The following is a 57,671-nucleotide window of genomic DNA, read 5'->3' as shown; positions in this document are numbered from 1 at the left end:
CTATCTTTAAACCCTTTGTCTTTATAGTACAATGCTGAAAACCCCTTACCAACATATTTATTATAAAGTGTTTTGTTATACCCATCAGATGAAAACCATGTTTTGTAAATGTTGAGTAGATAATCGGTATCTTCATTGTCAATTTTAACTACTTCGCTACCAATTAGCGTAGAATCTTCTCCTTTTGTGTTTGAAACCCACAGTTTATTATTTAAATATTCAAAATCTAAATCGTAAAATTCAAATTTTTTCTTTTTCAATTTATTGCGTTCCTTTTTTGTGAAATGCCTATTTGCCGACCCCACCGATATGTGTCCTTGCTTTACTTGAGCCACAACGGGCGCTAACTTTTTATAAAACTCGCGGGAATTTATGGGAGTAACGATAGTTGTTTTTAAACTATCGAATTTAAAATCCAACACCGCTTTGGGTGTGTACTGGTACAGTTTTGGGTGGTTACTTTTTAACTGCTGATAAACTTTATCTACGTCGGTTTTTAAATCTTCAACAGCGTGTAAACGTGTTATTTGTTCGTTATACTTTTTAACGCTAGTGCAAGACCCCAAACACATTAAAACAAGTACAAACCCAATTATTTTCTTCATATAAACAGTAAATCGTTCAAAAAATAACAACAAGCTAATTTACTTGTATTTATTTCGCTATAACAGGTATTAAATTTTATTTAACTTTTAAATATAAGCCATCAGTTACTAAAAATAAATTTATGTAGTTTTGTGGTCGATGCAAAAAAACATAAACATACAAAACAAAAAAGCGCGCTTTCTATTTGAAATTTTAGATAAGTATACGGCTGGTATTGTGCTAACGGGTACGGAGATAAAATCGATTAGAAGCAGTAAAGCCTCAATTGCTGAAAGCTTTTGTGAATTTAATGAAAAAGGAGAACTTTTTGTAATCAATGCTACCATTGAAGAGTATGCTTTTGGCAATTATTACAATCACCGACCAAAAGCGGAACGAAAATTGTTGCTGAACAAAAAGGAACTTAAAAAATTACATAAAGAAGTTCAAAGTTCAGGGCTTACCATTATACCGTTGCGTTTGTTTATTAACGAAAAAGGGTTTGCTAAAATGGACATTGCCCTAGCAAAAGGTAAGAAGCTTTTTGATAAACGTGAAACCATAAAAGACCGCGACAATAAGCGAGATTTAGATCGTATTAAGAAAAACTTTAAATAAATTACAAACATTCTTTTAGGTAAATAATATGTTTAAAATAATGAAAAAATTGTTACTCCTAATTTTAATTTCTTTAGGAACTTCAACTATATATTCTCAAGGCAAAGGCAAAGAAAAAGAAACTCCAAAAGATTATTCTGAGAACGTGTTAACTATTAATAGTACCATCAACACTTTATATGCCACTATTTCCGGTGAAAAAGGAAAAAAAAGAGATTGGGCGCTTTTTAAATATTTATTCCACCCAGATGGAAAATTGATCACTTCAGGAAAGAATGATGAAAGTAAGTTTCAAATACGCTATATGAAGCCAGATGATTACATTAAAAGTTCAGGAAAATGGATAGTTGACAATGGTTTTATTGAAAAAGAAGTTCACAGAACTGTGGATGCTTTTGGTAACATTGCCCACGTTTTTAGTACGTTTGAATCGTTTCATAGTAAAACAGATGAAGAACCATTTATGCGTGGTATTAACAGCATACAATTACTTAACGACGGCACGCGCTGGTGGATAGTGAATGTTTTTTGGGATAACGAAAACCGCAGAAACCCGATACCTCGAAATTATTTACCTAAATAATAAAGTGAGTTGTTAAGTTGTAACGACTAAACAACATGCAACTTAACGATTAGACTGTTAATTTTTATCCTCCAATAAAGGCACAAACCTAAATTCTCCAAACTCGTGCTGTTCAAATTCTTTAATATCTTTTCTAATGAAAAGGGTCATAATTTGCACATCCTCGCCCACAGGTATTACTAACCGACCTCCTATTTTTAACTGACTCAATAAGGGTTTTGGTACAAATGGTGCGCCAGCGGTTACTATAATACCATCAAAAGGGGCCTCTTCTTTTAAACCTTTATAGCCATCGCCAAAAATGAGTTTTTTGGCACGGTATCCTAATTTGGGTAAAAAGATGTTGGTTTTTTTAAACAGTTCTTGTTGGCGTTCAATACTGTACACTTTAGCTCCTAACTCGCATAAAACCGCTGTTTGGTAACCACTGCCCGTGCCTATTTCTAAAATTTTGTCTTCTTTTTTTACTTGCAGTAATTCCGTTTGAAACGCCACGGTGTATGGTTGCGAAATGGTTTGTTCTGCTGCAATAGGGAAAGCCATATCCTTATAGGCATAGTCTAAAAAACCAGAATCCATAAACAAATGCCTAGGTATATTCCCTATTGCCTTTAGTACAGCTTCATTTGTTATGCCTTTGTTTTTTAATGTAACAACTAACTGTTGGCGTAATCCTTTATGCTTAAAAGTATCTTTCAATGTTGGTTTGGTTTATAGGGTAAAATTAGTTAAACATTTCAAGCTTAAAAAGTTTAAAATACAATAAATTTTATGTTGTTTTTAATGAACTGATTACAAACTTTCATAGATATGCAGAAACGGGAGTTTCAATAAAGGCATTTAGCAAATATGCTCGCACTAGGGATTACTCATGCAGGCCATTTTAAATTAATGAAATCGTGAATGCTTCGCATTTGAAGTGGAAAGCCCGACCCAAAGGGTAGTGCCCAAATAATTATTTTTGACTAAATTTTCGGGAGTATTTGTCAAATTCGTATCCTAATTATCTTATTTTTGTTGAAAACGTTAAAATATGATGCTAAAAGCTGGAGTACTTGGTGCTGGCCACCTGGGAAAAATTCATTTAAGACTTCTTAAACAATCTGACAAATACGAGCTTGTTGGTTTTTATGATGCCGATGAAACCAATGGCAAAAAGGTAGAGGCTGAATTTGGATATAAATTTTTCAATTCTATTGATGCGCTTATTGATGCTGTGGATATGGTGGATATTGTAACGCCTACGCTATCGCACTACGATTGTGCTAAAAAAGCCATTGCCAAAGGAAAACATATTTTTATTGAAAAGCCCATTACGAATACGGTTGAAGAAGCTGAACATATTAGGGAACTTTTGGCTGAAAACAATTTGAGAGGTCAAGTTGGGCATGTGGAACGCTTTAACCCTGCGTATTTGGCAGTGAAAGATGATATTAATTCGCCTATGTTTATTGAAACGCACCGTTTGGCGGAGTTTAACCCGCGTGGTACCGATGTGCCCGTAGTGTTGGATTTAATGATTCATGATATTGATATTATTTTGAGTGTTGTAAAATCGAAAGTAAAAAATATTAGCGCGAGTGGTGTTGCGGTTATTAGCAACTCACCCGATATTGCCAATGCGCGTATTGAATTTGAAAATGGCTGTGTTGCTAACCTAACCGCCAGTAGGATTTCGCTTAAAAAAATGCGTAAAGCACGTTTTTTCCAAAAGGATGCTTACATATCAGTTGACTTTTTAGAGAAAAAATGCGAGGTGGTAAAAATGAAAGATGCTCCTGATAGTCCGGGTGATTTTGATATGGTACTTCAAAACGCTGAAGGCGAGAAAAAACAAATATATTTTGATAATCCGCATGTGGCAAACAACAATTCTATTTTAGATGAGTTGGAATCTTTTGCAAACGCCATAAATACCAATACCGCTCCCGAAGTAACGCTTCATGATGGTACGGAGGCTTTACGTGTTGCTACGCAGATTATTAATTGTTTTTAGTAAGAGACACGGTAGACAAAATAAACTATGAAGCTTTAAACTTTGGAGCTTTGAAACTTTTTAAATCATTTCATGAAAAATATAGCTGTAATAGGAGCTGGCACTATGGGAAATGGTATTGCACATACTTTTGCCCAAAGCGGATTTAATGTAAACCTTATTGATATAAGTGAAGCATCTCTAAAGAAAGGTTTAGCAACTATTGCAAAAAACCTTGATAGAATGGTGGCTAAGGAAACCATTATGGAATCTAAAAAAGAGGAAACGCTGCAAAACATTTCAACCTTTACTAGTATTATTGAAGGCGTCAAACATGTTGATTTAGTGGTGGAAGCTGCTACCGAAAACATAGATTTAAAACTGAATATTTTTAAACAGTTGGATGAAGCTTGTGCAAAAGAAACTATTTTGGCAACCAACACCTCCTCTATTTCCATAACGCAAATTGCTGCAGCAACCTCAAGACCTGATCAAGTAATTGGCATGCATTTTATGAACCCCGTGCCTATTATGCCATTGGTTGAAATTATTCGTGGCTACAATACCAGTGATGCCGTTACTAAAACTATTATGGCTTTATCTGAAACCTTAGGAAAAATACCTGTGGAAGTGAACGATTATCCTGGGTTTGTAGCCAACCGTATCTTAATGCCCATGATAAACGAATCTATCGAAACCTTGTACAACGGTGTTGCTAGCGTACAGGAAATTGACACCGTTATGAAATTGGGTATGGCGCACCCCATGGGGCCTTTACAACTTGCCGATTTTATTGGATTGGACGTATGCTTATCCATTCTTAACGTGATGTACGATGGGTTTAAAAACCCTAAATACGCTCCTTGTCCGTTATTGGTAAATATGGTTAAGGCCGGAAAATTAGGTATAAAATCTGGTGAAGGTTTTTATGATTATTCTGAAAGCAAAAAAGCAGAACGTGTTTCTTCGCAATTCCTTAAATAAGTCTAGCTGTTTGTCGTGGAGTCGTTTAGTCGTAATTCCTTTTCGACTTAACAACAAACAACTTTATAATAATAAAAGGTTCGTCGGTTGTCGTGATTTGTTTAGTTGTAGTTTCTTTTTTCGACTTAACAACAAACGACTTAACAACATACAAATCAACAACATACCATGCACATACAAGAGAATCTTAAACATATAAAATCTACCCTACCCAACCACGTTATTTTGGTTGCCGTTTCAAAAACCAAACCCGTGAGCGATTTAATGGAAGCCTACAATGCGGGACAACGTATTTTTGGAGAAAATAAAATACAAGAAATGGTAGAGAAATATGAAGCCATGCCCAAAGACATCGAATGGCACATGATTGGGCACGTACAAAGTAACAAAGTAAAGTACATGGCATCGTTTGTGAGTTTAATTCATGGGGTTGATAATTTTAAATTATTAGCAGAAATAAACAAACAGGCTAAAAAACATGATAGAATTATCAATTGTTTGCTTCAAATAAAAATAGCTTCGGAAGATTCTAAATTTGGAATGAGGGTATCTGAAGCTTCCGAGATACTAAAATCTGAAGCCTTTTCAACATTAAAAAACATTCAAGTTATGGGTGTTATGGGAATGGCAACCTTCACCGAAAATAAAAATCAAATTAAAAAAGAATTCACTTTGTTAAAAACAGTATTTGATGATTTAAAATCGATCAAAACATTTAACTTTAAACCTGAAACCATTAGTATGGGAATGAGTGGTGATTATATCTTAGCCATTGATTGTGGTAGCAACATGATTAGAGTGGGGAGTAGTATATTTGGTGAACGGCTTTAGGCTTTAGGCTTTAGGCTTTAGGCTTTAGGCTTTAGGCAAAATTAATAACTTTGAAGCTCTGGGGCTTTGAAACTTTAAACTTTAAACTACTATTTACGCAATATTAGACATAGAAACCACTGGGGGTAAGTATAATGAAGAAGGCATCACAGAAATTGCTATCTATAAATTTGATGGACACAAGGTAGTCGATCAGTTTATAAGCCTTATAAATCCAGAGCGTGACATTCAACCCTTTGTTGTTAATTTAACAGGCATCAACAATAGCATGTTACGCAATGCACCCAAATTCTATGAGGTTGCAAAACGCATTGTTGAAATTACCGAGGATTGCATTTTAGTAGCCCACAATGCCCAATTCGATTACCGAATTTTATGCACCGAATTTAACCGTTTGGGTTTTGAATATATTCGTCCTTCACTGTGTACCGTAGAACTTGCTAAAGATTTAATTCCTGGGCAAGACTCCTATAGTTTGGGCAAATTAGTCCGCTCTCTCGGAATCCCCGTAACCGATAGACACCGCGCATCGGGCGATGCCTTGGCAACAGTTAAACTGTTCCAAATGCTTTTAGATAAAGACACTACTAAAAGCATCATCCAGCAATCTATCAGACTAAACCCCAAGCTTCAATTAGAACCAAGGCATTTAAATATTATAAAAGAATTGCCAACAGTAACAGGTGTTTACTACATTCATAAATCTGATGGTGAGATTATCTATATTGGAAAAAGTAAAAATATCAAACAGCGTATCAACCAACATTTTACGAGTACCAATCAAAAATCAAAAAAAATACAAGCACAAGTTACCGCTGTCACCTACGAAACTACGGGTAGCGAATTGGTAGCACTTTTAAAAGAAAGCGAAGAAATAAAACGCGTTAAACCTATATTTAACAGATCATTACGTCGCACTGTTTTTACGCATGCCCTATATAGTTTTGTTGATGACGACGGATACATGAACTTAAAAATTGATGCGGTGGATGGTCGAAAAAACCCAATTACTACTTTTAGTAACCGCCAAAGCGGAAAAAGCTTTATAACCAAAGCTGTTGAAGATTATAAGCTGTGTCAAAAACTAACAGGCTTGTACAAAACCAAAACCAGTTGTTTTAATTACGACATAAAAACTTGTGAAGGTGCCTGTATTCAAAAAGAACCAGCCGAAATATATAACCAACGCGTTGAAGCATTAATCAACAAGAACAGTTATAAAAACAAAAATATGTTAATTATAGATAAAGGCAGAGATATTGATGAGCGCAGTGCCATTTTGATAGAAAACGGCATATTTAAAGGTTTGGGCTTTTTCAATTTAAACTATCAAATAAACAATATTGAGGTTTTAGAATCTATTGTAACCCCCATGCAAAACAACAGGGATACCCAACATATCATTCAAAGTTATTTAAGGAAAAACAATAAAGCAAAAATAATTTTGTTTGATTAATAAATTTTAAGAAATTTATGACAATGTTTTAGGACAAACGCCAACATAACCATGAAAAAACATCTTACTTTCCTACTTATTCTTTCTAGTTTATTAAGTTTTGCTCAAGAAAACTACAATTCAGAAACTTATAATGTAACTTTTGATGATATTAAATCCTCAACATTTGTAAAAGATAGTACAGCCAACGCCTTAGTTATATACGATTTTGGAAATAGTTATGTTGATTCAGATGATTTTAAACTTAAAACAGAAATAAAACGCAAAGTTAAAATTTTAAATAGGGAAGGTTTTAACAAAGCCAACATCTCCATTCATTTATACAGCAGTAGTAAAGCTGAGGAATCAATTAAAGACATTATTGCAACTACTTATAACCTTGTTGACAATAATATTGTTTCCACTAAAATTGATAAAAAAGATATTTTTGAAGAAAAATATGATGAGAACCACACACTGATAAAATTTACGTTACCCAATATTAAAGAAGGCTCGATAATAACCTATAGTTATACCCTTAGTTCTCCTTTTATGTTTAATTATAAGGGCTGGAGTTTTCAAGAAGATATTCCCAAATTATATAGTGAATACAGAGCAAGTATTCCTGGTAATTATGAATATAATATAAAATTGGTTGGTGGCAGAAAACTAAAAACAAATACCACCTCGGTAGAAAAAGAATGTTTACGCGCCTTTAACGGTGGTGTTGCACATTGTGGCAAGTATATTTATGCCATGGAAAATATCCCTGCTTTTATTGAAGAAGACCACATGACAAGCAAATCGAACTATTTAGCAAGAATTGAGTATGAATTAAAAATATATAGTGGTTTTGATGGCATAACAGACAACTATACTAAAACTTGGGAAACAGTTGATGATGAACTAAGAAAAGATGTTAATATTGGCAAACAACTTACAAAATCTATTGATACTGAAAACTTATTAAGCAATGACATTTTAAGTGAAGCTGATGCTTTAAAAAAAGCACAAAGTATTTATAATTATGTTCAAGAAAACTACACTTGGAATGATGAGTATCGAATATTTAATGATGTCTCTGTTAAAGACCTTATTAAAAACAAATCCGGTAATGTTTCATCAATAAATATATTACTTCACAATTTATTGGAAGGCGCTGGAATAAACGTAAAACCCGTTTTACTTTCTACTAGAAACAATGGCTTTGCAACAAAAATATTCCCTGTAATTTCAGAATTCAATTATCTAATAGTGCAGGCCACAATTGATGGTAAAAAATATTTTTTGGATGCCACCGATAAATACTTAAATTTTGGAGACATTCCTTTTAAGTGTTTAAATGGATATGGACGTATTTTAGATTTTAATAGCAAAAGCGATTGGATTGACATTGAGCCTGAAAAAGCATCGACCGTACAATATAAAGTTGAGCTAAATTTAGATGCTAAAGAAAACATATTAGGTAATGTTTATGTAAAAAACACAGGCTACCATGCATTAAACTCACGAAAAGCATATTACCCAAATAGAGAATTGTATATAAATAAAATTCATGATAAATATCCAAATGTTGAAATTTCAAATCATAAAGTATTAAGTGAAGGCAAAACAAGTCCAGATTTTATAGAAACTTACGATATTGAATTTGAAGAAAACATAACAGGAGATAATATTTATTTAAATCCATTCATCATTAAGTTTTTTAATGAAAACCCTTTTAAACTTCAAGAAAGAACCTATCCTATTGATTTTGGATATAAAGATACATATTACTACTCCTTTAAGCTTAATTTTGGCGATTCGTACACTATTTTAGAAAAACCAGAAGATCTTGCCCTAAATTTACCAAATGGCAAAGGACAAATAATTTTTTCAAGTAATTTAGTTGAAAATTCTCTTAATCTTATATTTAGAATTAAATTTAATGAAGCTGTTTTTGAACCTGAATACTATCCTTATCTAAAAGAATTTATGAATAAGATTGTTGACATTCAAACCAATTCTCTTATATTATTAAAAAAGAAGTAATAAATCTTTTATTACTTTTGAAAACTATGAATATGCAGCAAAAACCCAACTGGAAAAACAAACTTCACGAAGTTATATATGGTACCCACACACCTGCTGGAAAGGTTTTTGATATTACTTTATTAGTTGCTATTATTTACAGCATTATAATTGTAATGCTTGAAAGTGTAGAATCTTTTGACGAAAAGTATCATAGTTTCTTTAATATTTCAGAATGGATTATAACCATATTATTTTCAATAGAATACATATTAAGAATCATTTGCGTCAATCAACCAAAAAAATACATATTTAGTTTTTACGGTATTGTCGATTTGCTTTCTACCCTACCCAAATACATTTCATATTTCATTTTAGACTCTCATTTCTTATCGGTGTTTAGAGCATTGAGGCTTCTAAGGGTATTTAGAATATTAAAACTGATTAGGTTTGTGGGCGAATCCAATAAACTTATAAGAGCTTTAAGAAACAGTCGTTCCAAAATATTCATTTTTATCTTTTTTGTTTTTATTATCTCAATCATTTTAGGTACCGTAATGTACCTTATTGAAGGTCCCGAAAATGGTTTTAAAAGTATTCCACAAAGCATTTATTGGTGTATTGTAACACTTACAACAGTAGGTTTTGGAGACATAACACCACAAACGGCTGTCGGACAAGTTTTGGCCACTGTTATCATGATTATTGGTTACGGAATTATTGCTGTGCCAACCGGTATTGTTTCAGCCGAATATACTGCCTCTAAAGATAAAACATCAAACGCATCAACCAGCTCTTGCCCAAACTGTGGTACCGATATTGTTTTTAGCGATGCTTCCTACTGCAGAAGATGCGGCAATAAATTACACAATGTCTAAATATCTTATTTCCATAATTGGACCTACCGCCATTGGCAAAACCGCTTTAAGTATAAAACTGGCCAATTATTTTAATACCGAAATAATTTCGGCAGATTCCAGACAGTTTTTTAAAGAAATGAGTATTGGTACAGCAGCTCCCTCAAAGGAAGAACTAGCAGCTGCTAAACATCATTTCATTCACAACAAATCCATACAAGACAATTACAACGTTGGTGCTTTTGAAAAAGATGCTTTAAACACACTTAACACTTTGTTTAAAAAACATAATGTAGTTATTATGGTGGGTGGTTCTGGGTTGTATGTAGATGCCGTTACTAAAGGCTTGGACGATTTTCCTGAGGTAGATGCGAACATTAGGGAAACTTTAAATTCCGATTTAGAAAACAAAGGACTCACCTATCTACAAAACCAACTTAAAGAATTTGATATCGTATCTTACAATAGTATTGCTATCGATAATCCGCATCGGGTTATTCGTGCTTTAGAAATTTGTATGGGTACCGGAATGCCCTATTCGTCATTTTTAAACAAAAAAGAAGGCAACAGGAATTTTAAAACCATTACTATTGGTTTAACTGCTGAAAGGAAAACCATTTACAACCGCATCAACCAAAGGGTAGATATGATGATGCAACAAGGTTTACTGGATGAAGTTAAAAATCTACTTCCTTATAAAGAACTGAACGCCTTAAATACAGTTGGCTACAAAGAACTTTTCAATTATTTGGAAAGCGAATGGACTTTAGATTTTGCGATTTCTGAAATAAAAAAGAATAGCAGGCGCTTTGCCAAAAGACAACTAACTTGGTTTAAAAAGGATGAAAACACCTTGTGGTTTGATTATTTAACTCCTGTTGAAACCATTATAGAATCTTGTAAATTGCATATCAAAACAACGTAGGTTATTGCATAGCAACTTTACTGTATTTAGCATTTATTACAATGCTTTTTCCACTATGTGGACTTCCTGTAGAAAATGTTGTGGAAGTATCTTTTGAGTTTTTTTTGGGATGACTAAAACGGGTATGGCTCCCTTTAAAAAGCAAACTACAGTCGGTTTTTGGAAGTGAAATGGTTGCATTACTATTTTGAAGCGATACATTTAAATTAGTAAAGGCATCGTCTATTTTCAAAACTTTTAAATCGCCAATATTCCCTTGAATAACCGCATTTCCCAATAAATTATTTATAGTAACGTTTGATGAATTTGAATTTAAAACCAACTGTTTCACATGGTTCAACTTTACATTTTCGACATAATTAATATTTAAATTGCCTAAATTCCAATAGGCTACGTAAATGGGCGAATAGGAAGCATTAATGGAAGTATAACTCCCATTAATGCTTTGTGCTGTAAGCTTGGTATAAGCTAAATCTGCCTTTAAGTTATCAATATTTGAAGCAAATTCTATTTCACCATGCCTTACGTTTACTTTTAATTTAGCGCCTTTTGGCATTTTAATCTTAATGGTTTTCTTCACATGAACATTCGATTTCTCACCTACCATTTTTTCAATTAAAACGCGTCTTTCTTCAGCCAATTTTTCTCTTTCTTGAGAATGCTTTTCCCGCATCTCTGCATGTTTTTCACGCTCAACTGCCATACGTTCTTGTTGTTTCATTCTTTCTGCTTGTTGTTCCATACGTTTGGCAAATTGCTCGCCCCAAGCTTCCATTTGTTTGCCGTATTTCTCTTCCCATTTACCATCAAACGTTTTAGCCCATGCCTCCATTTCCTTTCCATACTTTTCGCCCCATTCTTTTCCGAATTGTTCGCCCCAAGCTTCCATTTTTTTGGCATAATCTTTACCGTAAGCCGATTCAAAATTCTTTGAATATTCTTTTAAATACTTCTCGCCTTCCTTTTGGTAAGCATCATAATCGAACTGCATTTTGCTTATGCCTTCTGGTAATTTTGGCAACTCGGGCATTTTGGGCATTTTGGGCATTTTTGGAGCCTTAGGAATTGGTGGCAATTCTGGCAATTCTGGTATTTCGGCCAATTCAAATTTTAATTCTTTTAAAACGGCATCTACAGCATTGCTATCATGATCGCTGTAACTATGCGACCAAGAAGAAGAACCACTGTCTTTTGTTGAAATGGTAACAGCACTTTTAGAGGCATTTACCTTAATTTGCCATTCTTTTAAGGCTTTTTTTAGAGCATCTCCACTTAGTTTTTCGCCTTCTATATAAGCTTCAATTTCTACGGTGTTTTTATTCCAAGTATCAAAAACAATGTTTGTGTAACTTGTATTTAAATTGATGGTAACATCCTTATTTACATCAACAGACTGTGTTGTTTTAGTAAGTTTCTGTTGAGAAAATAGCGTACCAACTACTAAGAAACTTAATACTATAAGCGCTCTATTTATAATTGATTTGTTCATTTTTTGATTTTTTTTTTAGATAGATTGCAACCCTTCACCCACCTTAGTTTCGGAAGCGTTCAATTCTTTTAATTGTGTTCTTAAACGATACAATAGACTTAAACGAAATTTCAAATTATCAATTAATGCATTTACTGTTAACTCACTAGGTCCCGATTGGGTCAATTCAACCGACAAACGTTTGTATTCTTTATCAAGTTCTTCCAATTGCACCAAATACCCATCAAAAAGCTCTTTAGTTTCTGGAGTGTATTCTATTTTAGACAATTCAAAATTAATACTTGCCAAATAATAATCTTCAACCTTTTTTAACCCAGGTGATACATAGCTCAGTGTTTTAATTTCTATACTCTGTGTCGCCACATGGTTGGGTGCGGGCATTTCCTGTTTAAAAAAATTATACGCTCCAAAACTCATCCCTAAAAGCACTATAATGCTAGCGGCTATTTTTAACCAATTAAATTTTGGTTTTTGTACTGGCAATGCTGCATCTAACTTTTTGAGAAATCGTTTTTGATGATTTTTTGGCATGGTTTCCTGCTCAAGTTCCTCATCTTTAAATAATGCTCTAATTCCTTGTGCCATTTTTTTTATGAATTAACAGTTCTTGCAATTTTACTTTACCTCTAAATAATTGTGTGCGTGATGCCACTTCAGAAATATTTAAAATTTCTGATATTTCTTGATGATCGTAACCCTCAATCAAATAAAGCATCACTACATATTGATACTTTTCAGGTAAATTATTGATTGCTCTTTTTACATCGTTTAATGTAATTGTGTCTTCTACCAACCATTTGTCTTCTTCAAAAGTATCTACAACTTTTAGGTGCGCCTCTTCCAATTCAAAAAGTTGTTGCTTTTTAGATTTTAAAAAATCGATACTTTTGTTTATTACAATACGTTTTAACCAAGCACCAAAAGTTACTTCTGCGTTGTATTGATGAAGTTTTGAAAAGGCTTTGATGAAAGCTTCTTGAACGACATCTTCAGCATCATCGGCATCCTTCAAAAACCGTTTGGCAACATTATACATACCATTGCAGTACTGGTTGTACAACTGCAATTGTGCCTTTCGGTTATTTTGTTTACATTGTTCTATAATGTCAACCTGAAACATGCCAATTCAACTTTTGGTTTTAAGTTAGTTCATTTTAAAGACGATAAAAAAAGTAGAGTGTTGCAAAAAATTATTTTTTTTTTTTTGATCCATCAAAACAAAACTAAAGAATTGTACGTTTGTGTTTTAGTAATTATTACTTTTTAAAGTATCTTTATACCAAATAATTCCCAATTTATGAATACCTTTTTGAAACGCATTTTAATACTACTATCCATCATTGCCATAGGCTTATTTTTATATTCTTGTTTTGTTGAAAATATTTTTGAAAAACGCTTAAGTCCAAAAGATACGGTTGAATTTAAACTTAACGATTTAAAACTTAAAGTGTTTTATAACAGACCTTATAAAAAAGGAAGGGAAATTTTTGGTGCATTAGTGCCTTACGATCAGGTTTGGAGAACAGGTGCCAACGAAGCGACAACTTTTGAAACCAATCAAAACCTAACCATAAACGGTATGGCTTTACCTGCTGGAAAATATACACTTTGGACTGTACCAAGAGACAGCACTTGGAGTGTTCTTTTTAATTCCAAACAATACTCGTGGGGTGTAAACTCTGAAATGCAACCTATGTGGGATCCTAATTATGATGTTGTAGATGTTGAAGTGCCTGTTAATAAACTAAATGCTCCTGTAGAACAATTTACCATAGCTTTTGATAATTCTACCGATAGTTTAGCCTTAACTATGGCTTGGGACGATGTTAAAATTGCAGTTCCCTTAAAAGAATAGTTTAAGTTTTATTCTTAATAAAAAACAAAACCTGCTAAACAATATTTAAAATAATGTTTTCTAAAAAAAGTTTTCAATAGTAAAACTCACGTCTTAATATTTTTGGTACTGACATTAATATTCAAAAAAACAATTCCATCTTTATTAACTATTGACTTAGTAAGCTATATTTGCATTATTTATTCCCAAACAGTCAAAATACATACAACAACAAATTAGCAAAACCAGGTATTTATCCCTTTTTGCGGCCTTTATAAGCAACGAGCTTAAACAAAAATAATTAGTGAAACATATACACTTTATCCTAAACCCAATAGCTGGCAAAGGTAACAATAATCTTAATTTAGAGCTTCTTGAAAAATATTTCAATAAAAAGGACTTCAACATTGTAATTAAGCAAACAGCCTATAAAAAACAAGCTATTAAACTTACCCAGGAGTCTATTAGCGAAAACGCCGACATTATAGTAGCTTGTGGTGGCGATGGCACTATTAACGAAGTTGCTTCTTGTTTAGTTAACCTACCTATCATTCTTGGAATCATTCCTGTTGGCTCTGGAAATGGTTTAGCATCTAATTTAAACATTCCAAAAGATTTAAATAGTGCGCTTACATTAATTAAAAGTCAAACTATAAAACAAATTGATGTTGGCCAACTGAACAACAATTATTTTTTTAGCAATACAGGCATCGGCTTTGATGCACAAGTAATAAAACATTACGAAGCTTCAAACAAGAGAACGCTTATTAGTTATGTAAAAGCAACTTTAAAATCATTAAAAAAATCTAATAAACTTTTAGAAGTTGAAACCGAACTTAATGGAAAAACCATCGGTCATAAGCCTTTTTTAATCTTCATTTCAAACTCTAATCAAATGGGTTATAATGTAAGTTTAACCCCAAAAGCATCACTACAAGATGGTATGCTAGATATATTAATTGTTCCTGAACTTAGTTTTTTTAAAATAGTTTTGTTTTCAATATTAATGTTGCTAAAAAAGCATCATATTTTAAAAGAAGTTAAAAACTATCAAACCAAACAAATAAAAATTACAAAAAAAGACAGACCTATATTTCAAATTCAAATTGATGGTGAATTTTTAATGATAAAAAATAGAACTATTGATATTTCAATATTAGAAAAAGCCCTAACAGTAATAGCCTAACAAAAATTAAGTTGGTATATATTTAGCTAAAAGGTATTTAGCCAATTTATAAAACCCAAAACCGGTTATTGCACCAAAGATTAATCCGCAAACAATATCTAACGGATAATGAACCCCGACGTAAATTCTACTGTATGCAACCATTGCACTCCAAAACAGCAAAATAAATATCAAGTTTTTGTAATATGGTTTCAGCATTAACCCAGCAAAAACTGCCGCAGCCATTGAGTTTGATGCATGTCCGGAAAAGAAACCATACTTACCACAACGTACTGCAATAAAACGCATATGGTCTATTAATGCCGCTTCACCACAAGGTCTTGGTCTAGCAAAACCATTTTTAAAAACATTGGTTATTTGGTCGGTAAACGTTATCATTAAAGCTACTAGCACAACAAAAATCAGTAATGCTTTAAGCCCGAATTTCTTGTATAAAAAAAATAACAATATAACATACAATGGCACAAATGTAGCCTCATGGGTAATTATTAACCACAAATTATCCCAAGTTGGCGAGCCTAAATTGTTTAAAAACAAAAATAATGTGGCATCGTATTCTAAAAGACGTTCAATCATCTATAATTATTTTGGCGTTACCCTGTCGGGTCAGGTTATCCGTTACAAGTCCTCGCTGTGGGCTTTCCACTGCTACCCTTAACGCAGAATTAGTCTTCGTATTTTAAAATTTCATTGTCGTAAAACTCGGTAGCAAGTTTTATCATATTTTCAGTTTCTGCCAACAATTCCTGTTCATCTTCATCATCAAAATCTTCAAACCATTCAATTTCATCATCTTCTAGGTTTATAATAAATCGAGGGAATTCAGTATGAATCACATAAATAGCATTCGGATAATCGGTATTATCGCCTAGTATAAATTTTGGAAGGCTCATATTTTTTTCTTTAGTTGTTTGTTGTTTAGTTGTTAAGCTGAGTAGTTGCAAATCAACTAAACGACTCCACAACCAACGACTTTACATTTTTGACAAAATTAGTTTTTTTGTGAGATAATTGAATCGAATATACAATAAAATAGCAGCGGTTGTTAATCCTGATAACAAGCCCAACCAAATACCAAAACTACCAAAGGCATCTTCTTTTCCTAAAAACCAACTAATAGGAAACCCTATAAGCCAATATGAAATAAAGGTGATAATAGTTGGTATTTTAACATCCTGTAAACCTCTTAAGGCTCCTAATACGAGTACCTGTACACTATCACTTAATTGAAAAATGGCAGCCGCAATTAAAAGTTTTGAGGCAATTCCAACTACTTCGGTGTTATCAACTAAATTTTTAGCATCTTCAAAATCCACATACAGCTTTGGCAATTGATTATGAAAAACAAAAAACATAATTGCAAAACACGATGCCAAAATAATGCCTAATAAAAATATGGAAAATGCAACCCGACGTAACTCAACATAATTTTGCAACCCTTTTTGATTTCCTACACGTATCATAGCGGCTACACTTAACCCTGTTGCAACCATAAATGTCATAGAACTTAAGTTTAAAGCAATTTGATTTGCCGCTTGTGGATTTTTACCCAACAACCCACTCAGCCAAATAGCTGCGGTAAAAATACCGACTTCAAAAAACATTTGCATAGCACTTGGCGAACCTAAATTCATTATGTTTTTAAGCATTAATTTATCTAAAACAAAAAACTTTATTTGGGTTACATATACTTTCGATTTTTCTTTCAGCTTTAGTAAAAACCAGATATACCAAACCATAAATATTCTTGAAATTAGTGTTCCATATGCAGCTCCTACAATCCCCATTTCTGGGAAACCAAATTTCCCGAAGATTAGTAAATAGTTTAAGACTACGTTCAAAATGTTAGCTACTATGGTTGCATACATGGGATAGCGTGTCATGGACAAACCATCACTAAACTGTTTAAAACCTTGGAATATGATTAATGGTATTAATGAAAATGCTACCAAATCTAAATACGGAATTGCCAATTCAACAACCTCAATGGGTTGTTTCATTAAATACATAAGTGGTTTTGCTGAAAGTAGAATTAAAAAAAGAGCAATACCTAAAATAGTACATAAAAATAACCCGTGCTTAAATGTAGATTTACCCCTTTCGAAATTATTTTCGGCATCAGCTTCTGCTATTAAAGGTGTTATGGCTGTTGAAAAACCAATACCCAAAGACATGGCTATAAACATAAAACTGTTGCCCAAGGATACCGCAGCGAGTTCGGCAGTTCCTAATTGACCTACCATAATATTATCTACAAAACCTACAAAGGTATGCCCCAACATACCCAACATAACTGGGGCAGCCAATTGCCAATTGTATTTAAATTCTCTGGTATAGTCTTTTAATTGCATCATGCAAAAGTAAGCTTTAGGAATAGCATAGACCAATTTTTAAAGAGAATCATAAAGAAGAAATAAATTAACAAATGTTAATAACTTGTGACAAGTCCAAATATTAAATAGAACGCTTTTTCATACATTTATATTAACCAAATAGACATTCTCTTATTAAGAATATATAGCATTTTAAAAACTATTAGCTTTTGTTTTACAGGGATTTAAGATATATTAGTTAATGTTTTAAAAATTTAAGGAGGAAAATAAACTTTCCTCCTTTTTTATTCTACAAACGTTTAAAATGTTCTTTGGCTAACTCAAACTCAAACAACATTTCTTCAACAATTTGTGATACGGGCTTTATATCATGTATTAGGCCTGCCACTTGACCTATTTCCAACTCGCCTTCATCTAAATCGCCTTCAAACATACCTTTTTTGGCTCTTGCTCTACCTAATAATTCTTTCAACTGTTCTGTTGTGGGAGACTTTTTATAAAGCTCTTGAACATCATTATAAAACTTATTTTTTATCAATCGTACTGGCGCCAATTCTTTAAGTGTTAATTGGGTATCACCTTCTTTTACATTCACTACTAATTGCTTAAAAGCATTGTGTGATGAACTTTCTGTACTAGCAACAAACCTGCTACCAACCTGAACACCATCGGCACCTAAAACCATGGCCGCTAACATAGCACGACCCGTTGCTATACCACCTGCAGCAATTAAAGGAATTTGAATTTGTTCTTTTACCATGGGAATTAATGTAAACGTTGTGGTTTCATCCCTTCCATTATGGCCACCAGCTTCAAAACCTTCGGCAACAACAGCATCTACACCTGCCTCTTGGGCTTTTAAAGCAAACTTAACACTACTAACCACATGCACCACTGTAATACCATGTTCTTTTAACCACGATGTCCACATTTTTGGGTTTCCTGCTGATGTAAATACTATGCTCACGCCTTCATCTACAATAATATCCATGATTTCTTGGATATTTGGATACAACAAGGGCACGTTTACCCCAAAAGGTTTATCGGTTGCTTTTTTACATTTTTGAATATGCTCTCGCAACACTTCTGGATACATAGAGCCCGCACCAATCAATCCTAAAATACCAGCATTACTTGCCGCCGATGCCAATCGCCAACCACTGTTCCAAACCATTCCTGCTTGAATTATTGGATGCTTGATATTGAATAATTCGGTAATTCTATTTTTGGACATTTAGTTTTTGATGAACTTAATTGTTTTAGAAACGTTATTAGACTCCAATTTAGCAAAGTACACTCCTTTAGATAGACTGGAGACATCCATTTTGTTGTTTAAAGGAGTAACCACTGTTTCAAACAAATACTTTCCTAACATATTGAAAACAGTTATAGAAACTCGTTCTTCCGAAATAGGCAGCTTTAAATAAGCAAACTTTTTCACGGGGTTTGGAAATAAGCTAACAGCAATATCTTTATCATTCTTATCAATGGAAAGCGCTAAATTTAATGCTGTTTGTAAATTTGGGATACCGTAACCTAAAAAATAATCAGGAGAATTATATTGTGAAGCTGATTCTCGAACCAACTGCATAATTTCTGCATTTGTTTTATTTGGCAAAGCTTGCCATAAACACGCTAAACCACCTGACATAATAGGCGAACTAAATGATGTTCCGTTAGCACTAGCTATAACATCATTTTCGAAAATTACCACACTACCTTGGCCTTGCGCTACCACATCAGGTTTACGTGTGGGTTGTGTAATATTCCCTCTAGAACTAAAAGTAGCATACAAACCATTAGATTGTACAGCACCAATACTGAACACCCCAGCAGCATCTGCCGGAGCAACTACAATTTGCCAACTAGTATTTCCATCGTTTCCTGCGGAATTAACAACCAAAATTCCTTTTTCAAAAGCAATATTAGCTCCTTTTGAAATATAAGCGGTATTTCCGTTCATATCAGACGGCGAATAACTGTAATTTGCATTGTCGTAAGTTGTATATCCTAACGATGAATTTATAACATCTACGCCTAAACTATCGGCGAGTTCAGCTGCTTCTACCCAATAACTTTCTTCTACAGGATTTTCAGTTGGGGCATATTCGGTTATAAACAAATAATAAGATGCATCGGGTGCCGTACCAACAAACTGGTTTTCAATATAACCAGCCATGGTGCTTAAAACCAAGGTTCCATGATTACTGGTGGTATTGGTATAAACATCGGTATCTCTACCCACAAAATCATAAGTCCCTAAAATATTGTTGGCATTTCTTAAACGTTGAAAACCAGCCATATTATTTACATTAGGAAAACCTGCGTCAATAACCGCTACCGTCATTCCTGTACCGGTATAATTTGCTAAATGAAGTTGCTCGCCTTTTATCATTTCAATTTGATTGGCTGCAGTACCATAAGTAAAATTGGTTAAAGCACTCGTAAATTTTGATTGATTTTTTTCTTGAGATTTTTTAGAAGTATTCAAACTTCTGTTGGCAAATTCTATGTGGTCTACAAAAGAAAAAGTTGTTTTTAGATTGTTAATATCCGTTTCGGCCCCTCTTACATGAACTGCATTAAACCATTTGGATTTTGCCATTACGGTAATACCGGTAGCATTTTTAAGTTGAGTTATATAGGATTCATTTACAGGTACATCACGCGCATCAATAACCACATTGTGCCTATTTTTTCTATCAATTGCTTTTTGGGATAAAATTGTTGTTGGATTTACAATAGAAGTTTCAACATTTTGCTTGTCTTTTAAATACACCCATGCATCTTGCTGTGCCAAAACCATGAACTGAGTGCATAAAACCCCAAAAAGCAACAAACGCTTCTTCATATAAATTGAATTTAAGTTATTGCAATTTAAGAAATAACCCCCGAACCTACTAACTCATCTTCTAAATACCACGCCACAAATTGTCCTTCGGTAATGGCCGATTGAAATGCTTCAAACTCAACATACAAACCAGCATCTACTTTGTGCAATGTGGCTTGTTGTAATGGTTGTCTATACCGAATTCTTGCCATTACTTGCATAGTTTCATCCACTTCTAAAGCTAAATCTTCGCGTATCCAATGTAATTCTTCGTTACTAACAAACAATGCTTTTTTTAATAAACCTGGGTGCTCTTTTCCTTGGCCTGTGTAAATAACGTTTTCTTCAACGTCGGTGTCAATTACAAATAATGGCTCTAAAGTACCTCCAACAGCCAACCCTTTGCGCTGTCCTTTTGTAAAATAATGGGCCCCTTGGTGTTTGCCAACAACTTTTCCGTAATCGACTTTATAATTGATTTTACGAGATAGGTATTCTAATTTTTCTTTTTCGGAATGAAATTCAGGAGTTTCTTCACTGAAAATAGTTTGTTCCTTTGGGATTTCAACAATAATACCCTCTTTAGGTTTTAATTGCTGTTGAAGAAAATCTGGCAACTTCACTTTACCTATAAAACAAAGCCCTTGGGAATCTTTCTTTTCTGCGGTAACCAAATCCAATTCCATAGCTATTTCACGAACTTGTGGTTTGGTTAATTCCCCTATGGGAAACAATGATTTTGCTAATTGTGCTTGTGATAGCTGACATAAAAAATACGACTGGTCTTTATTATCATCTTTTCCTGCCAACAACTGGTAAATTTCTTTTCCGTCTTTTTGAATGGTTCCCTTTCTGCAATAATGTCCCGTGGCAACATAATCGGCACCAAGTTCTAGGGCAATATTCATAAACACATCAAACTTTATCTCTCTGTTACAAAGCACATCGGGGTTTGGTGTTCTTCCTTTTTCATATTCGTGGAACATATAGTCTACAATACGTTCTTTGTACTGCTCACTTAAATCGACCGTTTGGAAAGGAATACCCAATTTTTCAGCCACTAACATAGCGTCGTTACTATCGTCTAACCAAGGGCATTCGTTTGAAATCGTTACCGAATCATCATGCCAATTTTTCATAAACAAACCAATAACCTCATACCCTTGCTGCTTTAATATATAAGCTGCAACGCTAGAATCTACACCACCAGAAAGTCCTATAATTACGCGTTTCATTTATTTAAAAAATTATTCTGCAAAGATATAAATTATATACTACTAAAAGTTAACATAGAACAACCTTTGAAAATTGTTAAAAAATGTTTGTTTATTATTTTTAACAAAACTTTAAACAAAAATTATTCATTTTGTTTAAAGTTTTTATATTTATGTTAAACAACAAATAAACCTTATAAAAATTATACCATGAAAAAATTAAATTTAATTAGTAAAATGTCTTTGATGGTTTTTGCGCTATTAATGACAGTATCATGTGACGATGATGATCCTGTAAAAACTCCAGAAACCATTGCTGAAATAGCAATAGCAACTCCTGGTTTAGAAAGTTTAGTAACTGCATTAGATAGAGCTAACTTAGTAAATGTTCTTGATAGTTCTGGTGAATATACCGTATTTGCCCCAACAAATACTGCTTTTGAAGCTTTCCTATCTGCTAATAATTTTGCATCTGTAAACGATGTTCCTGTAAACGTATTAACCCAAGTATTGTTAAACCACGTCATTGCTGAAGAACTACCTGCTTCAAGTCTATCTACAGGTTATAAAAACACCTTGGCTACTTATGCGGATACCGATTTAAACTTAAGCATGTTTGTAAATACGTCTGGCGGTGTAAAACTGAATGGTGTATCCAATGTTACAACTGCAAATATTGAGGCAACAAACGGTGTTATTCATGTTGTAGATGCCGTAATTGGAATTCCTACAGTAGTAACATTTGCTACCGCTGACCCTAATTTTACAACATTGGTAAGTGCATTGACAACTCTAACTCCTGCTACCGATTTTGTTTCCGTACTTTCAGACACCGATGAAGCTTACACTGTTTTCGCTCCAACCAATGCTGCTTTTAGTGCATTATCTAGTGTTCCTGAAGAATCAACTTTAACACAAGTATTATTGCACCATGTGGTTTCTGGCAACATTCAATCGAGCGCGTTGACTCCTAACGGAAATACGGTGGCTCCAACCTTACAGGGAAATAACTTAACTATTACATTACCAGGTACTGGTGGGAATATTGCAAACATGACCGATGGTTCTGGAAATATGGACATTGGAATAATTGCTGTAGATGTACAAGCTGGAAATGGTGTGATACACGTAATAAACAAAGTGGCTATACCTAATTTACAAAGTTAGTTTGGTTGGTTTTTGTAGACAATGATTAATAACTCTCATAAATAAAATTGTCTATGAAAAATAAGACTCCTTAAGAAATTAAGGAGTTTTTTTTATGTGTTTTGGTGCGTAACTAAAATCCTTTTCTTCAGTTAATTTTCCATCTTTATAGTATTTCCAAACACCATCCTTTTTATCATTTTTGTACAAACCTTCAGCTACCAATTCTCCTTTTGGTGAATAATACTTTGAATAACCATGCAATTCACCATTCACATATACCACCTCACTTAACACGACATTTTTATCAGAATACACCACCGAAACACCTTCTAATTTTCCATCTTTATACGTTTGGCTTTCGGCTATTTGTCCGTTAGGATAATATACAATACGTTCTCCATGCAAGATTCCTGAATCGTTATAATGTTCTAAGGTTAATAATTTGTCATTTGTTTTTTGATAATATTTCCATTCGCCAATGTAATTTTTACCATCCATTTGTCCTTCGCTAATCACTTTTCCGGTTGAAGCGTAAAACTTCACATAAGCCTTAGAGTTATTTTCATTAAACTCTTTGGTAGCTGTTAAAACCGCTTTTTTCTTTATGTTTTTATAAAACTTAAACGTGCCTATTTCTTTGCCATGAAGAAATTCACCTTCATATCTAGGTATGTTGGTGCCCTCAAAATTCTTTCTCCAGATTCCATGGTTTTTTCCGTGAGCATCCAATTGATTGATTTCTTGGGCTGAAGCAAGGGCCGTAATCAATAAAAATAAGGCTAAAACTGTTTTCATAAAAACTTAATACTATTTTTTATTTCATTAAACGAAACAAATCCTGTCAAATTGCATTTAACAAAAAAGCTGCCAAATTGATTTTATTGACAGCTTTTTAAACTTTGTTTAATACCTACAAGGTTTTATAAACCTTGCAGGAATAATAAACCTTGTAGGATACTTATTTTTTGCGTTTTTGTTGCATTTGTTTTTGCTGTTCTGCCTGCTCCATCATTTCCTTCATTTTCTGTTGGAAACGACTTTCTTTTTTAGGTTTCTTTTTATTTTCTTGAATTTGAGCATGTATCTTATCTTCATCAAGAATATAATTTTTAATTACTAAAATGATACCAATACTAATGACGTTTGAAATGAAATAGTACAAACTCAATCCTGATGCATAATTATTGAAGAAAAACAACATCATAATTGGCGAAAAGTACATCATATATTTCATCATTTTAGCCATATCCGGCATCCCTTCTTGCGTTGGTTGAGACGCCATTTGGTCGCCTGTTGTTAAACGCATATAGAAGAAAATAGCAATAGATGCTAATATTGGGAACAAACTAACGTGGTCGCCATAAAACCATATTTTCCATCCAGGAGGAAAATGATAAATCGTGTCATAAGATGATAAATCCTCTGCCCAAAGGAAACTTTTTTGACGCAAATCAAACGCCGATGGGAAAAATTGGAACAATGCATAAAATACGGGTAACTGTACCAATGCCGGTATACAACCTGCCATGGGGCTTGCCCCTGCTTTGGTTTGAAGCGACAAGGTTTCTTGTTGCGCTTTCATTTTATTGTCTTTATACTTAGCACGAATGGCATCCAATTCCGGTTTTAGAATTTTCATTTTCGCTTGCGATAAAAACTGTTTGTATTGAACGAACGACAATACTAATTTAATTAATATCGTCATTACAATAATAACGATTCCGTAAGGTAAAAAGTCTCCTAAAAAGGCAAATAAAGGTATGAATAGATACTTGTTTATCCATCCAAAAATACCCCAACCCAAAGGCACGATTTCATCTAAATTTCTATCGTATTTGTTTAGAATTTTGAAATCACTAGGTCCATAATACCAATCCATCGATTTGTTAATCTCGCCACCAGCAAGTTCTAAAGGCAATTTAGCCGAAAAAGCTTTGGTATAAACCGTATCAATATCTTCGTTTTGAACTAGGTTTCTAGATTCAAAAGCACCAGTTTTAAATGGCGTGTCTGCCAATAGAATTGATGTGAAAAAGTGCTGTTTAAAAGCTACATAGGTTACATCTTCAGCAGTGTCGTCTGAAAGTTCACGTTGACCTAAATAATCGTCTTTACCATCTTCATATTCAAAAACAACTTCGGTATATCTGTTTTCATAAGAAATACTTTTGGCATGACGGTAGGTTTTTAAATTCCAATCTAAATTAATAGGTTGTGAACTGTTAAAAACATCACTCAAGCCTTGTGAACGAATGTTGAAATCCAACATATAATCGCCTTCTTTCAACTCATAGCGGTACTCTAAAAACTTACTTTCAGATACTTTTAGCTTCATGGAAACTACGGTCGTATTGCCGTTTTTGGTTACTGTAGGCTGAAAATATAAATCTTTGGTATTTAAAATTCGGCTATCGGTAGTTCCGAAATTAATATTGAAAGATGCGTTGTTATCTTTAATGATGTAGATGGGTTTATCATTAAAATCGGTGTGTTTTTTAAGCTTTACTTCTGAAAGATATCCACCTTTGTTGTTGAATTTTAAAGCCAACAAATCGCTTTCTACAACAGTTTCTTCTTTTGAAGCAGTAGCGGCAGAATATGCAAACGCCCCTAATTTGTTTTTTAAATTTACTAATTGAAGTGAATCGGTAGTACCAACATGCATATCTTCAACAGTGGCAACTTGAGGTTGTAGCGCTTTAGCCTTGTTTTCCTTTTCAACCTGTTCTTGTTTTGCTTTTTCTTGAGCTTCAAGTTCTTCTGGCGTTGGTTGATTTTGCCAAAGCATGTACATTAATATTCCGAAAATAAGTAAAAACCCTATAATCGAATTAACATCTAATTTTTTTTCTTCCATGTATTCTCTATGTATCTAGTAAAAAGATTGGCGTTATAACTAAAACGCTCTACCTTATATCAATAAGCTATCCAATATTAATTTTGTGCCATTCTGACACTTGATTTCTTCTTTTTATAATTTAAAGCTGCCTTAACAAACGCCACAAATAAGGGGTGTGGATTGGCAACCGTACTCTTATACTCTGGGTGGTATTGCACACCAACAAACCATGGATGGCTTGGTATTTCAACAATTTCCACCAATCCGGTATCTGGGTTTAAACCTGTAGCTACTAAACCAGCAGCTTCCATTTGCTCTTTGTATTTGCCGTTAAATTCGTAACGGTGTCTGTGACGCTCCTTAATGCTTTCAGCTTTGTAAATATCACGAACAGCACTACCAATTTTCAAATCGCAATCCCAAGCGCCTAAACGCATGGTACCACCTTTATCAGTAATGTTTTTTTGGTCTTCCATTAAGCCAATAACAGGGTTTTTTGTTTCTGGACTCATTTCGGTAGAATCGGCATCTTTAATACCCAATACATTTCTAGCAAACTCAATAACTGCCATTTGCATGCCTAAGCAGATACCAAAAAATGGTACATTGTTTTCACGCACATATCTAACGGCATCAATTTTACCTTCAATACCACGCTCACCAAAACCTGGCGCTACCAAAACACCATCTAAATGTGCTAATTTAAGTTGAATATTATCTTCATTTAAATACTCAGAATGCACGGACTCTATATTAACTTTCACCTCGTTTTCTGCACCTGCATGAATAAAAGCTTCTAAAATAGATTTATACGAATCTTGCAACTCCACATATTTTCCAATTAAACCAATAGTAATTTCGGTTTTTGGATTTTTATGACGGGTTAAAAATTGATTCCATTTGGTAATATCGGGTGTAGAACTTTGCAATCCTAATTTCTTCAATACCACTTTATCCAAACCTTCTTCCAACATTAAGTTTGGCACATCGTAAATGGTTGAAGCATCGATAGATTGAATAACTGCTTCTTCCCTAACGTTACAGAACAAAGCTAGTTTTCTACGTAAATCGTACGGTAAATCGTGTTCGGTTCTACAAACCAAAATATCAGCTTGCACACCACTTTCCATCAAGGTTTTTACACTATGTTGTGTTGGTTTTGTTTTCAATTCGCCCGCAGCAGCCAAATAAGGCACTAAAGTTAAATGGATAACAATACCGTTATCTTCACCCAAATCCCAACGTAATTGACGCACTGCCTCTACATAAGGTAAAGACTCAATATCACCAACCGTTCCACCTATTTCGGTAATAATAATATCGTAATCACCCGATTTTCCTAAAAGCTGGATACGTTCTTTAATTTCATCGGTAATATGAGGGACTACCTGAACCGTTTTACCCAAAAATTCACCTCTACGCTCCTTTTGTATCACACTTTGGTAAATGCGCCCAGTGGTTACATTGTTTGCTTGACTGGTAGGCACGTTTAAAAAACGCTCGTAGTGACCTAAATCCAAATCGGTTTCTGCACCATCTTCGGTAACATAACATTCGCCATGTTCGTATGGATTTAATGTTCCTGGATCTACGTTTATGTACGGATCTAATTTTTGAATAGTTACTCGATATCCTTGGGCCTGAAGTAATTTAGCAAGCGATGCTGCAATAATGCCCTTTCCTAATGATGATGTAACCCCACCGGTTACAAAAATGTATTTTGCTGTAGTTGTCATGTTGCGCTTATAAACGCAGGCAAATTTACAAAATTAAAATAGTTATTCTCGAATAAGTTTTTAGTTATTTCATGGGAGTTTTTAACAAGGATGCCAGAAAGAAAAGTAGTTTGATTTTTTATAAAAAGTTTGACTTTGAGCAAATCAACTTTAAATGCATCCGTAAAAAATATTTCAATAATAAAAACATAAAAAAATCCAGCAAGCTGCTGGATTTTATATTTTAAAACTAACCATTAAAAATCTACCTAGAATAATTAGGAGATTCTTTAGTAATGGTTACATCGTGTGGGTGGCTTTCGTTAATACCACTTGCTGTAATTTTAACAAACTGTCCTGTTTCTTTTAAAGTGGCAATATCTTTAGCACCGCAGTAGCCCATACCTGCACGTAAACCGCCTATGAATTGGTGGATGCTTTCGTATAAATCACCTTTATAAGGTACACGACCTACAATACCTTCTGGTACTAATTTTTTTATATCGTCTTCTACATCTTGGAAATAGCGGTCTTTAGAACCTGTTTGCATTGCTTCCACAGAACCCATACCACGGTACGATTTGAATTTTCTTCCCTCATAAATTATGGTTTCCCCTGGCGATTCTTTAGTTCCTGCCAATAACGAACCTAACATCACGGTATCTGCTCCAGCTGCAATGGCTTTCGGGATATCGCCCGTATAACGGATACCACCATCGGCAATTACCGGAACGCCTGTACCTTTAATAGCCGCAGCTACTTCCAATACCGCTGAAAACTGAGGAAAACCCACACCTGCAACTACACGTGTGGTACATATAGAACCTGGACCAATACCAACTTTTACGGCATCGGCACCTGCTTCTACTAAATATTTTGCTGCAGCTCCCGTAGCAATATTACCAACAATAACATCTAAATTCGGGAATTTTCCTTTTATTTCTTTTAAAACACCAACCACACCTTTGGTATGCCCGTGTGCTGTATCAATAACCACTGCATCAACCCCAGCATTTACTAAAGCTTCAGCTCTATCAACCGCATCACCAGTTACGCCAATCGCTGCTGCTACACGCAAACGACCATATTGGTCTTTGTTCGCCATAGGCTTTTGGCTTAATTTGGTAATATCTCTAAAGGTAATTAAACCAGATAGTTTATAGTTATCATCAACAATCAATAATTTTTCAATTTTATGTTGTTGAAGAATGATTTCTGCATCATTTAAAGAAGTTCCAACAGCAGCGGTTACTAAGTTTTCACTCGTCATAACCTCAACAATAGGACGCTTTTTATCGTGTTCGAAACGCAAATCACGATTAGTTACAATCCCTTTAAGCGTACCATCTTCATCTACAATAGGAATACCACCAATGCCATATTCGGCCATCGCTTTTTTTGCATCGATAACTTTTGCGGTAAGTGGTAAGGTGACAGGATCCATAATCATACCGCTTTCGGCACGTTTTACTTTTCTAACTTTTAAAGCCTGCGCTTCTATCGTCATGTTTTTATGAAGTACCCCAATACCTCCTTCTTGTGCCATGGCAATAGCCATTTTGCTTTCAGTAACGGTATCCATAGCTGCCGAAATAATAGGCACATTTATGGTAATGTTTCGTGTGAATTTTGTTTGAATATTAACTTCGCGCGGAAGTACTTCAGAATATGCTGGAACTAGTAGGACGTCGTCGTAGGTCAGCCCTTCCCCTAGAATTTTATTTTCGTGTGCAGTCATGATGCAATTATAATTATAATTGCGTGCAAATATACACATTTTTTTCTGTTTGAATCGCGTAAAAATTAAGGAATAAAAAATAGTAATTTACATTTCTTATTTAAAGAAAAATTGATTGTACGCTATTACTTATAATCTGGTGTCACCTCATCCCGATAACTATCGGAAGCTATTGACCTGACCTAAAAATTGAGTTATTACAAATTACGGATATTCAGAAGAAAAATAACGAAATAAATTATTTATTCAAGTTTTGAAAATAAGGTCTTAGCGTATTAAGAGCGTATTCATAGCGCATTTCTTTATTTTCTAAATCACCTGTAAACCTAATTGCTTTTGGAACAAAGAGTCCGTATAAACATTTTCCTTGCAATATGTTTTCTATCTTTTTTAAACTACGCATATCAATGGTATTAATAATATCATTAACCCAAACATATTGTTCTTTATACAACATGTTTTTATCCCACAGTAATCCTGCTTCTTCATTTAAGATATGAGCAGATTCAAATAGTTTTTTTATTTCAGAAAATGAATTTTCAAAAATGGTCTCACTGCAACTTTGTGCGTAGTTCATGATTTTTTTATTTACAAACACAACATTTGGAAAGGTTTCCATTGTATGCAATTTGCTAGAAATAAAATCCGCCATTTTAAGCCAAACAACTTGATGCCCTTGTTTTTCAACTTCAGCTTGTACCCAATTGTAAAAGTCTTTACGTTCGGCTAAACCTGCATATTCTTTAGGTAAGTTGTATTCTAAGTTGAAAACATTGGCCTGCTGCCAAACCGCGGTATTATTTACTCTGTCCGATTTTAGCCAATCGGAAGGTAAAAGATTTTCTTTTCCCGTAACTTCATGGTAAATCCTTATACTCGTCCACTCTTTCGCATAAACAGATAGATTTAAAACAAACAGAAACAAAAAACAGTATATCCTCATAATGGCATAAAAATACGAGAAATTACTATTGATTTTAATATCAGTTTATAATATTACCTGCGTCTGCCACCGCCAAAGCCGCCTCTACTGCCTCTGCCTCTTTCACCCATATTCATATTTTGACCTGCAAATCGTCCGAATTTATAAGTAAAGTTTAGCATAAAATACTGTTCTAAAATATTGCTTTCAGTATCTTGAATGGATGTTTCTGTTACCGAGCGTCTGTAACCATTATTTTTCCCTAACATATCATAACCAACCAATGTTAAGGTTGCTTTGTTATCCCATAATTCTATACCAAGTCCTGCATTCCAAAAAATGGCATCACCATCAAACTCATCGCCTACTCTACTATTATAACGGTAAGATACTTTGTTTGATAAGAATACATTTTTAACAAAGAATATAGACGATTCAAAATCCACGTTTTGCACAAAAAATGCATTATCGTTGAAGGCATCGGTATCATACACGCTTTTGGTGGTTGAATAACTGTAAGTTCCACTAAAATCTAACTTATTATCATAAGAATATTTGAACGATACTGATGGGCGAATATTAGTTGTTTTACCTGTAAATACAATGGCGTTTTGAATGGATAAGGAATTGCTATACGAACCATTGATACGTGCATTGATACTCATATTCGTTTTTTTATTGTAAAACGATTTTGAAATGGCTGCATTTCCTGAATAAGAGTAGTCGCCATTAATATTATCATAGGTGGTGTATCTATTCAAATCTTCATCGGTAATGGTAGAGCTAATAATTTTGTCTTGAATAAATTCCGCCCTTAAATTCCCTGTGATGTTGATGTTGTTGAACGCCAAGTTATTATGATATTCAAATCGAATGTTATGATTGATTTCAGGTTCTAAAAATGGATTACCAACACGAATATGGGTGATATCGCTTACATCTTCAACCGGTTGCAATTGGTTTGCAGAAGGTAAATCAACATTTTGGTTATAGCTTAAATTGATGTTTTTATAACCGTTTTTATCGCGATAACGTATTCTTGTTGAATAAGTTGCGTACTCAAAATCGGTTTTAAAATCACGGGCAGCCACTAATTCATCTCTATAATTTCTATAGGTATTTGTATAGCCTCCTTCAACTTCAAAACGAAAATATTTATACTCATATCGTAATCTTAAAGCAGGCCTAACGGTTGTCGTGGAATATCTACTGTCCGAACTTAAAACTTCATTAAAATCATCATAATCATCTGTATCTTCATCATAATCATAAATATATTTTTCACTATTCTGAGCATTGATACTTGCCGAATACCTAGGCATTAACCTAAAATTAGTAAAAAGTTCTTTACTCCAAAAAGCATTCAATCGGATGTTACTATTATAAGTATCGGTATTGTTAATTTGGTCCTGAACCACCGTTTCATTTAACCTTTCAATATAGTTTTCAGAATATTTTTTGCTATCGGAATTACCTTTACTAAAGTTGGTGGTTAAACCTATGTTCAAATAATCTCTTTTTCCGGTAATAGTAGTTACGCTAAACTCATTGTTGATGCTATAATTATCTGAAATAGATTCGTTTTGGGAAGAGTAATCGCTTACCAAATCGTCATTGGTATATTCTGACCTTTTATTGGAAACAGAGCCCGATTCAGAATTCTCCACATTTAACTCAATTTCATTGGATATTTGAACTTTGTTTTTAGAAAGTTTGTTTTTAGGCTGAATGATAAATTTCAAATCGCCACCCGCATTATGGCTATCAGAATCGCTAAAACTGGCACTTTCAGAATTTGAAATATAATTTAAATTAGGTAAAAAATTCTCTGTATAGCTTTTTTGTCTTCTATCGGTACTTTGTGCGCCATATCTGTAATTTCCGTTCACACGGGTTTCATTCCATTTTCCTTTGGTATAATTAGCTCCCAGAAAATCCGATTCAATATATCCATTACTGGTATCGGTATCGGGCAGAGCATTAAAACCTTTAGACATATTAATGTTATTCGTTCCTCCAATGATTCCCAATTGCTTCCCATCTATTAATTGGAACACATTGGCATTGGCTTGATATTTATCATCAGTACCATAACCTACTTTAACATCGCCAAAAACGGCGCGGTTTTTTCCTTTTTTTATGGTTAGATTTATTTCTTTAGTACCCGAATCGGATTCCTCACCGGTAAATTTTTGGTTATTGGTTTTATAATCGGTTACCTGTACCTTGCTTATTACATTACTTGGTAAGTTTTTAAGTGCGATTTCACCCTTCTTTTCTCCAAAAAATCGCATTCCATCTACGTTAATAGCCTCTACTTCAATACCGTTCATGGTGATATTTCCATCAACATCTATTTCAATACCTGGGAGTTTTTTCAATAAATCTTCGGCTTTATCGTTAGGTAAGGTTTTAAAACTATCGGCATTATACTCAATGGTATCTTTCTTAATTAAAATTGGTGGTGCTTTACCAATAATAGAAACCACATTCAATTCTTCCACCTGATCATCTAAAGTAATGGTTCCTAAGCTTAATTCCTTTCCACTAGGTACATCAATATCCTTTCGGTACGGTTTGTAACCTAAATAGGCAATATTGAAAATAGCTTTAGAATCGGTTTCGGTGTTAACTTGTAATGAAAACTCACCACTTTTATTCGTAATTCCATAAGAAATAGGGATGCTGTCCTTAATGCTTTGAAGATACACGGTAGCACCCTCTAAAATGTTAGCACTTTGATCTTTAACTACGCCCTCTAAAGTGAATTTTTGAGCAAATAATGTACTATAAGCAAATAACGACAGTAGTATTACTAAATTTTTCAATGTTTTGTTTTTAGTTAGGTTCGAGGATTAGACCTAACTTTCAACAAAAAGTTTAAAGCGAAAATGTTAAATAAAACCTAAAGAAAGTTATTACATTTTTATCTGCAAGGTCGTGTACCATGTTCTAGGTTCTGATGGGATGATTCCCGGACCTGGATACCCCGTGGCACGTCTTGTAAAATAAGCGTTGTTTAGTAAATTATTAATACCGGTTTCTAGCTTGAAACGTTTGTAGGTATATGATAATGATGCATCTAACACATCATAACTAGGTATTTCGCCTATAACACCACTTATATTGCCCTCAACCGCATTGGTGGCATCGGTAAATTGTTGCGATAAATAGGTGTATTGAACACTTGCTGAAAGGTCTTTATATCCAAATTTCAAGCCTGTTTTAAGGTTTAAATCTGGTACAAACTCAACTTTATTTCCTTTTACACCTATTTGGTCGGATTTGGTATATTCAGAATTGATAATAGATGTATTAATGAAATAGTTGAAACTGAAATCGTTACTTAAACCAAATATCTTTTTTAAGTTGAAATCGAACAAAGATTCTACACCATACATAAAGGCATCTCCCACATTACCACGTTCATTTTTAATACTATTGTCGCTTTGCACTTTTTGCACAAAACCAATGCGTCCGTTATAGAACAATCCGAAAACACCCAAATCGTAAGATAGAATGCTCTTGTAATTACCACGAATACCTAAATCGGTAGTAAACCCTTTTTCATCTGTAATATTGGGGTTGATGGCAAATGCTGGATTAATGATATTGATATCTGAAAATGTTACCGAACGGTAATTTTGTGATATATTTCCATAAGCCTCAAAACTGGTGGTTGGTTTATAACTTAATCCTAAACCTAGCAATACAAACGAACGATCGAAATCGCGATTATCCACTACTGTTTCTTCAAAAATAACATTGCCCGCAGCATCTGTATTTATATTTTTATAAAAACCTTCGCTTTGTGTTCTTATATATTCAAAACGGAAACCAGGAGTTACCGAAAATTTATCGGTTACATAAAAAATATTTTCACCAAAAATGGCTACGTTAAAGTTTGGTAAATCAAACTGCGATTGGTTGGAATAATTAGGATACTCATTGGTATAAAAACTGAAATCGGGACCACTACCATCACTTCCAGGTCCCTGTTGCTGGTAGTTATCTGCTTTATAAAACTTCGCACCTATTAAAAACGTGGCATCTTTTTTAGCAATTTTATACTTGCTTAACAAACGGGTTTCAAACCCAAAATTTTCAAAATCACCTTTTATTAAATCGCGTTCCGTTCCAGGGTCTATTTGGTCTACACGGTTTGTTCTAAAACCTAAAGCTATACGAGATGCATTCAAACCAAAAAAGTTAAATGTAAAATTGGTTTTTTCTGAAAACTCGTGTGCCAGTTTAATATTATATAGCAACCAATCTACTTGAAACCAGTTACGTGCCCTATTGCTTTGGTAGGGATCTTCTTCAAACATTGTATCGGTTAAACCTCCACCTTGTTGCGCTAAATAACGCATGTAGGTAACATCGCCCGTTAGTTTGGTTTTATCATTAAACTTGTAGCCAACATGAGTAAAAAGGTTTTTAGATTCAAATTCTGAATTTGGTCTAAAACCATCCCCTTTTTTATAGTTGAAATAAGTATAATAACTAAACTTATCTTTTGTACCGCTTAGACTGGTGAAATTTGTGTACAATCCGTTACTGCCTAAGGTATTTCGGGTAATGAACTCTATAGGTTTGTTTGGGTTGGGTTCTTTCATTTTGAAATTGATCAATCCTCCAAACTGTGTACCATATTGCAACGATGCTGCCCCACGAATTACCTGAATTTCCTTTAAACCCTCTGAGGCCGGCGTATAATAACTTTCTGGGTAGCCCAACACATCGGCACTAATATCATACCCGTTTTGTCTGGTATTAAAATTGGCTGTTCGGTTGGGATCTAAACCACGACCACCCACATTAAGTTGTAACCCAGCATCGTCATTTTGGTAAATATTCAAACCTGCCACTTGGCTGTAAAGTTGGCGTGCGTTGTTTGATGCCAAATTAGCCATAGACTGTTCCACCAAAACCACTTCGGTTTTTTTACCTGCGTAAATAGCAGTCCCTTCCACATCTTTTAAACGCGATAGTTCGAATACTTTGGCTTTTCGAGTTGAAATTTCTACTTCAGATAGTTTAACGGCTAAAGGATTTACAATAATGTTAACCTCGGTGTTTTCAGAAAGTGACACAATGGCTTCTTTAACTTCAAATTCATAAGAAAAGAATACTAAAGTGATGCTTTTCTTCTCCGTTTCAAACTCATAATAACCTGAAGCATTTGTAGTAGCTTTTAAACCTGAAACTTTATCGTAAACTTCCACTTGGTTTACTGGTTGGTTGGTATTCGCATTGGTAACTACCCCCGAAATTTTGTATTGCGCATGCGATGCAATACCTAAAAGCAGTATCAAAACTATTTTAAAATCCTTTAATCTCATCTTTAAATGGTAAAATCCATGTTTTATGTTGAAATGACTCTTTTTCTTTATATAAATCCACCGTTTTATCAATAAATGGCTGACTTAACCGCCCGTTTAATGCCACATAACTTTCGGCAAAAACCTGTACATTTTTATACCCTTGAGACGAAAAATGATCCCCTAAATAATGTGCATATTCTAGAATAAAATCGGGTTGAAAGCTCATTTGCTTTTCTTGAAATGGGGTTAAAAAATCGGAGTTATTAACCAAAAATGAGCTTCCTGTGTTTGCATCTTTAATAATGAATGTGGTATAGCCCATTTTTTCCATAAGCATGACGCGCCATGAAAAACGATAGCCTTCTTCGGTCCAAAACAACTCTCCCGGATATAACAAATACCGAAATGGGAAAAGCAATTGAATTGCAAAAAACACTGTTAAAATAGGCAATACGATGTGTTGTTTTTTGAAATTGAATGCTTCTTTATTTTGAATGTCATGTATTCTTGTGAAAGGTTTTATGATGCTTTTGATGATTGCTATGAGGTTATGATGGAATTTAGCATCAAAGAAAATAAGCGTAGACACAATCATGATATATGGAAACATGCCTATAGGGAACAACACACTGGTAAACACATGAAAAAACACTACCATAGCAAAGGCAAACCAACGTGTTTTTCTATATAATAATAAAAACGGGATACTTAAATCGTACAACATACCACTCCAACTCATGGCGTAATGAAACCATTCTTGTTGCATGAAGTTTTCACCAATAAAAGGTAAATCGTATTTAGAAGGTAGCCATATTTTTAAAGGCATTGCTTTGAATAACCAATCGGAATTCAATTTTGCCAAACCAGCATAAAAATAAACAATACCCAAAAGTAATTTAATACTGTCTATCGTCCATTTGGGTATGGTTCTAAAACTTGTTTTTTTAAGAAGGTTATCTAATGAAAAATAGGCGTTTGCAGGTAAAAAAATCATTAAAAAACTTAACAGACTGATGCAGTAATAATGATTCAAATAGGTGGTTTTATCCATAAGTTCTATATAGGTAAAACTCAAGAAAAAAATGATAATGGCTAATCTATACTTTAAACCCAAAGCCACCAATAATGCCGAAATACCACAAATTATAAATATAAGGTATGTGTATGCTTCTAAAGGTTTTACCCATTCAAAACCGTAGTAAGTAAAATGAAATTTAGGGATTATATATAAGGTTTCAATCCAACCATTAGCCCAAAAACGAATGAGGCTAAACAGCATCATAACACCAAACAAAAGGCGGAATACCGCCAAAGGCGCTGCATCGGTTTTTTGAGCTAAATATGTTCTTAAATTGAAATCCATATAAAAAACGAAAAGATTCCCTAACGCATTAGAGAATCTTTAGTTGTTTTATTTTTTATTGTTACTAATCGCCATCAGCATCTACATAATCAACACTAATGTTCATAGCCTGTACCATATCAACCTTAAATAATACGACTGCTTTTTGTAATTCATCAAAAGCAATGGTCATTTTAGAATTATCGGTATTTATTTGATTGGTAAAATTAGCAGCTATAGCTTGTAATTTGGTTCGTGCTACATTCAATTGATTATTGATTAAAGTACTTAAATCTTCACCGCCTTTTGCAATATTCAAATAATCTAAATAAGCATCAAAACTATTTGCTGTTGATGTTGAATTATAAGCTTTTCCGTTGAAGAAATTTTGAACAGCATCTATCGCTTCCAAAGCTAAAGTTTTTGATACGCCTTGATTGTAATAAGCTTCCACTTTATCTGGTAATGGATTTGTAGAAAAATTACCTGCTGGAATACCAATTTTATTCGCTCTCAATCCTTTTTCATAATAGTAAATAAAATCGTTTGTTAATTTATTTGTTGCACTAGTTGCAGTATTTGTGGTGCTATTTACAAAGGTATCTCTATAACCCGAAGTCCAATCGTTTAAAACCGTTTGGGTAAGTGATTTCATTTTGTTTACCACATCAGACACATAGGTTTTATAACCAGCAGCATTGGTATTGGTGGTATAAACATTTAAAATAGCGGTATCACCCGAAGCAACACCGTACAGTAAATAATCCAATGCAGGAAAACCAACCGCATCGTTATTATTGGCGTGAGTTAAATCGTAGGTACCGTTTGCTATGTTTGCTTCAACATCGGCCACGGTAGTTGGATACACATTCATTTGGTAGACATAATTAGTAGATTCTGCTTTACCAATATTGAACATTTCGGCGTATTGCCACACTTTATAAGCATTTAACCAAGCGGTACGAAATGCATCTAAATTAGCTTGGTTTGGTGTTTCCACAAAACCATCTTTAGCTGATACCAAACTTTCCAACTTCGTGTTCAAATCTTGAAAAACGGGAATGATGATGTTATCTGCCCAATTAATAAGCATGGTCTGTCTATCAAAATTATCTGTTGCTTTTTTATCACCATCACCATCTGAACTACTACAGGCAACAATTACCAGAGCTAAAACGATTACCGAAACAATTTTTTTAATCATATTCCTATTACTTTAAAATAGTTTGCAAATATAAATAAGCAGACGGACTATTTAAGGCATCCATCTGCTTAAGTTTTATAAAACCAACAATATCACTATCGTTTTATTCAACTGTAGCAGCTTGAGCCGTTGTAAAACCAAACTTAGCAGCTATAGCATCAGATATGTTATCTATAGTGGTTTCTGTAATATCCCAAAACCCGTTTCCAGCCATAAGTTGTGCTAAATATCCATCAACTTCCGCTTTCGTTACGTAAGGCTCTGTTGAATTTGGTTTTCTTGTAAATTGTAAGCTGTAAATAAATCCGTAAGCTTCTGATAGCGCGTGAAATGCTCTTGCATTATCAACTCCAAGGTTCGCTTTTGAAGCCTGTAAATAAAATACGCCTCTTACCGCTGGCACTATAGATAAGTTCTCTCTAATTATTTCAGCTTGTTGATCGCGAATCGTATAGTTTTTAGCTACAATGGCTGCTCTACCTAATTTAAAGGCATTGAAAACATCTTCAGCTAATGTTGAAAAATCTGAATCGGCTCCTACTCTATCAATATATTCGCTTAAAAATTGATCTGCATCCAATACTGGCTCAGCAGGATTAGCTTCGCTACCGTATAAATAACCAAAAGCCTCATCCCATTTATGTTCCATAGAGGTGTAGTTTTTACCAGTTTCCAAAACGCCATTATTATTATCGGCAACGTTTGAACCTGCATCTAAAACTGCTGGACTCAGGTAGTTGTTCAATATTTGGTCCATCATTAAAGCACCAATCAATCCTTTAGCTAAGGCTTGGTTGTACTCCAATCCTTTTCCATTTATGTAGCGAATGGTTCCACCTCCGGCTTGTTGCAATTGACCTGCATTTCCTGCAGTTGCAACAGTATTCCAATTAGGAAAAACATTTGTTACTTGTGATGTAATCCACCCTTCAAAATCAGCTTTTATGGCGTTTGAAACTGTCGTGTTAGCTGAAAAATAATCGGTTGAAGCAGCTACTTTACTACGAACATTTTTATCTGAAGTATTTAAAGTAACATTAGCAAAATCATTATCATTTTGCGAATGTGCAAACATTGCTTGTAATGCTACATCTGTTTTTGTGTTATCTTTTAAAGCATTTACCAACTCATCTGCCATTTGTATTCTTGTAGTTTGTCCTTCAAAATTAACTGTTGAAGCACTGCTACGCGTAAATACGTAAGTTGATGGTGTTTCTATTGGGTTTGAATTGTCGTCATCATTAGAACATGATGTTAGTAATACTGTAGCTACAGCTACCATAGATAAGATTCTTTTCATTTTGTTTTATTTAGACTTGATATAAATAATAGGTTAATTCTCGTGCAAAAATAAAACACATTATTAGAAACACAAAGCTTATTTAGATTAAATTTAAATAAAAATTATAACTGTTTAATTATTAAATATTTAAAAACACTAAATTTAATGATATACACTAAATATTTTAGTGGCTTCGTTGTGCGCACTCTCAAAACTAAGGGCATTTAGGCTGTTATTTTTTTGTGAAGTAAAGTAGGACAAGAGTTTTTCGGTAGGCATATTGCCAGTAAGTTCATCTTTAGCCATAGGGCAACCGCCATAGCCTTGAATGGCACCATCAAAACGTTTGCATCCTGCTTTATAAGCAGCATCTACTTTTTCAAACCAAGTTGAAGGTGTAGTGTGTAAATGAGCTCCAAATTCTATATTGGTATATTGAGGTATTAAATTTGAAAATAAATAATGAATGCTTTCGGGGTTTGAGCTGCCAATGGTATCGCTTAACGATATGATCTTAACTCCCATTTTACTCAATCGTTCCGTCCATTCACCTACAACATTAACATCCCAAGGGTCGCCATACGGGTTTCCAAATCCCATAGAAATATAAACCACCACTTCTTTATTGGTTTTATTGGCAATTTCTAAAATTTCTGAAAGCGTTACAATAGATTGAGCAATGGTTTTATGCGTATTTCGCATTTGAAAGTTCTCCGATATTGAAAACGGGTAACCTAAATAATCTATCGGTGCGTGCTTTGAAGCGTCTTCCGCTCCTCTGGTATTCGCTATAATGGAAAGCAATTTACTGGTTGTTTTACTTAAATCTAATTTTGCCAATACTTCAGCGGTATCTACCATTTGCGGAATGGCTTTTGGCGACACAAAACTCCCAAAATCTATGGTATCAAACCCAACACGCAATAAGGACTGGATATATTGTACCTTTTTCTCTGTTGGAATAAAGTCCTTTATACCTTGCATTGCATCACGCGGGCATTCAATAATCTTTATCTGACTTGGCATGGCATCATTTAAATGAGTGGTTAAAAATACTATTATTTTTATTAATGCTTATTTAAATAGCAGTGAAAAAAGTTTTTATGTAAGCATGCTTAAAAGAACACGACTTAAAAGTATCTTATAACTAGTTATGATATGAAAAACTTTACTCCACTTTTAATTGTTTTGCTTTCTTTTTCATTTAGTTCGCCTAGCCAAAGTACTGCTACTTACAACATATCTTTAACAACTATTTGGAACGAAACCGACCATACTTCGATTCCTGGAAATGCACATTGGTCAGCACTTGTTGGTGCTACTCATAATACAGAAAATGAGTTTTTCGAACTAGGAGTAGTCTCCCCTAACACAGATGGTATTAAAGATGTTGCCGAATTAGGAAACAACACCAACTTTATGAGTGAGGTAAACACAGCCATTTCTAACAGTAAAGCAGACCAATGGATAAATGCTGGCGGAATTGGTTCTGCTATAGGTACCTTTACCATTAATAATTTACAGGTAAGCGAGAACTTTCCTTTAATAACCTTGGTATCTATGGTCGCTCCAAGTCCTGATTGGTTTATTGGCGTGAACAGCATCAATTTAAGATCTGGAAACAATAGTATAAACAATGGTTGGAAAGACACCTTTACCCTTGATGTTTTTGCTTATGATGCTGGTACTGATGATGGTACCGATTACGCTTCAGCTAATGCAGTTAGCAATCCTAGAGTAGGTGTTTTTAAAATTACAAACGCCCCAATAAATGGCAACAAAATGGGCACCATAACATTCACATATAATTCCTCAACCTTAAGTACCTTAAGCAATAACCCTATTGACAATATTAAAATATATCCAAACCCTGCTAAAGAACAGGTTACAGTTTCCAATCTTCAAAACATTAACTTAAAATCGATTCATATCTATAATGTTTTAGGGCACTTGGTAAAAGACATGTCTTCAAACCAAAATTCGCCTTCAATAGAAATAAACTTAACTGGTTTAAACAAAGGGATGTATCTATTAAAATTGAATTCTATAGACGGCAGGAACAAAACCATTAAGTTTATTGTCAAATAGTTAACAAATCTCACAGTTTTTTATTCTTTTAAAGTATTGATTAGGTTTACATTAAAAAATGCTTTTTCGAAATTCACATTTAAAACAATCAAGAGTAGCAATTTACGATTCTTTAAGAATCGCTTTGTTAATAGCTTTTATCAAACTCGGACCTTCGTAGATAAAGCCCGTATAAATTTGTAGCAAATCGGCTCCTGCGTTTATTTTTTCTAAAGCATCTTCGGCAGAATGAATACCTCCAACTCCAATTATCGGGAAGGCTTTATTGCTTTTATCGGCTAAATATTTAATAACACGGGTGCTTTTATCCTTTATGGGCTGACCGCTTAAGCCTCCATTTCCAATAGCTTCCAATTGTTCCGTAGATGCTTTCAAATCTGTTCTATCGGTAGATGTATTGCTTGCAATAACCCCATCTAATTTGGTAGTAGCCACCAATTCTATAATTTCATCTAACTGGTTGTTATTCAAATCTGGTGCGATTTTTAAAAGAATCGGCTTTTGTTTTTCAAAATTGTTGTTTGCTTGTTGTACCGCACCAATCAACTCTTCTAAATATTCTTTATCGTTAAGTTTGGCATGACTTCCTACATTTGGACAACTCACATTCAGCACAAAATAATCAACATACGAATGTAATGCATTAAAACATTCCAGATAATCTCTTGTGTAATCTTCGGGTTTTGTTTGGGTGTTTTTCCCAATATTTCCTCCTATAATCAATTTACCTTTATTGTTTTTTAATTGAGAAATAGCAGCTTCTAAACCTTCATTATTAAAACCCATACGGTTTATAATTCCTTGGTCATCTTTCAAACGGAACAAGCGCTTTTTAGGGTTTCCCGCTTGTGCTTTAGGGGTTACGGTGCCTATTTCAATAAAACCAAAACCAAAATTTGCCAATTCATTGTACAATACCGCGTTTTTATCAAATCCTGCTGCAAGTCCAACGGGGTTTTTAAAAGTTAGTCCGAATAAATTTCGTTCCAATCGTTTATCGTCAATCACATATAAACTTCTAAAAATGTTGGTAAAACCTGGAATTTTAGAAGTGATTTTTATCAATGAAAATGTAAAATGATGAATTTTTTCTGGGTCGAACGAGAAAAATAACGGGCGAAGTAATAGTTTGTACATCTGTATTATTTATGCAAAAGTAATTCTAAAAATTGTAAATAAAAAATGAGGCTATTCAAAAGCCAAAAAAATTAATAATCGTACTTTTAAACTTTAAAAGGTTTTTTGATTATTGTATTCAAACTCTAAAAAATTTCACCTTAAAACTCTAAAATTCATTTCAAATGATATCAAAAGAACACATCATTAAACGCTTTATAAGTTACGTTACTATTGATACTGAATCGGACCCAACATCAAACACCACCCCCAGTACCGCTAAACAATGGGATTTAGCCAATAAACTTACCGACGAATTAAAAGCTATTGGCATGCAAGATGTTAGCATAGACGAAAACGCTTATATTATGGCAACCTTACCAAGTAATGTAAGTCATGAAACACCTACTATTGGATTTATTTCACATTTTGACACTTCTCCCGATTTTACCGGTGCCAACGTAAAACCTCAAATTATTGAAAATTACAACGGAAAGGATATTCTTTTAAATGAAGCCGAAAATATTGTATTATCTCCCGATTATTTTGAAGATTTACACCAATACAAAGGGCAAACATTAATCACTACCGATGGCACTACCCTTTTGGGTGCCGATGATAAAGCGGGCATTACCGAAATTGTGTCAGCTATGGAGTATTTAATTAATCATCCCGAAATTAAACATGGCACCATTAAAGTTGGATTCACACCTGATGAAGAAATTGGTAGAGGCGCTCATAAATTTGATGTTGAAAAATTTGGAGCCGATTGGGCATATACCATGGACGGTAGCCAAATAGGCGAACTGGAATACGAAAATTTTAACGCTGCCGGTGCGGTTGTAAAAGTGAAAGGTAAAATTGTGCATCCTGGCTATGCGAAGGGCAAAATGATAAACTCCATGTACATCGCCCAAGAGTTTGTAAACTCGTTACCTCGTATGGAAACTCCTGAGCATACCGATGGATACCAAGGCTTTTTTCATTTATCATCCATAAAAGGTGAAGTAGAAGAAACTGTTTTGGAATATATTATTCGCGACCACGATTTAGGACATTTTGAAGCCCGTAAAGCCGTTATGAACAAATTAACCAATGAGCTAAACGAACAATACGGTTGGGACGTTATTAGTGTAGATATAAAAGACCAATATTTCAACATGAAAGAGAAAATAGAACCCGTTATGCACATTGTAGATATTGCCGAAGAAGCCATGAAACAATTGGATATTGAGCCTATTATAAAACCCATTCGTGGTGGTACTGACGGCTCGCAATTAAGTTATAAGGGTCTACCATGCCCCAATATATTTGCTGGCGGACATAACTTTCATGGGCGTTACGAGTATGTTCCGGTTGAAAGCATGATAAAAGCTACCGAGGTTATTTGCAAAATTGCTGAGTTAACTGCTTTAAAAAGGAATAAGTAATCTAACCAGTTATATTTTAATTGCTTAAGGGAACATCTAAATACTACAAACACAAAACCACTTTGTAAAAAATAAAGTGGTTTTTTTATGGACTAAATCTCAAATACATATAATAACATTTCTTTAACTTAAAAACTATAAAATTGGCAAGACCTTTGAAATGCAAAAAAGAAATCAATATTAAAAAATAATCTATGTCAATTTTAAAACCAATTATTGCTATCATACTTTTAGCTATTTTAAACACTTCATGTTCATCTACAAAATCGAATACGTATTGGGTAAATAGTACCAAAAAAAATTGTGATTCAGGTGCAGGAAAAACACTATGCCTACAAGTTTTTAAAGGGGAGGATTTAGAACAAGCACAATGGACTTATTTTTATGCCCCTATAGACGGATTTACTTTTGAACCCGGTTACTATCAAAAAATTAAAGTTTCAGAAACCCCTAAAAAACAAAAAAATACGCCTGCTGATGCTTCATCCATCTCGTATAAACTTATTGAAGTTATTGAAAAAAAACAGGACACAAAAATAGCACTACATGATATTTGGGTAGTGACACATATGAATGAAGAAGCCATTACTTCAACAGAAAAAGCCCCAAGTTTAGAAATAAACCTTACAGAAATGAGAGTATTTGGTAATGACGGGTGCAATAATTACACAGGCGATATTAAAGAGATAAATTCAAAAAACATAATGTTTGACGCCATAGCTTCAACCAGAAAAATGTGTTTTGATATGAATATTCCCGATAAATACAATGAAGCTTTAAACAACGTAGCAAGCTACCAAAGAGACAACCTAAATTTATATTTCTTTGATAGCAACGGAAACAAAACACTTAGCTTTAAAAAGGTGGATTAATATACTTTTGACTAATTGATTAAATTATATTTGCTGAAAAAAATATGAAAAACATTTTATTACTAGCCGTTGCTTTAGTCCTATTTACAGCATGTAACAAAGATGAAACGGTAGATTATGTGGCTAAAAACGATGAACAAATTCAAGCGTATATTGCTGCAAACAATTTAACAGCCCAAAAAAGCAGCTCGGGTTTGTATTATGTTATCGATACTCCCGGCACAGGCGCACAACCTACCGCCACTAGTAATGTAACCATTGCATATAAAGGCTATTTCCTAAATGGTAATGTGTTTGATGAAAATACTGAAGGTTATACAACAAACCTGAAGCAGGTTATAAAAGGATGGACCGAAGGTATGACTTATTTTAAAGAAGGTGGCAGTGGTATGTTGTTAGTGCCTGCTCATTTAGGTTATGGAAATGCCGATTATTATACCATTCCTGGTGGTTCTGTATTAATTTTTGATGTGGAACTTTTATCAGTTAATTAAAACTTACTTTTAATATTTTATACGAAACCACTTTGTACAAACAGAGTGGTTTTTTATTATTTTTAAACCATGCAAATCATATCCACCAACATAGCTAAACCTACCACCATTATTTTTGATGGCGAAGCAGTTATTACAGGCATCTACAAAACGCCCACAAACCAACCCATTTATTTAGGTAAAGAAACCGTTAAGGGTGATGAAGTATCCGATAGAGAAAATCACGGTGGCGAGTTTAAAGCATGTTATTTGTTTTCAGAAAACCATTATGCATACTGGAAAAACCTATACCCGAATTTAGATTGGAATTGGGGCATGTTTGGCGAAAACCTAACCATAAAAGATTTAGATGAAACCCAAATTCATATTGGTGATATTTACAAACTAGGTTCGGCATTGGTACAAATAACCCAACCACGAGAACCTTGTTATAAATTTGGGGTAAAATTCGGCACGCAAAGAGTTTTAAAACAATTTGTTAAACACGGTTGCCCCGGTACGTACGTTCGTATTTTAGAAGAAGGCTTCGTAAAAACAGGCGACCATTTCCAACTTATTGAAAAAGCAAAAAGCAGCTTAACCACAGCGCAATTCCATAAATTGCTTTTTTCTGAAAACAGAAATCAAGACCACTTAAAATTGGCTATAAATATTGAAGCACTTCCGCAGTATAAAAGGGACAAAATGCGTGAATACATCAAGTAATTCATACCAATTAAAATTCTATAAAGTGCTTTGCTTTTAAAGTATATTTGCACAACACAATTTTTAAATGGCCATCACATTACTTTCTTCCCCGTTGCAGGGTTTTACCGATTTTAGGTTTCGCAATGCCTTCCATCATTTTTTTGGTGGCATCGATACCTTTTACGCACCCTACATTCGGTTAGATGGTAAAATGATAATAAAATCGTCGTATCAACGTGATTTAAACCCTGAAAACAATACTACCTTAGAAGTTATTCCGCAAGTCATGACGAATGATGCCAACGAGTTTCTGTTCGTCGTAAAGTATATTCAGCAATTGGGCTATAAAGAACTTAACTGGAATTTAGGCTGTCCTTACCCCATGGTTACCAAACAAGGCATGGGTTCCGGACTTATTTGCAACCCCGAAAAAATAAACCACATTTTAGAACGCGCACACAACGAAACCGACGTGATTGTGTCCATGAAAATGCGCATGGGTTACGAAAATCCTGAAGAAATCCTAGATGTATTCCCCATTCTAGATACCTATCCGCTTAAAAACATCGCCATACATGCACGCATTGGCAAGCAACTTTACAAAGGCGGTGTTAATCTGGAAGCTTTTCAAAAATGTGTAGAAAATACCAAACACAAACTCTATTATAATGGTGATATCACTACGGTAGCTAAGTTTAAAGAAATGCAGGAGCGTTTCCCAAGCATCGATCATTTTATGATTGGTCGCGGACTCATAGCAGACCCGTTTTTACCCAGTATGATTAAAAACAATACCACAGAATATCCCGCAAACCGCTGGCAAATTTTTAGCGAATTTCACGATACCATCTACCAACAATACGATGCGGCACTTTCTGGACCAACCCCCATCAAAATGAAAATGTTGGGCTTCTGGGAATACTTTTCCCAGTCGTTTTCCAATCCGCAAAAAACCTATAAAAAAATCAAAAAAGCAGGCAATCAAAAAGCATACTTACAAGCGGTTGCTGAAATTTTAAATAACGAGAGAACGATTAGGAGTTAGAAGTTAGAAGTTAGAAGTTAGAAGTTAGAAGTTAGAAGTTAGAAGTTAGAAGTTAGAAGTTAGAAGTTAGAAAACTAAAAAACAGTTTCAACCTAACCGGTAATTCCAGAAGTTTTTACTTTTAACTTTGGAACTTTGGAACTTTGGAACTTTGAGCTTTGAGCTTTGAGCTTTGTAGCTTTGAAACTTTGCAACTATGTAACAAGTGCAAGTTTTCAATTATATTTGCCATATATTTTAATACCACACTTTGAAAGACCTTTTACTCATTACGCCACCATTTACGCAATTAAACACACCGTATCCTGCAACGGCATACCTAAAAGGTTTTTTAAATACCAAAAATATCTCTGCGTTTCAATCTGATTTGGGAATTGAAGTCATTTTAGAACTTTTCAAAAAAGACACCTTTCAAGACCTATTCGATATTGCTTTTGAAAACAACAGCATCCAATCGGAAAATTGCCAACGCATTTACGCTTTAAAACATGCCTATTTACAACCTTTAGAGGATATTATAGCCTTTCTACAAGGCAAAAAACCAACGCTTGCCAGACAAATTTGCACCGATAATTTTTTACCCCGAGCTTCCCGTTTCAATCAGTTAGACGATTTAGATTGGGCGTTTGGTTCTATGGGCATGCAAGACAAAGCAAAACATTTGGCTACCTTGTATTTGGAAGATTTATCCGATTTCATCATCGAATGCATCGACCCCAGTTTTGGTTTCAGTCGTTATGCCGAACGTTTGGGGCAAAGCGCCAATTCGTTTGATGAACTCTATATACATTTACAAGACGAGCCCACTTTTATAGACGATATCACCTTAAAAATCCTAGATGACAAACTAAAAAGCATCCAACCCAAATTGGTTTGTTTTTCAGTTCCCTTTCCAGGGAATTTATACAGTGCTTTCCGTTGTGCCCAACACATAAAAACCAACTACCCAAACATAAAAGTAGCGATGGGTGGCGGTTTCCCAAACACCGAATTACGCTCGGTAACAGACGTTCGAGTTTTCGAATTTTTCGATTTTATAACCTTAGATGATGGCGAACTACCCATAGAATTATTATATGAACACGTCTGTCAGTCTGAGCTTGTCGAAGACGATCAAAAAGAACGAAATCACAATCATTCCAACGAATATAAGCGTACTTTTATTTTAGAAAACGGTACCGTAGTTTACAAAAACAACAGCACCAAACCAGATTATAAACAAGCAGATATTGGCACACCCGATTATTCCGATTTATTGCTGAAAGACTACATTTCGGTTATAGAAATTGCCAACCCCATGCACAGTTTATGGAGCGATGGCCGCTGGAACAAACTCACCATGGCACACGGTTGCTATTGGGGAAAATGCACCTTTTGCGATATTTCTCTAGACTACATTAAAATTTACGAACCCATTGCTGCCAAATTATTGGTAGACCGTATGGAACAATTGATGGAGCAAACCGGTGAAACTGGCTTCCATTTTGTAGATGAAGCAGCACCTCCTGCCCTTATGAAAGCCTTGGCTCTGGAAATCATCAAACGGAAATTGACCGTTACTTGGTGGACAAACATCCGATTTGAAAAAAACTTCACAAAAGATTTATGTTTACTGCTAAAAGCATCTGGTTGCATTGCGGTTTCTGGTGGTTTGGAAGTGGCTTCGGACCGCTTATTAAAACTCATAGATAAAGGCGTTACCGTAGCACAAGTGGCGCAAGTAACCCGCAATTTTACCGAAGCCAACATGATGGTGCATGCCTATTTAATGTATGGCTACCCCACGCAAACCGTACAAGAAACGGTGGATAGTTTGGAAATGGTGCGTCAGTTATTCGAAATTGGCGTGTTGCAATCGGGGTTTTGGCACCAGTTTGCATTAACGGCTCATAGCCCTATAGGGTTAAATCCGGCTGATTACCACATCATCCCCAACACAAAAGCCATCACCTTTGCCAATAACGATGTGGACTTTACCGATACCACAGGTATAGACCACAGCCAATTTAGTTTCGGGTTAAAAAAATCGCTTTTCAATTTTATGCACGGTATTGGCTTCGATATGCCGTTACAGGATTGGTTCGATTTTAAAATACCAAAAACCACAATCAAGCCCGATTTTATCTACCAGTGTTTAGAAACCGAAACCAATTTCAACATAAAACCCACCGCAAAAATTATGTGGTTGGGCACCAAACCTTTGGTAACCGAACAATCTAAATCGAAAAAAGGCAACACGTTTTATTCACTAAAACTCACCTTTCATACCACTACCAATGCGTTTGATATTACTTTAGATAAAGATAAAGGCAGCTGGTTTTTAAACCAATTAAACGCTTTAAACATTAACAACAACCACCTTCCCTCGTTTTCAGAATTAAAAAAAGATTTTGAAACCCAATTTGAAGATTTTGAACTGTTTTGGTTTTCTAAACCTATGAATGTTTTAAGAGATAATGGGTTGTTGGTTTTATAACCTAAAACATCATTTTTGTAAGATTTTTTGTTAAATTCGTTTGTGAATAAATTTTAAACACCATTTTATAATATTAAAAAATGATGAATAACAACATATTATATCATTATACTAGTGGTCTAGGACTTTATGGCATTATAAATTCTTCTGAAATTTATTGTAGCGAAATAACCTTCTTAAATGACCCTACAGAACATAAGTACTTCGATGATGTCGTGAAAAAATTATTTAATAATAGTCCTGACTGTCAGGAAATATATAACACTCTTTACAATGAGTCATTTCATGGAATAACTTATGATTTCCATGAATACTATATTATGTCTTTAAGCAAAAATAATGACTCTCTTTCAATGTGGAATTATTACTCTAAAGGAAATGGATATAATCTCGGTTTAAACTATGAATCAATTATCAAAAGAAATGAAAATAAATTAGGTCCTATTTTTATAATAAATTTAGTTTATGATATAGATGAACAATACCAGACTTTAAAAAAATTTATTAAATCTTTTAAAAAAGATATATTAAAAACAAAATCTAATAAATCTAAAGAAATAAAACTAGACGAAGAATTAGAAAAGAGGTTTAATAATGGGCTTATTAATTTTCGTTTATCCTTTAAACATTCTGCATATGCCAGAGAAGAAGAAGTAAGGATATTAGTAGCCAAACCAAAAACGAGTGATTCTAAAGTCTTTTTTAGGTTAAGTAACAATGGCGTAATTGTGGAATATGTTAAGTTACAATTAGATTTAAAAAATGATTTAAAGACTATAATGGTACATCCACAAGGATCAGATCTTCATATTTCAGGTTTAGTAAAATTTATGTATTCTAAAAATATTGATTTACAAATAGAAAAATCACAAATACCTTTCAGAGAAGTATAAAACACTTATAATACTGATCTTGTAAGATCTCATATCTTTTCACTTAGAGAAATACTAAATCATTTTCAATTATCTTTCTCCCATATTATAAGTATAATCATTAAAAGATTTATAATTTTAAATTATCAAGTATTACTAAAACACCTCCTCCACATGCTTTTTAATATTTGCTGCTATTTTTTCAATAGGCAAATCGTTGGCATCAAAACCAAAAGGGTCTTCAATTTCTTCGGCAATCAATTCTAAACTTGCCAATACATAAAAAACAAAAACCACCACGGGTACGGCATAATAGCCTAAGCTAAACACGTAGCCAAAAGGCAGGGTCATGATGTAAAAAAAGATGAATTTTTTAATAAACGCACTGTACGAATACGGAATGGGTGTGTTTTTAATACGTTCGCAAGCCCCACAAATATCGGTAAAAGATTGTATTTCGGCATTTAAAATAATAAGCTGGTCGCCCGTAATTTTTTTCTGTTCGTACAAATCGTTCACCTTTTGGAAAATCATTTTAGCCACTTGGTTTGGGTGGTGCTTGTGTTTGTCTATCTGTAAATGGACATCATCAAAAAGTTGCAAACTGGTTTCTTTATTGGTTAAATGTTTCACCAAAATGGAAGCATAACTTGGTATTAACTTTTCAAAATAGGTTCTATCGTGTTCATCTTTTAAAATAACATGCAGTTTTATGGCTAAATTTCGGCTGTTGTTTACCAAAGCGCCCCATAGTTTTCTGCCTTCCCACCATCGGTCGTAAGCGGTATTGGTTCTAAAAACCAACAATAATGAGATTACAAACCCCAACATACCATGCATGACCGTTATGTTTGATAAATGGTTTTTTTCTGAAAGTTTCCAGTATTCAAGTTCCAAATAGCCAACGCCGTAGGTATAAATGCCGATAAATATCATCATAGGAAAAAGTTTCCTAAATGTATCCGACTTGTGAAATCTAAAAATAAAGGTAATCCAATCTTTGGGGTTGTATTGTACCATAGGTAATTGCGCTTCTTATTATTTGATTGTAAAATTAGAAAATGTTAGGTCCAAAACGAACCCTTTGTTTGTATTTATTTTTTCTTTGCCAAATGCGTATTCGTGGTCAGTCTGAGCTTGTCGAAGACTTAAAAAAAAGGTGCTGCAACAAGCGCAGTGTGACGTTCTGCAACTAATTGATATCTAATTTCCATAAAACAAAAAGTACTTAATAAATTTTGGAATTACACTAAAAGTGTTAAAATTACACGATTAACTTTTATGTATCTTTACAGCAAATCATACGACATGTCATTTAAAGACTTACAACTTAACAGACTTTTTTTTAAATCACTTTTGGTTATTTTATTAACTATATGGTCTCCTTTTTTAAATGCTCAAACTACTTCTGTACATTGGGATATTAATAGTCTATCGCAAATAGGTGGAAACAATGTACAGGTTATTGGAAATCCACAAATAATTGATACTGATTTAGGTAATGCTGTTGAATTTGACGGAATTGACGATGGACTCATTATAAACAACAACCCCATGGCTGGTGTTTCAGCTTTTACTGTTGAAATTATTTTCAAACCCTATTCTGATGGTGGTACTGAACAACGATTTCTTCATTTTCAACAAGACGACAATAACAGAATTTTAATAGAATTACGTAATAACAGTAATGCCAATTGGAGCCTTGATACATTTATAAAATCGGGGAGTTCTAGTAAAACATTATTAGATTATTCGTTTGTTCATGATTTAAATACATGGACGCATGCTGCTTTAATTTATAAAGATGGTATGATGAAACATTATGTTAACGGAGACAAAGAGTTAGAAAGTGATGTTGTGTATCAAGTTGTGAATTCAGGACAAACATCATTAGGCATGCGACTCAATCAAGTATCATGGTTTAAAGGAGCTATTAGAGCTGTAAAAGTTACTAATGAAGCCCTTAATCCTGAAGATTTCATGGTAATAGAACCTGCTTTGGGAGTTAAAAACATACATAAAGCTATTTTAACAACTCAAATTTCCCCAAATCCTTTAGTATCATCTAGCCTACTAAAATATCAATTACAAAAATCCTCAAAATTGTCTATTAAAATACTAAATGTTTTAGGAGAAGAAGTAGCTAACCTATTTGAAGATTTTAAAAGCGCAGGAATACACGAATTAGAAATTAATAGAAATAATTTAAAAGCAGGTTTATATTTTTTAGTGATTAACCATGAAAACGGAAATAGTATAAAAAAAATAATTATTTCAAATTAATATAAATTTAGGTTTTATACTTTTCAAACTGTTTAGAATAGAAGCCTTTTTCTGTTTCATTCTTAATAATTTATTCCAAAACTTTTAAGTTATCTTTGTAGCAAATTATATTTCATGTCATTTAAAGACTTACAACTTAACAGACCTATTTTAAGAGCCGTTGCCGAGGCAGGTTACGACAACCCAACCTTGGTACAAGAAAAAACCATTCCTTTAGTTTTAGCAAAAAAAGACGTGATTGTGTCTGCCCAAACTGGTACCGGTAAAACCGCTGCTTTTGCATTGCCTATTTTACAAATGTTATTCGATAAGCAAGATGCAACCAAAAAAGGCAAAAAAATTAGAGCGCTGATAGTAAGTCCGACTCGTGAATTAGCCATTCAAATAGATGAAAATTTTAAAAAATACAGCACCTACACCAATTTAAGAACGACGGTTGTTTTTGGTGGTGCTTCTATTGAGCCTCAAATAGATGTTATTAGAAAAGGGGTTGATATTTTAATTGCCACCCCAGGGCGTTTGCTCGATTTACACAAACAAGATGTTGTAAACCTCGATTATATTGAAACCTTGGTTTTAGATGAAGCCGATTTGATGCTGGACATGGGTTTTATTGATGATGTGAAGAAAATTGAACGCCTTTGCATGCATGAAAAGAATATTTTATTGTTTTCGGCAACCATTCCTTTTAAAGTAGAACAACTGGCAAATACGATTTTGAATGAACCGGAACGTGTGGAGGTTGCGCAAAATTCGTCTACTTCAAAAAACGTGAATCAGGTATTGTATTATGTACCGAAACGCAATAAAATTGAATTGTGTTTGCACTTGCTAAGAAACACCATTAAAGGCAGTATCCTTATTTTTAGACGCACCAAATTTGGTGTAGAAAAACTGGAACAGAGCCTAAAGAAAAACGGTTATAAAGTAGATAGTTTACATGGCGATAAAAGCCAGAATTTAAGGGAAGAAGCTTTAAAAAACTTCAAAAGCAATAATGTGAATATTTTAATTGCTACCGATGTTGCGGCACGTGGTATTGATATTAATGAATTGGATGCGGTGGTTAATTTCGATTTACCCAACGTACCCGAAACCTATGTGCACCGTATTGGTAGAACTGCCAGAGCTGGAAAATTGGGAACGGCCTATTCGTTTTGTTCTGCCGATGAAAAAACCTATGTACAAACCATTCAACAACTTATCCAATTGCAATTGGATGTTATTGAAGACCACCCCTATCCGTTAGACCCGAAAGCTAAAAAAGAAATTCACCGAACGCCTGGAAAAAGCAAACATAAAAAAGGACGTAAAAGTGAAGCTTCTAAAAAGAAAAAGAAACGCTGGTACTAAAACGTTCGGAATTGCGTTATTTAATAAGTACCTTTACCAAAAATAAATACATTATCAAAATTCTATTTTCCCTTCCAACGCTTCTAAAATTTATAAATAAATGAATTTTACGAATCCGTTAGTGTATGGCATCCCCTGTTTTCTAGGTCTTATTTTATTAGAACTTACTTACAGCAAAACCCACGACCACAAAGACCTTTATAAGTGGAAAGATTTAGGCTCTAGCCTAACTATGGGCATAGGCTCGGTAATTTTAGCGCCTTTGGTTAAAACTATTTCTGCCATTATTATTTTCAATTATATTTATGAGGTATGCAACCCCTTGATAGATGGCGTTCGCACTAATATTTTGGGGTACGAATCGTTTGGATATGCTTGGTATGTCTGGATTGCTTGCCAATTTTTAGACGATTTTAGTTATTATTGGTTTCATAGGCAAAACCATATGGTGCGTTTTTTATGGGCAGCCCATATTGTACACCATTCTTCCGATAATTTCAACTTAGGAACCGCCGTAAGAAACGGTTGGTTTACCATATTATACAAACCGTTTTTTTATATGTGGATACCCGCCATTGGTTTTCCACCGGAAATGGTTATTGTCTGTTTAGGTATTGAGGCGCTTTGGCAATTTCAGTTACATTCCACTTACGTTCCCAAAATGGGTATTATTGAAAAAGTTTTCAATACACACACCATGCACCAAGTACACCATGCTAAAAATTTAGAATATATGGATAAGAATCATGGCGGATTTTTAAATATGTTCGATAAGATATTTGGCACCTGGAAAGAGCTTGATGATGATATAGATATTGAATATGGCGTTACAAAACCACCAAATTCTTATAATCCGTTAGTAATTTTAACCCATGAATATAAAGATATTTGGAACGACATGAAGAAGAGTACGAATTTATATCACAAATTCATGTATGCCTTTGGGCCTCCAGGATGGAGCCATGATGGAAGCACGTTAACCATCAAACAAATGCGAGAAGAATTAGAAAAGAAAGAGGCTATATAAAAAGTGTAGCTGTAATTATATTGATCTGGTCGAAATATTTTTAGCTTGCCAATAATCAATATAGGTTTCGACGCGCTCAACCTGACAACTAAAACATAATACACTCTTCATTCTACTTCACAGGGAAATCGAAATAAGTATTTGGGAATGGTTCATTTTTCAATGTATAGTGCCACCATTCTTTATAAAAATTCACGAAACCATGCTTGGTCATCACTTCCAACAATAGTTTTCTATTAACTTTTTGGGTATCCGTAATGTTATTATAATCGGTCCAAGATGCTTTTCCAAAAAAATCATAGGTACTGCCCATATCCAACGCTTCACCGGTATTACCGTCTATAATGGTAACATCTACGGTACTGCCTTTGCTATGTCCAGACCTTGTAGCAATGTAATCTTCAGCAAACAAGTTCAATTTATCAACATCAGGATAATAATATGCTTTGTTAATGGTGTCGTTCAAATCTTGTGCCCAAGCCATAAAATGGTTTACGGCGCGTTGCGGCCTGTAACCATCATACACTTTTAAACATAAGTTTTTATCTAACAATGTTTTTTGAACTTTTTTTAAAGCCAAAGCAGATTCTTTAGTTAATATAAGTTTATTCGATTGATAACCATCTACACGTTTACCTACAAAATTGTTTTCTGTATGATACTTTAATTCTACCTCTAAATCTGGAATGATGGTTTTTACATACACAAACCCCTCTGGTAATTGCGCGAACATTCCAAAACAAAAAAACACAAATAAAAACATTATATTATATTTCATATCCACTTCTAATTATGCTAATTTAGAAAAAATTAAATTTTAATATGGACTATCCTTGGCATTTATACGCAATGGCGGCTCTTTACATTGTTGCAGGAACCAATCACTTTATAAAACCTAAACTTTATACACGCATTATGCCTTATTATATACCTAAGCATACATTATTGGTGTATTTAAGTGGTGTTGCCGAAGTACTTTTGGGTATTATGGTATGTATTCCTTCGGTTAAGAACATAGCCATTATTTTTATCATACTCATGCTTTTAGTGTTTCTATTGGTGCATTTTTATATGCTTTCCAGTAAAAAAGCTTCAGCAGGATTACCAAAATGGGTACTTATTTCAAGAATTCCTTTGCAGTTTTTACTTATGTATTGGGCTTATTCTTATTTCAACTTATAAAGGATCAATCTCAAAAGTTGTGTGTGAATTGAAATAAGATTTCGATTTTTGTACTCAAAAAGATCTTTTGGACAATTATGTAGACCTACTAAAACTTATCTTACCAGAATTCCTAATCAACCACTTTGATTTAGTTAACACTACCAAAAACGGAGAAGTCATGCATCTTTATTTTGAAGAGCGCAATGTTATGCCTAAAGAAGAAGCTTCTCGTGTTTTAACCGTCCATGGTTTTCATAAGCAGGTAACAATCCAAGATTTTCCACTTAGAGGAAATACGGCCTATTTAAATGTAAAGCGACGAAGGTGGCTTGATAAAACCACCAAGCAAGTTGTACAAAGAGATTGGAGCTTAGTTGCACAGGGAACACGAATGACAACCGAGTTCGCTGCTTTTTTAAAAGAAATTAGTCAATACTAAAGCCTTCGATTGCCATACCATAGGTGGGTTTTATAACGTTGACGGTAAAAAACTCAGTAGACAGTACCGAGACTATCTCAGTGGGTTTAAAGATTGGGACCAAAAACCACATGCCAAACAATGGCTTGTTTTCCCTGAGAATATTGAACCTTATCTATCCATTGATGAAACAGCTCTTTCCAAGGGAGAGCTCTACACCATAATCACCAACAAAAACGCAAAGGGCAGGAAGCGTTCTATAGTAGCCATATTCTCGGGGACCAAAGCGGAGCCCATCATAGAACAACTTTTAAAAATATCGCCCAAGGAAAGAGACAACGTCAAGGAAATCACCTTGGACATGGCCAACTCCATGAAAACCATAGCCAAAAAATGCTTTCCGAAAGCTATCCAGGTAACCGATAGGTTCCATGTACAGAAATTAGCTCTAGAAGCGCTTCAGGACATTAGAATAAAACACAGATGGGATGCTATAGATTTGGAGAATGAGCAGATAAAAAAAGCAAGACTAGAGAACAAAACTTTCACACCAAAAGAATTCAGCAATGGGGACACTAGAAAACAATTACAGGCCAGAAGTAGGTATTTATTATACAAAGTACCCTCAAATTGGACAGAAAACCAACATATTAGAAGCAAGATACTATTCAATCAATACCCTGATGTTAAAACCGCTTTTGATTTAGCCCAAGGACTCAGAAACATATTTAATACAGCTAACACAATACAAGTAGCTTATACAAAATTAGCACATTGGTACAAAGATGTCGAAAATACAGGCTTCAGGGCCTTTAATACCATCGCCAATACTATAGCAATTAATTATAGATCCATACTAAACTATTTCATTAACAGAAGCACAAACGCAGCTGCAAAATCCTTTAATGCCAAAATTAAAGCCTTTAGAGCTCAGTTAGAGGGGTTAGGAACATAGAATTCTTCCTTTTTAGATTAACAACAATTTTTGCTTAAACACAACAATTGCTCTTGATCCGATGCCACTGCTATCGCTCTTGCGCGCAGCTGCCGGTTCGGTGCCAAGGTCCAAAAACCAGGTTTGCCAAAAGGAGCTGCGATTTCGAAAGGTACAAAAACAAAAAACCCTTCATATTTCAATGAAG

The 57,671-nt window shown here is 34.2% G+C and carries 50 protein-coding genes and 1 pseudogene (1 of these 51 running past the window's edge); 26 read left to right on the top strand and 25 right to left on the bottom strand.

Annotation, left to right across the window (positions count from 1 at the left end; genetic code table 11):
* Nucleotides 1–605, bottom strand: the start of a protein-coding gene (locus tag ACGK9U_RS14180; protein ID WP_394467078.1) for a S41 family peptidase. It extends 988 nt beyond the left edge of the window; only the first 605 of its 1,593 coding nucleotides appear in the window; the start codon lies at nt 603–605; the stop codon falls past the left edge of the window.
* A 139-nt stretch (nt 606–744) separates the two neighbouring features.
* On the opposite strand from ACGK9U_RS14180, the gene smpB reads away from it, so the two are divergent.
* Nucleotides 745–1,203: an SsrA-binding protein SmpB gene (gene smpB / locus ACGK9U_RS14175; protein ID WP_394467076.1), complete on the top strand. Its 459-nt coding sequence runs from the start codon at nt 745–747 to the stop codon at nt 1,201–1,203.
* Nucleotides 1,204–1,243: 40 nt separating this feature from the next.
* A complete protein-coding gene (locus ACGK9U_RS14170) occupies nt 1,244–1,786 on the top strand; it encodes a hypothetical protein (protein WP_394467074.1) in 543 nt (180 codons plus the stop codon).
* Nucleotides 1,787–1,843: 57 nt separating this feature from the next.
* Here the strand turns inward: ACGK9U_RS14170 and ACGK9U_RS14165 are convergent, their stop codons facing one another.
* Nucleotides 1,844–2,485 carry a protein-L-isoaspartate(D-aspartate) O-methyltransferase gene (locus tag ACGK9U_RS14165; protein WP_394467073.1) on the bottom strand — a complete coding sequence of 214 codons (642 nt, stop codon included), beginning with the start codon at nt 2,483–2,485 and terminating at the stop codon, nt 1,844–1,846.
* Nucleotides 2,486–2,822: 337 nt separating this feature from the next.
* Here ACGK9U_RS14165 and ACGK9U_RS14160 point away from each other — a divergent pair, with 337 nt between their 5' ends.
* From ACGK9U_RS14160 to miaA, 7 genes are all read left to right on the top strand, one after another.
* Nucleotides 2,823–3,782 carry a Gfo/Idh/MocA family protein gene (locus ACGK9U_RS14160; RefSeq protein ID WP_394467083.1) on the top strand — a complete coding sequence of 320 codons (960 nt, stop codon included), beginning with the start codon at nt 2,823–2,825 and terminating at the stop codon, nt 3,780–3,782.
* A 72-nt stretch (nt 3,783–3,854) separates the two neighbouring features.
* Nucleotides 3,855–4,745, top strand: a complete 891-nt coding sequence (locus ACGK9U_RS14155; RefSeq protein ID WP_394467072.1) for a 3-hydroxyacyl-CoA dehydrogenase family protein — start codon at nt 3,855–3,857, stop codon at nt 4,743–4,745.
* A 168-nt stretch (nt 4,746–4,913) separates the two neighbouring features.
* Nucleotides 4,914–5,576 (top strand): YggS family pyridoxal phosphate-dependent enzyme, encoded by a 663-nt coding sequence (locus ACGK9U_RS14150; RefSeq protein WP_394467070.1) that lies wholly within the window; start codon nt 4,914–4,916, stop codon nt 5,574–5,576.
* A 91-nt stretch (nt 5,577–5,667) separates the two neighbouring features.
* Entirely contained in the window at nt 5,668–7,032 is a 1,365-nt protein-coding gene (locus tag ACGK9U_RS14145; RefSeq protein WP_394467082.1) for an exonuclease domain-containing protein, read from the top strand.
* Nucleotides 7,033–7,083: 51 nt separating this feature from the next.
* Complete coding sequence (locus tag ACGK9U_RS14140; RefSeq protein WP_394467068.1) at nt 7,084–9,042, top strand: DUF3857 domain-containing protein; 1,959 nt, start codon at nt 7,084–7,086, stop codon at nt 9,040–9,042.
* Nucleotides 9,043–9,068: 26 nt separating this feature from the next.
* Complete coding sequence (locus ACGK9U_RS14135; protein ID WP_394467067.1) at nt 9,069–9,899, top strand: ion transporter; 831 nt, start codon at nt 9,069–9,071, stop codon at nt 9,897–9,899.
* Nucleotides 9,892–10,803: a tRNA (adenosine(37)-N6)-dimethylallyltransferase MiaA gene (miaA, locus tag ACGK9U_RS14130; protein ID WP_394467066.1), complete on the top strand. Its 912-nt coding sequence runs from the start codon at nt 9,892–9,894 to the stop codon at nt 10,801–10,803. Before ACGK9U_RS14135 ends, miaA begins: the two co-directional genes overlap by 8 nt.
* Before the next feature lies 1 nt (nt 10,804).
* Here the strand turns inward: miaA and ACGK9U_RS14125 are convergent, their stop codons facing one another.
* From ACGK9U_RS14125 to ACGK9U_RS14115, 3 genes are read right to left on the bottom strand one after another with little or no spacing between them, the layout of a single operon-like run.
* Nucleotides 10,805–12,292 carry a hypothetical protein gene (locus tag ACGK9U_RS14125; RefSeq protein WP_394467065.1) on the bottom strand — a complete coding sequence of 496 codons (1,488 nt, stop codon included), beginning with the start codon at nt 12,290–12,292 and terminating at the stop codon, nt 10,805–10,807.
* Between the two features lie 15 nt (nt 12,293–12,307).
* The gene (locus ACGK9U_RS14120) at nt 12,308–12,877 is read right to left on the bottom strand and encodes a hypothetical protein (RefSeq protein WP_394467063.1); all 570 of its coding nucleotides are present in this window, start codon (nt 12,875–12,877) and stop codon (nt 12,308–12,310) included.
* Entirely contained in the window at nt 12,861–13,412 is a 552-nt protein-coding gene (locus ACGK9U_RS14115) for an RNA polymerase sigma factor (RefSeq protein WP_394467062.1), read from the bottom strand. Before ACGK9U_RS14115 ends, ACGK9U_RS14120 begins: the two co-directional genes overlap by 17 nt.
* A 177-nt stretch (nt 13,413–13,589) precedes the next feature.
* Here ACGK9U_RS14115 and ACGK9U_RS14110 point away from each other — a divergent pair, with 177 nt between their 5' ends.
* The gene (locus ACGK9U_RS14110) at nt 13,590–14,147 is read left to right on the top strand and encodes a DUF2911 domain-containing protein (protein ID WP_394467060.1); all 558 of its coding nucleotides are present in this window, start codon (nt 13,590–13,592) and stop codon (nt 14,145–14,147) included.
* Nucleotides 14,148–14,430: 283 nt separating this feature from the next.
* A complete protein-coding gene (locus ACGK9U_RS14105) occupies nt 14,431–15,312 on the top strand; it encodes a diacylglycerol/lipid kinase family protein (protein ID WP_394467059.1) in 882 nt (293 codons plus the stop codon).
* A 6-nt stretch (nt 15,313–15,318) separates the two neighbouring features.
* Here the strand turns inward: ACGK9U_RS14105 and ACGK9U_RS14100 are convergent, their stop codons facing one another.
* The 6 genes from ACGK9U_RS14100 to mnmA all read right to left on the bottom strand — a co-directional run bounded on the left by ACGK9U_RS14100 (nt 15,319) and on the right by mnmA (nt 21,710).
* Nucleotides 15,319–15,888: a phosphatase PAP2 family protein gene (locus tag ACGK9U_RS14100; RefSeq protein ID WP_394467058.1), complete on the bottom strand. Its 570-nt coding sequence runs from the start codon at nt 15,886–15,888 to the stop codon at nt 15,319–15,321.
* Between the two features lie 89 nt (nt 15,889–15,977).
* Nucleotides 15,978–16,205 (bottom strand): hypothetical protein, encoded by a 228-nt coding sequence (locus tag ACGK9U_RS14095; RefSeq protein WP_394467057.1) that lies wholly within the window; start codon nt 16,203–16,205, stop codon nt 15,978–15,980.
* An 81-nt stretch (nt 16,206–16,286) separates the two neighbouring features.
* On the bottom strand, nt 16,287–17,663 hold the full coding sequence (locus ACGK9U_RS14090; protein ID WP_394467081.1) for an MATE family efflux transporter: 1,377 nt from the start codon (nt 17,661–17,663) through the stop codon (nt 16,287–16,289).
* A 271-nt stretch (nt 17,664–17,934) separates the two neighbouring features.
* Nucleotides 17,935–18,879: an NAD(P)H-dependent flavin oxidoreductase gene (locus ACGK9U_RS14085; protein ID WP_394467056.1), complete on the bottom strand. Its 945-nt coding sequence runs from the start codon at nt 18,877–18,879 to the stop codon at nt 17,935–17,937.
* Nucleotides 18,880–20,496: a S8 family serine peptidase gene (locus tag ACGK9U_RS14080; RefSeq protein ID WP_394467055.1), complete on the bottom strand. Its 1,617-nt coding sequence runs from the start codon at nt 20,494–20,496 to the stop codon at nt 18,880–18,882.
* 26 nt (nt 20,497–20,522) lie between these two features.
* Complete coding sequence (gene mnmA, locus ACGK9U_RS14075; protein ID WP_394467054.1) at nt 20,523–21,710, bottom strand: tRNA 2-thiouridine(34) synthase MnmA; 1,188 nt, start codon at nt 21,708–21,710, stop codon at nt 20,523–20,525.
* A 189-nt stretch (nt 21,711–21,899) separates the two neighbouring features.
* On the opposite strand from mnmA, the gene ACGK9U_RS14070 reads away from it, so the two are divergent.
* A complete protein-coding gene (locus tag ACGK9U_RS14070; RefSeq protein ID WP_394467053.1) occupies nt 21,900–22,856 on the top strand; it encodes a fasciclin domain-containing protein in 957 nt (318 codons plus the stop codon).
* Nucleotides 22,857–22,934: 78 nt separating this feature from the next.
* On the opposite strand, the gene ACGK9U_RS14065 is transcribed toward ACGK9U_RS14070, so the two are convergent.
* The 11 genes from ACGK9U_RS14065 to ACGK9U_RS14015 form a co-directional block, all read right to left on the bottom strand.
* A complete protein-coding gene (locus ACGK9U_RS14065) occupies nt 22,935–23,633 on the bottom strand; it encodes a toxin-antitoxin system YwqK family antitoxin (RefSeq protein WP_394467052.1) in 699 nt (232 codons plus the stop codon).
* Nucleotides 23,634–23,796: 163 nt separating this feature from the next.
* A complete protein-coding gene (gene yidC, locus ACGK9U_RS14060; RefSeq protein ID WP_394467050.1) occupies nt 23,797–25,695 on the bottom strand; it encodes a membrane protein insertase YidC in 1,899 nt (632 codons plus the stop codon).
* A 77-nt stretch (nt 25,696–25,772) separates the two neighbouring features.
* Nucleotides 25,773–27,413, bottom strand: a complete 1,641-nt coding sequence (locus ACGK9U_RS14055; RefSeq protein WP_394467049.1) for a CTP synthase — start codon at nt 27,411–27,413, stop codon at nt 25,773–25,775.
* A gap of 244 nt (nt 27,414–27,657) precedes the next feature.
* The gene (gene guaB / locus ACGK9U_RS14050) at nt 27,658–29,130 is read right to left on the bottom strand and encodes an IMP dehydrogenase (protein ID WP_394467048.1); all 1,473 of its coding nucleotides are present in this window, start codon (nt 29,128–29,130) and stop codon (nt 27,658–27,660) included.
* 238 nt (nt 29,131–29,368) lie between these two features.
* Nucleotides 29,369–30,073 (bottom strand): Insecticidal toxin complex protein, encoded by a 705-nt coding sequence (locus ACGK9U_RS14045; protein WP_394467047.1) that lies wholly within the window; start codon nt 30,071–30,073, stop codon nt 29,369–29,371.
* A gap of 53 nt (nt 30,074–30,126) precedes the next feature.
* Nucleotides 30,127–32,880 (bottom strand): outer membrane beta-barrel protein, encoded by a 2,754-nt coding sequence (locus ACGK9U_RS14040; RefSeq protein WP_394467045.1) that lies wholly within the window; start codon nt 32,878–32,880, stop codon nt 30,127–30,129.
* Between the two features lie 90 nt (nt 32,881–32,970).
* Nucleotides 32,971–35,394, bottom strand: coding sequence for a TonB-dependent receptor domain-containing protein (locus ACGK9U_RS14035; protein ID WP_394467043.1), 2,424 nt, complete (start codon nt 35,392–35,394; stop codon nt 32,971–32,973).
* On the bottom strand, nt 35,375–36,739 hold the full coding sequence (locus ACGK9U_RS14030) for an HTTM domain-containing protein (RefSeq protein ID WP_394467042.1): 1,365 nt from the start codon (nt 36,737–36,739) through the stop codon (nt 35,375–35,377). The genes ACGK9U_RS14035 and ACGK9U_RS14030 overlap by 20 nt, the downstream gene beginning before the upstream one ends.
* Before the next feature lie 64 nt (nt 36,740–36,803).
* A complete protein-coding gene (locus ACGK9U_RS14025) occupies nt 36,804–37,922 on the bottom strand; it encodes an imelysin family protein (RefSeq protein WP_394467041.1) in 1,119 nt (372 codons plus the stop codon).
* Nucleotides 37,923–38,025: 103 nt separating this feature from the next.
* On the bottom strand, nt 38,026–39,222 hold the full coding sequence (locus ACGK9U_RS14020) for a DUF4856 domain-containing protein (protein WP_394467039.1): 1,197 nt from the start codon (nt 39,220–39,222) through the stop codon (nt 38,026–38,028).
* Nucleotides 39,223–39,366: 144 nt separating this feature from the next.
* Nucleotides 39,367–40,230 (bottom strand): hydroxymethylglutaryl-CoA lyase, encoded by an 864-nt coding sequence (locus tag ACGK9U_RS14015; RefSeq protein WP_394467038.1) that lies wholly within the window; start codon nt 40,228–40,230, stop codon nt 39,367–39,369.
* Nucleotides 40,231–40,362: 132 nt separating this feature from the next.
* Here ACGK9U_RS14015 and ACGK9U_RS14010 point away from each other — a divergent pair, with 132 nt between their 5' ends.
* Entirely contained in the window at nt 40,363–41,292 is a 930-nt protein-coding gene (locus ACGK9U_RS14010; RefSeq protein WP_394467037.1) for a spondin domain-containing protein, read from the top strand.
* A gap of 102 nt (nt 41,293–41,394) precedes the next feature.
* On the opposite strand, the gene ACGK9U_RS14005 is transcribed toward ACGK9U_RS14010, so the two are convergent.
* Nucleotides 41,395–42,429: a quinone-dependent dihydroorotate dehydrogenase gene (locus ACGK9U_RS14005; protein WP_394467036.1), complete on the bottom strand. Its 1,035-nt coding sequence runs from the start codon at nt 42,427–42,429 to the stop codon at nt 41,395–41,397.
* 164 nt (nt 42,430–42,593) lie between these two features.
* Here ACGK9U_RS14005 and pepT point away from each other — a divergent pair, with 164 nt between their 5' ends.
* From pepT to ACGK9U_RS13970, 7 genes are all read left to right on the top strand, one after another.
* Complete coding sequence (pepT, locus tag ACGK9U_RS14000) at nt 42,594–43,838, top strand: peptidase T (RefSeq protein ID WP_394467034.1); 1,245 nt, start codon at nt 42,594–42,596, stop codon at nt 43,836–43,838.
* A gap of 194 nt (nt 43,839–44,032) precedes the next feature.
* Entirely contained in the window at nt 44,033–44,710 is a 678-nt protein-coding gene (locus ACGK9U_RS13995) for a DUF4377 domain-containing protein (protein WP_394467033.1), read from the top strand.
* A gap of 44 nt (nt 44,711–44,754) precedes the next feature.
* Nucleotides 44,755–45,204 (top strand): FKBP-type peptidyl-prolyl cis-trans isomerase, encoded by a 450-nt coding sequence (locus ACGK9U_RS13990; protein ID WP_394467031.1) that lies wholly within the window; start codon nt 44,755–44,757, stop codon nt 45,202–45,204.
* A 69-nt stretch (nt 45,205–45,273) separates the two neighbouring features.
* Nucleotides 45,274–45,909 carry an MOSC domain-containing protein gene (locus ACGK9U_RS13985; protein ID WP_394467030.1) on the top strand — a complete coding sequence of 212 codons (636 nt, stop codon included), beginning with the start codon at nt 45,274–45,276 and terminating at the stop codon, nt 45,907–45,909.
* 67 nt (nt 45,910–45,976) lie between these two features.
* A complete protein-coding gene (locus tag ACGK9U_RS13980; RefSeq protein ID WP_394467028.1) occupies nt 45,977–46,936 on the top strand; it encodes a tRNA dihydrouridine synthase in 960 nt (319 codons plus the stop codon).
* A 250-nt stretch (nt 46,937–47,186) separates the two neighbouring features.
* A complete protein-coding gene (locus ACGK9U_RS13975) occupies nt 47,187–49,412 on the top strand; it encodes a B12-binding domain-containing radical SAM protein (protein WP_394467027.1) in 2,226 nt (741 codons plus the stop codon).
* A gap of 80 nt (nt 49,413–49,492) precedes the next feature.
* A complete protein-coding gene (locus ACGK9U_RS13970; RefSeq protein WP_394467026.1) occupies nt 49,493–50,305 on the top strand; it encodes a DUF2971 domain-containing protein in 813 nt (270 codons plus the stop codon).
* 135 nt (nt 50,306–50,440) lie between these two features.
* Here the strand turns inward: ACGK9U_RS13970 and ACGK9U_RS13965 are convergent, their stop codons facing one another.
* Nucleotides 50,441–51,304: a bestrophin family protein gene (locus ACGK9U_RS13965; protein ID WP_394467024.1), complete on the bottom strand. Its 864-nt coding sequence runs from the start codon at nt 51,302–51,304 to the stop codon at nt 50,441–50,443.
* Nucleotides 51,305–51,592: 288 nt separating this feature from the next.
* On the opposite strand from ACGK9U_RS13965, the gene ACGK9U_RS13960 reads away from it, so the two are divergent.
* The 3 genes from ACGK9U_RS13960 to ACGK9U_RS13950 all read left to right on the top strand — a co-directional run bounded on the left by ACGK9U_RS13960 (nt 51,593) and on the right by ACGK9U_RS13950 (nt 54,947).
* Nucleotides 51,593–52,567, top strand: a complete 975-nt coding sequence (locus tag ACGK9U_RS13960) for a LamG-like jellyroll fold domain-containing protein (RefSeq protein ID WP_394467022.1) — start codon at nt 51,593–51,595, stop codon at nt 52,565–52,567.
* Between the two features lie 114 nt (nt 52,568–52,681).
* The gene (locus tag ACGK9U_RS13955; RefSeq protein WP_394467021.1) at nt 52,682–53,920 is read left to right on the top strand and encodes a DEAD/DEAH box helicase; all 1,239 of its coding nucleotides are present in this window, start codon (nt 52,682–52,684) and stop codon (nt 53,918–53,920) included.
* Between the two features lie 100 nt (nt 53,921–54,020).
* Complete coding sequence (locus tag ACGK9U_RS13950) at nt 54,021–54,947, top strand: sterol desaturase family protein (RefSeq protein ID WP_394467019.1); 927 nt, start codon at nt 54,021–54,023, stop codon at nt 54,945–54,947.
* A gap of 112 nt (nt 54,948–55,059) precedes the next feature.
* On the opposite strand, the gene ACGK9U_RS13945 is transcribed toward ACGK9U_RS13950, so the two are convergent.
* The gene (locus tag ACGK9U_RS13945) at nt 55,060–55,725 is read right to left on the bottom strand and encodes a M15 family metallopeptidase (protein WP_394467018.1); all 666 of its coding nucleotides are present in this window, start codon (nt 55,723–55,725) and stop codon (nt 55,060–55,062) included.
* A 44-nt stretch (nt 55,726–55,769) separates the two neighbouring features.
* Between ACGK9U_RS13945 and ACGK9U_RS13940 the strand changes: the two genes are divergently transcribed.
* The 3 genes and pseudogenes from ACGK9U_RS13940 to ACGK9U_RS13930 all read left to right on the top strand — a co-directional run bounded on the left by ACGK9U_RS13940 (nt 55,770) and on the right by ACGK9U_RS13930 (nt 57,522).
* Nucleotides 55,770–56,129: a MauE/DoxX family redox-associated membrane protein gene (locus tag ACGK9U_RS13940; RefSeq protein WP_394467016.1), complete on the top strand. Its 360-nt coding sequence runs from the start codon at nt 55,770–55,772 to the stop codon at nt 56,127–56,129.
* A 67-nt stretch (nt 56,130–56,196) separates the two neighbouring features.
* The gene (locus ACGK9U_RS13935) at nt 56,197–56,550 is read left to right on the top strand and encodes a transposase (RefSeq protein ID WP_394467015.1); all 354 of its coding nucleotides are present in this window, start codon (nt 56,197–56,199) and stop codon (nt 56,548–56,550) included.
* A gap of 19 nt (nt 56,551–56,569) precedes the next feature.
* Nucleotides 56,570–57,522: pseudogene (locus ACGK9U_RS13930) on the top strand (transposase).
* The last annotated feature ends 149 nt before the right edge of the window (nt 57,523–57,671 follow it).

Source organism: Mariniflexile sp. HNIBRBA6329 (assembly GCF_043558645.1).
Lineage (GTDB): Bacteria > Bacteroidota > Bacteroidia > Flavobacteriales > Flavobacteriaceae > Mariniflexile.
This window is presented reverse-complemented; position numbering and strand designations above follow the sequence as displayed.

Excerpts from the sequence above, each read along its gene's own strand:
- ACGK9U_RS13990 (WP_394467031.1), top strand. The coding sequence starts at position 44,755 with ATGAAAAACATTTTATTACTAGCCGTTGCTTTAGTCCTATTTACAGCA.
- ACGK9U_RS14095 (WP_394467057.1), bottom strand. The coding sequence starts at position 16,205 with ATGAGCCTTCCAAAATTTATACTAGGCGATAATACCGATTATCCGAAT.
- ACGK9U_RS13960 (WP_394467022.1), top strand. The coding sequence starts at position 51,593 with ATGTCATTTAAAGACTTACAACTTAACAGACTTTTTTTTAAATCACTT.
- ACGK9U_RS14025 (WP_394467041.1), bottom strand. The coding sequence starts at position 37,922 with ATGATTAAAAAAATTGTTTCGGTAATCGTTTTAGCTCTGGTAATTGTT.
- ACGK9U_RS14035 (WP_394467043.1), bottom strand. The coding sequence starts at position 35,394 with ATGAGATTAAAGGATTTTAAAATAGTTTTGATACTGCTTTTAGGTATT.
- ACGK9U_RS13965 (WP_394467024.1), bottom strand. The coding sequence starts at position 51,304 with ATGGTACAATACAACCCCAAAGATTGGATTACCTTTATTTTTAGATTT.
- ACGK9U_RS14080 (WP_394467055.1), bottom strand. The coding sequence starts at position 20,496 with ATGAAGAAGCGTTTGTTGCTTTTTGGGGTTTTATGCACTCAGTTCATG.
- ACGK9U_RS14160 (WP_394467083.1), top strand. The coding sequence starts at position 2,823 with ATGCTAAAAGCTGGAGTACTTGGTGCTGGCCACCTGGGAAAAATTCAT.
- ACGK9U_RS13940 (WP_394467016.1), top strand. The coding sequence starts at position 55,770 with ATGGACTATCCTTGGCATTTATACGCAATGGCGGCTCTTTACATTGTT.
- guaB (WP_394467048.1), bottom strand. The coding sequence starts at position 29,130 with ATGACTGCACACGAAAATAAAATTCTAGGGGAAGGGCTGACCTACGAC.
- ACGK9U_RS14135 (WP_394467067.1), top strand. The coding sequence starts at position 9,069 with ATGAATATGCAGCAAAAACCCAACTGGAAAAACAAACTTCACGAAGTT.
- ACGK9U_RS13995 (WP_394467033.1), top strand. The coding sequence starts at position 44,033 with ATGTCAATTTTAAAACCAATTATTGCTATCATACTTTTAGCTATTTTA.
- ACGK9U_RS13945 (WP_394467018.1), bottom strand. The coding sequence starts at position 55,725 with ATGAAATATAATATAATGTTTTTATTTGTGTTTTTTTGTTTTGGAATG.
- ACGK9U_RS14070 (WP_394467053.1), top strand. The coding sequence starts at position 21,900 with ATGAAAAAATTAAATTTAATTAGTAAAATGTCTTTGATGGTTTTTGCG.
- ACGK9U_RS14140 (WP_394467068.1), top strand. The coding sequence starts at position 7,084 with ATGAAAAAACATCTTACTTTCCTACTTATTCTTTCTAGTTTATTAAGT.
- ACGK9U_RS13985 (WP_394467030.1), top strand. The coding sequence starts at position 45,274 with ATGCAAATCATATCCACCAACATAGCTAAACCTACCACCATTATTTTT.
- ACGK9U_RS13955 (WP_394467021.1), top strand. The coding sequence starts at position 52,682 with ATGTCATTTAAAGACTTACAACTTAACAGACCTATTTTAAGAGCCGTT.
- ACGK9U_RS13980 (WP_394467028.1), top strand. The coding sequence starts at position 45,977 with ATGGCCATCACATTACTTTCTTCCCCGTTGCAGGGTTTTACCGATTTT.
- ACGK9U_RS14085 (WP_394467056.1), bottom strand. The coding sequence starts at position 18,879 with ATGTCCAAAAATAGAATTACCGAATTATTCAATATCAAGCATCCAATA.
- ACGK9U_RS14110 (WP_394467060.1), top strand. The coding sequence starts at position 13,590 with ATGAATACCTTTTTGAAACGCATTTTAATACTACTATCCATCATTGCC.
- miaA (WP_394467066.1), top strand. The coding sequence starts at position 9,892 with ATGTCTAAATATCTTATTTCCATAATTGGACCTACCGCCATTGGCAAA.
- smpB (WP_394467076.1), top strand. The coding sequence starts at position 745 with ATGCAAAAAAACATAAACATACAAAACAAAAAAGCGCGCTTTCTATTT.
- mnmA (WP_394467054.1), bottom strand. The coding sequence starts at position 21,710 with ATGAAACGCGTAATTATAGGACTTTCTGGTGGTGTAGATTCTAGCGTT.
- ACGK9U_RS14115 (WP_394467062.1), bottom strand. The coding sequence starts at position 13,412 with ATGTTTCAGGTTGACATTATAGAACAATGTAAACAAAATAACCGAAAG.
- ACGK9U_RS14065 (WP_394467052.1), bottom strand. The coding sequence starts at position 23,633 with ATGAAAACAGTTTTAGCCTTATTTTTATTGATTACGGCCCTTGCTTCA.
- ACGK9U_RS13970 (WP_394467026.1), top strand. The coding sequence starts at position 49,493 with ATGATGAATAACAACATATTATATCATTATACTAGTGGTCTAGGACTT.
- ACGK9U_RS14120 (WP_394467063.1), bottom strand. The coding sequence starts at position 12,877 with ATGGCACAAGGAATTAGAGCATTATTTAAAGATGAGGAACTTGAGCAG.
- ACGK9U_RS14015 (WP_394467038.1), bottom strand. The coding sequence starts at position 40,230 with ATGCCAAGTCAGATAAAGATTATTGAATGCCCGCGTGATGCAATGCAA.
- pepT (WP_394467034.1), top strand. The coding sequence starts at position 42,594 with ATGATATCAAAAGAACACATCATTAAACGCTTTATAAGTTACGTTACT.
- ACGK9U_RS14030 (WP_394467042.1), bottom strand. The coding sequence starts at position 36,739 with ATGGATTTCAATTTAAGAACATATTTAGCTCAAAAAACCGATGCAGCG.
- ACGK9U_RS14090 (WP_394467081.1), bottom strand. The coding sequence starts at position 17,663 with ATGCAATTAAAAGACTATACCAGAGAATTTAAATACAATTGGCAATTG.
- ACGK9U_RS14005 (WP_394467036.1), bottom strand. The coding sequence starts at position 42,429 with ATGTACAAACTATTACTTCGCCCGTTATTTTTCTCGTTCGACCCAGAA.
- ACGK9U_RS14020 (WP_394467039.1), bottom strand. The coding sequence starts at position 39,222 with ATGAAAAGAATCTTATCTATGGTAGCTGTAGCTACAGTATTACTAACA.
- ACGK9U_RS14010 (WP_394467037.1), top strand. The coding sequence starts at position 40,363 with ATGAAAAACTTTACTCCACTTTTAATTGTTTTGCTTTCTTTTTCATTT.
- ACGK9U_RS14055 (WP_394467049.1), bottom strand. The coding sequence starts at position 27,413 with ATGACAACTACAGCAAAATACATTTTTGTAACCGGTGGGGTTACATCA.
- yidC (WP_394467050.1), bottom strand. The coding sequence starts at position 25,695 with ATGGAAGAAAAAAAATTAGATGTTAATTCGATTATAGGGTTTTTACTT.
- ACGK9U_RS14150 (WP_394467070.1), top strand. The coding sequence starts at position 4,914 with ATGCACATACAAGAGAATCTTAAACATATAAAATCTACCCTACCCAAC.
- ACGK9U_RS14170 (WP_394467074.1), top strand. The coding sequence starts at position 1,244 with ATGAAAAAATTGTTACTCCTAATTTTAATTTCTTTAGGAACTTCAACT.
- ACGK9U_RS14045 (WP_394467047.1), bottom strand. The coding sequence starts at position 30,073 with ATGAGGATATACTGTTTTTTGTTTCTGTTTGTTTTAAATCTATCTGTT.
- ACGK9U_RS14125 (WP_394467065.1), bottom strand. The coding sequence starts at position 12,292 with ATGAACAAATCAATTATAAATAGAGCGCTTATAGTATTAAGTTTCTTA.
- ACGK9U_RS14100 (WP_394467058.1), bottom strand. The coding sequence starts at position 15,888 with ATGATTGAACGTCTTTTAGAATACGATGCCACATTATTTTTGTTTTTA.
- ACGK9U_RS14155 (WP_394467072.1), top strand. The coding sequence starts at position 3,855 with ATGAAAAATATAGCTGTAATAGGAGCTGGCACTATGGGAAATGGTATT.
- ACGK9U_RS13950 (WP_394467019.1), top strand. The coding sequence starts at position 54,021 with ATGAATTTTACGAATCCGTTAGTGTATGGCATCCCCTGTTTTCTAGGT.